The organism is Paenibacillus diazotrophicus (assembly GCF_042610465.1).
Window position 1 is genome coordinate 230,686 of record NZ_JBGJZN010000005.1, and the last position, 57,671, is coordinate 288,356.

Annotated in this window: 39 protein-coding genes and 1 pseudogene (2 of these 40 only partly in view); 26 read left to right on the plus strand and 14 right to left on the minus strand. The window is 48.0% G+C overall.

Annotated features, from left to right (window positions below; genetic code table 11):
• Positions 1-294, minus strand: partial view of a glycosyltransferase family 4 protein gene (locus ACAN54_RS20095; protein ID WP_379159374.1) — the start only. The gene continues 783 nt to the left of window position 1, outside the view; the window shows 294 of its 1,077 coding nt (coding positions 1-294); it begins with the start codon at positions 292-294; its stop codon lies off the left edge, out of view.
• 200 nt (positions 295-494) lie between these two features.
• Here ACAN54_RS20095 and ACAN54_RS20100 point away from each other — a divergent pair, with 200 nt between their 5' ends.
• On the plus strand, positions 495-1,472 hold the full coding sequence (locus ACAN54_RS20100; protein ID WP_379159377.1) for a YhcN/YlaJ family sporulation lipoprotein: 978 nt from the start codon (positions 495-497) through the stop codon (positions 1,470-1,472).
• 136 nt (positions 1,473-1,608) lie between these two features.
• Here the strand turns inward: ACAN54_RS20100 and nagA are convergent, their stop codons facing one another.
• The 7 genes from nagA to ACAN54_RS20135 form a co-directional block, all read right to left on the minus strand.
• Positions 1,609-2,805, minus strand: coding sequence for an N-acetylglucosamine-6-phosphate deacetylase (gene nagA / locus ACAN54_RS20105; RefSeq protein ID WP_379159380.1), 1,197 nt, complete (start codon positions 2,803-2,805; stop codon positions 1,609-1,611).
• Positions 2,793-3,521, minus strand: a complete 729-nt coding sequence (gene nagB / locus ACAN54_RS20110; RefSeq protein WP_379159383.1) for a glucosamine-6-phosphate deaminase — start codon at positions 3,519-3,521, stop codon at positions 2,793-2,795. The genes nagA and nagB overlap by 13 nt, the downstream gene beginning before the upstream one ends.
• Positions 3,521-4,399, minus strand: a complete 879-nt coding sequence (locus ACAN54_RS20115) for a MurR/RpiR family transcriptional regulator (RefSeq protein ID WP_379159386.1) — start codon at positions 4,397-4,399, stop codon at positions 3,521-3,523. Before ACAN54_RS20115 ends, nagB begins: the two co-directional genes overlap by 1 nt.
• A 313-nt stretch (positions 4,400-4,712) precedes the next feature.
• Positions 4,713-6,251, minus strand: a complete 1,539-nt coding sequence (locus ACAN54_RS20120; RefSeq protein WP_379159389.1) for an FTR1 family iron permease — start codon at positions 6,249-6,251, stop codon at positions 4,713-4,715.
• Between the two features lie 513 nt (positions 6,252-6,764).
• A complete protein-coding gene (efeB, locus tag ACAN54_RS20125) occupies positions 6,765-8,174 on the minus strand; it encodes an iron uptake transporter deferrochelatase/peroxidase subunit (RefSeq protein ID WP_379159880.1) in 1,410 nt (469 codons plus the stop codon).
• The gene (efeO, locus tag ACAN54_RS20130) at positions 8,108-9,007 is read right to left on the minus strand and encodes an iron uptake system protein EfeO (RefSeq protein ID WP_379159392.1); all 900 of its coding nucleotides are present in this window, start codon (positions 9,005-9,007) and stop codon (positions 8,108-8,110) included. The genes efeB and efeO overlap by 67 nt, the downstream gene beginning before the upstream one ends.
• Positions 9,008-9,359: 352 nt before the next feature.
• The gene (locus tag ACAN54_RS20135) at positions 9,360-10,334 is read right to left on the minus strand and encodes a LacI family DNA-binding transcriptional regulator (protein WP_379159395.1); all 975 of its coding nucleotides are present in this window, start codon (positions 10,332-10,334) and stop codon (positions 9,360-9,362) included.
• A 236-nt stretch (positions 10,335-10,570) separates the two neighbouring features.
• Between ACAN54_RS20135 and ACAN54_RS20140 the strand changes: the two genes are divergently transcribed.
• The 4 genes from ACAN54_RS20140 (at position 10,571) to ACAN54_RS20155 (ending at position 19,402) form a co-directional block, all read left to right on the plus strand.
• Positions 10,571-10,726, plus strand: coding sequence for a LuxR C-terminal-related transcriptional regulator (locus ACAN54_RS20140; RefSeq protein WP_379159398.1), 156 nt, complete (start codon positions 10,571-10,573; stop codon positions 10,724-10,726).
• Positions 10,727-11,130: 404 nt separating this feature from the next.
• The gene (locus tag ACAN54_RS20145; RefSeq protein ID WP_379159401.1) at positions 11,131-11,568 is read left to right on the plus strand and encodes a hypothetical protein; all 438 of its coding nucleotides are present in this window, start codon (positions 11,131-11,133) and stop codon (positions 11,566-11,568) included.
• A gap of 129 nt (positions 11,569-11,697) precedes the next feature.
• A complete protein-coding gene (locus tag ACAN54_RS20150) occupies positions 11,698-12,522 on the plus strand; it encodes an HNH endonuclease signature motif containing protein (protein ID WP_379159404.1) in 825 nt (274 codons plus the stop codon).
• Between the two features lie 1,102 nt (positions 12,523-13,624).
• Entirely contained in the window at positions 13,625-19,402 is a 5,778-nt protein-coding gene (locus ACAN54_RS20155; RefSeq protein ID WP_379159407.1) for a DUF4011 domain-containing protein, read from the plus strand.
• Between the two features lie 132 nt (positions 19,403-19,534).
• Here ACAN54_RS20155 and ACAN54_RS20160 read toward each other — a convergent pair whose 3' ends face one another.
• Positions 19,535-20,299, minus strand: coding sequence for a hypothetical protein (locus ACAN54_RS20160; protein ID WP_379159410.1), 765 nt, complete (start codon positions 20,297-20,299; stop codon positions 19,535-19,537).
• A 378-nt stretch (positions 20,300-20,677) separates the two neighbouring features.
• On the opposite strand from ACAN54_RS20160, the gene ACAN54_RS20165 reads away from it, so the two are divergent.
• From ACAN54_RS20165 to ACAN54_RS20185, 5 genes and pseudogenes are all read left to right on the plus strand, one after another.
• The gene (locus ACAN54_RS20165) at positions 20,678-22,255 is read left to right on the plus strand and encodes a recombinase family protein (protein ID WP_379159413.1); all 1,578 of its coding nucleotides are present in this window, start codon (positions 20,678-20,680) and stop codon (positions 22,253-22,255) included.
• A gap of 289 nt (positions 22,256-22,544) precedes the next feature.
• Positions 22,545-23,876, plus strand: a complete 1,332-nt coding sequence (locus tag ACAN54_RS20170; RefSeq protein ID WP_379159416.1) for an AAA family ATPase — start codon at positions 22,545-22,547, stop codon at positions 23,874-23,876.
• A 2-nt stretch (positions 23,877-23,878) separates the two neighbouring features.
• The gene (locus tag ACAN54_RS20175; RefSeq protein WP_379159419.1) at positions 23,879-24,790 is read left to right on the plus strand and encodes a DUF4435 domain-containing protein; all 912 of its coding nucleotides are present in this window, start codon (positions 23,879-23,881) and stop codon (positions 24,788-24,790) included.
• 75 nt (positions 24,791-24,865) lie between these two features.
• Complete coding sequence (locus ACAN54_RS20180) at positions 24,866-25,813, plus strand: hypothetical protein (RefSeq protein WP_379159422.1); 948 nt, start codon at positions 24,866-24,868, stop codon at positions 25,811-25,813.
• Between the two features lie 12 nt (positions 25,814-25,825).
• Positions 25,826-25,918, plus strand: a pseudogene (locus ACAN54_RS20185) (helix-turn-helix domain-containing protein); the annotation flags it as partial.
• Between the two features lie 358 nt (positions 25,919-26,276).
• Here ACAN54_RS20185 and ACAN54_RS20190 read toward each other — a convergent pair.
• Positions 26,277-27,047, minus strand: coding sequence for a DeoR/GlpR family DNA-binding transcription regulator (locus ACAN54_RS20190; RefSeq protein WP_379159425.1), 771 nt, complete (start codon positions 27,045-27,047; stop codon positions 26,277-26,279).
• Positions 27,048-27,277: 230 nt separating this feature from the next.
• Here ACAN54_RS20190 and ACAN54_RS20195 point away from each other — a divergent pair, with 230 nt between their 5' ends.
• From ACAN54_RS20195 to fucU, 4 genes are all read left to right on the plus strand, one after another.
• The gene (locus ACAN54_RS20195; RefSeq protein WP_379159428.1) at positions 27,278-29,044 is read left to right on the plus strand and encodes an L-fucose isomerase; all 1,767 of its coding nucleotides are present in this window, start codon (positions 27,278-27,280) and stop codon (positions 29,042-29,044) included.
• A 28-nt stretch (positions 29,045-29,072) separates the two neighbouring features.
• The gene (locus ACAN54_RS20200) at positions 29,073-30,509 is read left to right on the plus strand and encodes a rhamnulokinase (RefSeq protein ID WP_379159431.1); all 1,437 of its coding nucleotides are present in this window, start codon (positions 29,073-29,075) and stop codon (positions 30,507-30,509) included.
• 28 nt (positions 30,510-30,537) lie between these two features.
• A complete protein-coding gene (locus tag ACAN54_RS20205; protein WP_379159435.1) occupies positions 30,538-31,188 on the plus strand; it encodes a class II aldolase/adducin family protein in 651 nt (216 codons plus the stop codon).
• Positions 31,189-31,347: 159 nt separating this feature from the next.
• A complete protein-coding gene (gene fucU, locus ACAN54_RS20210; protein WP_379159438.1) occupies positions 31,348-31,788 on the plus strand; it encodes an L-fucose mutarotase in 441 nt (146 codons plus the stop codon).
• Positions 31,789-31,936: 148 nt separating this feature from the next.
• Here fucU and ACAN54_RS20215 read toward each other — a convergent pair whose 3' ends face one another.
• Positions 31,937-33,922 (minus strand): beta-galactosidase trimerization domain-containing protein, encoded by a 1,986-nt coding sequence (locus tag ACAN54_RS20215; RefSeq protein WP_379159441.1) that lies wholly within the window; start codon positions 33,920-33,922, stop codon positions 31,937-31,939.
• Positions 33,923-34,053: 131 nt separating this feature from the next.
• Here ACAN54_RS20215 and ACAN54_RS20220 point away from each other — a divergent pair, with 131 nt between their 5' ends.
• Positions 34,054-34,965, plus strand: coding sequence for an AraC family transcriptional regulator (locus ACAN54_RS20220; RefSeq protein ID WP_379159444.1), 912 nt, complete (start codon positions 34,054-34,056; stop codon positions 34,963-34,965).
• Here the strand turns inward: ACAN54_RS20220 and ACAN54_RS20225 are convergent.
• Positions 34,955-35,845, minus strand: coding sequence for a helix-turn-helix domain-containing protein (locus ACAN54_RS20225; protein WP_379159447.1), 891 nt, complete (start codon positions 35,843-35,845; stop codon positions 34,955-34,957). The two genes, ACAN54_RS20220 and ACAN54_RS20225, sit on opposite strands and share 11 nt — an antisense overlap.
• A 131-nt stretch (positions 35,846-35,976) precedes the next feature.
• On the opposite strand from ACAN54_RS20225, the gene ACAN54_RS20230 reads away from it, so the two are divergent.
• The 10 genes from ACAN54_RS20230 (at position 35,977) to ACAN54_RS20275 (ending at position 54,363) form a co-directional block, all read left to right on the plus strand.
• Positions 35,977-36,741 carry a GDSL-type esterase/lipase family protein gene (locus ACAN54_RS20230; RefSeq protein ID WP_379159450.1) on the plus strand — a complete coding sequence of 255 codons (765 nt, stop codon included), beginning with the start codon at positions 35,977-35,979 and terminating at the stop codon, positions 36,739-36,741.
• A gap of 58 nt (positions 36,742-36,799) precedes the next feature.
• Positions 36,800-39,109 carry a helix-turn-helix domain-containing protein gene (locus ACAN54_RS20235; RefSeq protein ID WP_379159453.1) on the plus strand — a complete coding sequence of 770 codons (2,310 nt, stop codon included), beginning with the start codon at positions 36,800-36,802 and terminating at the stop codon, positions 39,107-39,109.
• A 40-nt stretch (positions 39,110-39,149) separates the two neighbouring features.
• Positions 39,150-39,293, plus strand: coding sequence for a hypothetical protein (locus ACAN54_RS20240; RefSeq protein WP_379159456.1), 144 nt, complete (start codon positions 39,150-39,152; stop codon positions 39,291-39,293).
• A 58-nt stretch (positions 39,294-39,351) separates the two neighbouring features.
• Complete coding sequence (locus tag ACAN54_RS20245) at positions 39,352-40,338, plus strand: ABC transporter permease (RefSeq protein ID WP_379159459.1); 987 nt, start codon at positions 39,352-39,354, stop codon at positions 40,336-40,338.
• Between the two features lie 15 nt (positions 40,339-40,353).
• Positions 40,354-41,238, plus strand: coding sequence for a carbohydrate ABC transporter permease (locus tag ACAN54_RS20250; RefSeq protein ID WP_379159462.1), 885 nt, complete (start codon positions 40,354-40,356; stop codon positions 41,236-41,238).
• A gap of 36 nt (positions 41,239-41,274) precedes the next feature.
• Positions 41,275-42,828: an ABC transporter substrate-binding protein gene (locus ACAN54_RS20255; protein ID WP_379159465.1), complete on the plus strand. Its 1,554-nt coding sequence runs from the start codon at positions 41,275-41,277 to the stop codon at positions 42,826-42,828.
• Positions 42,829-43,167: 339 nt separating this feature from the next.
• The gene (locus tag ACAN54_RS20260) at positions 43,168-46,950 is read left to right on the plus strand and encodes an Ig-like domain-containing protein (RefSeq protein WP_379159467.1); all 3,783 of its coding nucleotides are present in this window, start codon (positions 43,168-43,170) and stop codon (positions 46,948-46,950) included.
• Positions 46,951-47,153: 203 nt separating this feature from the next.
• The gene (locus ACAN54_RS20265; RefSeq protein WP_379159470.1) at positions 47,154-47,834 is read left to right on the plus strand and encodes a hypothetical protein; all 681 of its coding nucleotides are present in this window, start codon (positions 47,154-47,156) and stop codon (positions 47,832-47,834) included.
• Entirely contained in the window at positions 47,827-51,939 is a 4,113-nt protein-coding gene (locus ACAN54_RS20270) for a glycoside hydrolase family 2 protein (protein WP_379159473.1), read from the plus strand. Before ACAN54_RS20265 ends, ACAN54_RS20270 begins: the two co-directional genes overlap by 8 nt.
• 30 nt (positions 51,940-51,969) lie before the next feature.
• Positions 51,970-54,363 (plus strand): GH36-type glycosyl hydrolase domain-containing protein, encoded by a 2,394-nt coding sequence (locus ACAN54_RS20275; RefSeq protein ID WP_379159476.1) that lies wholly within the window; start codon positions 51,970-51,972, stop codon positions 54,361-54,363.
• A 152-nt stretch (positions 54,364-54,515) separates the two neighbouring features.
• Here ACAN54_RS20275 and ACAN54_RS20280 read toward each other — a convergent pair whose 3' ends face one another.
• Positions 54,516-55,376 carry a helix-turn-helix domain-containing protein gene (locus ACAN54_RS20280; RefSeq protein WP_379159479.1) on the minus strand — a complete coding sequence of 287 codons (861 nt, stop codon included), beginning with the start codon at positions 55,374-55,376 and terminating at the stop codon, positions 54,516-54,518.
• A 51-nt stretch (positions 55,377-55,427) separates the two neighbouring features.
• On the minus strand, positions 55,428-56,567 hold the full coding sequence (locus ACAN54_RS20285) for a glycoside hydrolase family 88 protein (protein ID WP_379159482.1): 1,140 nt from the start codon (positions 56,565-56,567) through the stop codon (positions 55,428-55,430).
• Positions 56,568-57,573: 1,006 nt separating this feature from the next.
• Here ACAN54_RS20285 and ACAN54_RS20290 point away from each other — a divergent pair.
• Positions 57,574-57,671: the beginning of a SagB/ThcOx family dehydrogenase gene (locus ACAN54_RS20290; protein ID WP_379159485.1), read on the plus strand. 664 nt of this gene lie beyond the right edge of the window; the window shows 98 of its 762 coding nt (coding positions 1-98); it begins with the start codon at positions 57,574-57,576; the stop codon falls past the right edge of the window.

Here is a 57,671-nt window from a genome sequence, read left to right on the forward strand (position 1 = left end):
TTCGTAAATCAGAATCCGGCTGTACCCCAGACGGCGCAGACGTTCCAGCAGCAGATAATCCGAAGTTACAATAATCGCGTCATAGTTATGGGTGTCCAACAGATCCTTAATATCTGTATCGGTAGAAGCGATAAATACAGGAAATCCCGCCATGTCCTGGGTGCTGGATCCCGGCATCAGGTACAGCACATGGCACTCAATACCGCTGCGCTGTAGACTCTCGCACCGCAGCTTGTTCAGAGTCTCTACTCCCCCGCTGGGGACATAAAATGTGAATAAAACCTTCAAGCTCATCCCTCCCTGACTTTACCTAGCGGAGTACACCTGCGCCCTTCGCATAAGCAGGGCCTGCTGTTTATAAGATACGCCAGATATCCTCTGCAGGTGACGAAGAAAGGGCGGCATGCCAAATCCTTTCAGGATAGCCCGGCCTTACGAGGGCTATCCTAATGATTGTTACGCGCACCTTATAACAAGAGATGGAGGATGAATTCATGTTGCGATCGAAGATCAGCATGTCGGTTTCCGCTGCACTACTGCTGGGTGTGGTAAGCATCACGGGCTGCGGTACCAATAACACCGCAAGCGATAATAATGTGCAGACCAAAAGTGTACGCGGAACCCATGACGGACGGCTGGGTGTCAACTCCGTAAGGGCTAATACCTTTGACAAAATGGAGATGAGCCGTGAACTGGCAGACCGGATTGCGGCTATGCCTGAAGTCCGTTCTGCCAATGTGGTAGTGGCAGGGAAAAGCGCCTATGTCGCTGTAACCCTGGATGAAGCTTCAGGCGGTGTCCATGCCAAAAGCTACGGCGATACCATGACAGGTACCAGAGGGACGTCGGGAATGCTAGGCGGTGGAAGAACTTTAGGCGGCACCACTACAGGCATCCTCGGCACAAACGGGATGAACGGGACTGCTGGAATGAACGGGACTGCCGGAATGAACGGCTCCACCAGCGCGAGAGGTTCGAGAAACGGTGTACCTGGAATGACAGGTGTTGGCGGTTCAATCAATGGCATGTCTGGAGCCCTGTCTACAGGTACAGGAACGGTTGGCGGTACTGGCATGACGAACCCGGGGGCCTACGTAGGAAACGGGGGCAACGGAATCATGTCCCGGAGTAACATGACCGATGGCCGGGTGTTGAGGAATGACATCGACAGAAATATGGGCACTGCAGCGGGAACCCGGACAATCACTCCTTATAGCACTAATGGCGTGACTAATGGTACAGGTACTCTGACTAATGATACAGTGACCCGTGAATTGAAGGACAAGATTGCCGCCGAGGTCAGACGTTATGATACAAACATCGACAATGTCTACGTATCCGCGAACCCTGACTTCGTGGAACGGGCGAACTTCTACGCCCAGGAATTCCGTGCAGGTCATCCGCTGAAGGGGTTTGCCCGGGAATTCAGTATAATGGTTGGACGAATCTTCCCGACGCGCAGTGGGTATTAACTCAAGAAAGCCAGTAACAGATTTCTGATAGTATTCCTGGAGAAAAGTTGCATTATTCCAGCTGTTATCCAAAATGCAAAAAAACGCAGCCCCTTCCGGCATCAACGCCGTGATGGGGCTGCGTTTTAAATTGAATTCAGGACAGGCTGGTCATTTTGCGGCCCTTGATCCAGACTCCGCGCAGATTCAGCGCATCATCCAGCAGCAGGATATCGCCGCGTTTACCGGCTTCAAGCGTTCCGATGGTCCGCTGCATGCCGATGGCTTCTGCCGGTGTAAGACTGGCGGCTCTGGAAGCTTCCTCCAGAGTCAGACCGACCTCTTCCACCAGATAACGGAATCCACGGATCATCGTTAACGTGCTGCCAGCCAGGGCCTCCGGATTCTCCTTCAATCTGGCGACACCATCCCTGACCAGAACGGGTAGATCCCCTATAGTGTATTCACCGTCGCTGAGCCCGGTTGCCGACATGGAATCTGTAATCAGCAGCAGATTGCCTTCGTTCTTGAGACGGGACAGAACAGCGATCGCTGCCGGATGCACGTGAATACCGTCGGCAATAATCTCCGCACGAATCCGCGGATCAAACATGATGGCGCCAGCTGCACCAGGCTTACGGTGATGAAGCGGAGTCATCGCATTGAACATATGCACGGCCTGATTAAGTCCGGCGTCAGCGGCGGCGATTACCTCTTCAAATGTTGCGTTTGTATGGCCCAGTGCTGCTGTTATGCCATGTCTGCGCAGCCAGGTAATTGCCGCTAGTGCCCCTTCCCCTTCCGGTGCAAGTGTCACCTGCCGGATTAACCCGGGGTATGAGGCTTCCCACTGCTCCATCCATTCAATATTGGCGGGAACAATGTGGTCCGGGTTCTGGGCCCCTGACCACTTGGGACTAATAAACGGGCCTTCCAGATGTACCCCGGCTAATTGGGCAAAGGGCATTGGGACAGAGCGGAAGGCATGGACTTCCGAGAGTGCCCGGTCAATATCCTTTTTGTCCGCGGTCATTGTTGTCGCCAGCATGGTCGTGGTTCCCTGCGAAGCATGAAACCGTGTAATGATCTCCAGTGACTCTGCATCGGCATACATGAAGTCAAAGCCGGCTCCACCGTGAACATGCACATCCACGAACCCGGGGATGAGCAAGCCGTCAGGAACTTCTTCGGTACTAACGGGCCATCCGGCATATGCTTCCGGCAGCCAGGCGGCTTCGCCGGCATACAGAATGGACTCTTCCGATATAGCAATCACACCTTCCTGCACGATCCCTGAGGGTGTCAGAACTTTTCCGAACAACAGCTCACCTGAGGTATTGGCTATTTCAACCATTTTGCCGCACCTTCATCCAGCAGTACAACGACATTAGGGTGGCTCTGGAGCAAGGAAGCCGGACACTGTGTAGTGATCGGTCCTTCCAGCGCATTCTTCACCGCGTCCGCTTTCTCTTCACCACGTACCAATAGTACAATCTGCCGCGCTTTCAGAATGCCGCCGATTCCCATCGTTACCGCCTGTCTTGGAACATCCTCCTGGCTGTCAAAGAAGCGGGCATTGGCTTCAAGGGTCTCTGGCAGCAGGTCAACGACATGTGTACCGCTGGTCAGACTGGCATTCGGTTCATTGAAGCCGATATGGCCATTGCTTCCGATGCCCAGAATCTGCAGATCCACCGGCCCACCATCTTCAAGCAGCTTATCGTAAGCGAGACATTCCGCATCCAGATCCGGAGCGTTACCATTCGGCACATGTGTTTTGGCGGGGTCGATATCAATATGGTTGAACAGATGTCCGTTCATGAAGCTGCGGTAGCTCTGCGGATGATCCACAGGCAAGCCTACGTATTCATCCAGATTATAAGAGGAAGCTTTAGCGAAGCTGACGATTCTTTTGGCATGCATTTCCACCAGTTTGGCATATACCCCGACCGGGGAGCTTCCGGTAGCAAGGCCCAGGACAGCTTTGGGGTTACTCTGCAGCAGGCTGACAATCAGGTTGGCTCCGGTCAGTGCAAAGTCTTCATCATTCTTAAATTTCAAAATATTCATTAGGATTGACCTCCCCGTTTATGACGGTAATGTTGGACATTCATGTAAGACTGCTCCAGCTTGGGAATGAAATCGCCAAAGCGTGTGCTGACCATTCCGGTGAACAAAATATCAATAATATGAAGCTGTGCGATGCGTGAGGCCATGTCGCCCCTCCGCATGCCTTGCTCCAGTGAGGAAGAGAACAGCGGAATATCGGCCAAAGTTGCCAGCGGGCTGCTCCCATAAGAGGTTAGCGAGATCGTAGCTGCACCGCTCGCTGCGGCACAACTTAAGGCGTCAATCGTTTCCGGGGTTTCCCCGGAATAAGAGATAGCGAAGGCTACATCGCCTTCCTTCAGCGAAGAAGCGGATGTAATCTGCATATGGGAATCGGAAAAAGCAGTGCAGTTCACGCCGATGCGGATCAGCTTCTGATAGAAATCCTGAGCCACTATCGAAGAGGTAGCCATCCCGTACAGATCCACCCGCCGGGCCTTACATAACAGATCAATGGCATTCTGCAGCCGCTCCAGATCAAGCAGGGAAGTGGTGTCCCGGATGGAAGCCAAATGATTAGCCTGCATGGCTTCGACAATCATCGCAAGCGGATTGCCTGCCACGATATCCTGATAGGAGGACCCGCCATCCTGCGGGGAGTTATATTCGTGGGCAATCTCTGCGGCAAGCTTCACCTTGAAATCCGGGAATCCCTTGAAATGCAGAACCTTACAGAACCGTGTAATTGTAGCCGGGCTAATGCCGCATTGCTCGGCCAATTCCGTAATTCCCATATGGACAATTTCTCCCGGAGAGGACAGAATCCGTTCTGCCAGCTTACGCTCCATCTGTGACAGCTTGGATTGCTCATGCTCCAGGGCATGCAGGATGGGAGACATCCCTTCACCTTCTTTTCTTCAGATATGGTGAAATTATTTTTAATAATATGGATTAATTCAAGAAAATTATTTTCATAATTAGAATAATACATACACTGAGAGGATGCAAGAAGGAGTTTTCTCGGGTTCGCAAAGAGGGGCTGTATGGATTCAAGGGGCTTGATACAGCAAAAACTCCATGGAATGCAGCAGCGGATTATAGTCCGCACAGCTGACTCCATGGAGGCGATTGTAGAGAAGTAAATGAATTTGAACATATTAGGCTCATCTCTGCGGAATGCCTTGGTATTCAAGGCGGTTCCGGGGGAAGCGACTATTCCGCTGTCCGTGACTTACCGGTTGCTCCTCTGCTGCGCAGCAGCTCCCAGAGAATGAAGGCCAGCATAAGAAGCTGCGGCACCAAAGTTTCCCAGGTCGGGAACAAACCAAGCCAGCCGATGGAAGGCAAGCCGTTCTCTGTATGTGCAGGGAGAGTGCCTGCTACCTGAAGTGCATGAATGCTCTCGCCGAGGAAGCGGAACACCAAATAGTAGATCAGCACGGTTGCGATGCGGAAGAAGGCCGCAAGCGGCAATTTTGCGCTTAAAGCGATAATGGCATAACCCAGGACGATCAGCACGGCCAGCGCGCCGCCAATCCCAAGCAGCAGCTGCGAAACAGCAATGGAAGGAGCCATTCCTACATAAAAGATGGTAGTCTCCGCACCTTCACGCAAAATGGCCAAAGCCGCTACCAGGAACAAGGACCACAGATTGCCCCGGGCCAGTGCGCCACCTACCTGCTGGCCAACATAATTGTTCCAGGCTGCCGTATTGGACTTGCCGTGAAGCCAGCGGCCGATCGTTAGCATCATCACCACGGCGAATAGCCCGGTAATGCCCTCAATCATCTCACGCGCTCCGCCGGAGGCGGCTTGGGAGATGGTTATACTTAAGATCACAGCGAGCAAGATGCTTCCGGCGAGACCTGCTGCGGCACCGGACCAGATCCAGCGCCGGGTTTTGGGTGTACCTTCCCTCTTGAGATACGAGAGAAGAGCGGCTAGGACAAGAATAGCTTCTAGACCTTCGCGCAGCAGAATCAGTGCAGCATCCCAGGCCGTGTAGCTTGTTTCTCCGGCCAGCGGTGTCAGCTCGGAGAGCATATGGTCCATGGCCGCCAGCGCCTGATCGAGCTTCGGAGGATTAGAGAGAAGATCACCAGTGACTGCTGCGCTCTCATTTTCGATATTCGCATAGACTTTGGGCGAAGCAATCTGCACCTGGCCTTCGGCTGAAGGCCAGGCGGTGATGAACTGTTCCATGATGCCGGCTGCTTCGGCGCTGTTCCCGGCGGTTGCTGCAGCGGAAGCTTGCTTCAGGTAGCCGATCAGCGCTTCAATCGATGCCGGCTCCGCCGAGGCGTCTCCGGTATCGACCGCTTTGCCGTCATGGTAATCGGCCAGCAGCGTATACAGCACTTCCGCTTCGGACAGCGCCGCTTCTTCGCGCAGCGGCTCAGCCTGCAGCGAGATACGCAGCAGGCTCATCTTCGTCTCCAGCAGGCCATAGACGGCTGGATTATCGGCACGGATGCCGCGCTCCGCCGGCGTCCAGCCGCTGACCACGGCGCGGTACGCTTCCGCGGCCGCAGCCCAGTCGCCGCTGCGCGCCGCATCCCGCACGCGTTCCGCCGCGGGCAGCAGCTTCGCCGCCGCTTCACGGCCGGCGGCGCCAGAGTCAACGCCGCCCGTGCCGGAGGCGGCGCTCACATACGCGTCCACGCTTCTCGCGAGCGTGGACAGCGCGGTCTTGGCGGGCGTGCCGCCGCCCGCCGCAAGGGCCTTCGCCGCGTCTGCGAGCGCGGCGTCCACGGCGGAAGCCGGACCGGCGAGTGCCGGGTCCGGCGTGCCGGCGTTCGCGGTGCGCCACAGCGCCGCGAACGTGTCCACATCGGCGGCGGCCGCGTCCCAGCGGCTCTGGCCGGCTTCGACGAGCGCGCTGCCGACCGGCGGTAGCAGCTCGTCCAGCGGCGTGCCCGCCGCCGCGGCTGTGGCTGCTGGCCTGCTGAGCAGCAGCAGGCAGAGGCAGCCGAGCAGAGCGGCTGCCTGCAAGCCGTGCATCTGCGCCTTCCTGTGCGATTCCTGCACAGTCAGCCGCTGACCTAGTTTCGGCAGCCATCCCCCTGGGATTCTATGTACCAGTTTTTGTATCCACAACAGCATCGGGATAACCCCTTTCCATTCTAACCGGGAACGCAGGTGATCGGGTTTATGCTCCTTTAAGGCGGCATTTCCCTTTTCTTTCACTGCGATTGACCCCCATTTATCTTTACTTTGAAAGCATAAGTTTTTATAAGGACGGCGAAGCCATTTCCACTTGCGTACTCAGCCCAGCAGGGCTTCTCCGATATAGCCGCCTTCGCGTACACCCGGAAGACAGGCAAACACTGCGCTACCGGTATGCACCATGTATTCGTTCAGACGGTCGTTTTTGGCAAGGCGCTTCTGAATGCTCACGAACTGCTTCACGAGATCCTTCTGGAAGCTAATGAACAGAAGACCCGCATCCAGCTGCCCTGTGGTTAGATCCATGCCACTGGAAAAAGAGTAGGAACGGCGCAGCATTTTGACTGTGCCATCCCCATGGGCCAGCGCCGAGTGGGAATTGGGCGGGATGACCGGTTTTCCGGCGGCATCGGCCGCCTCCAGATTCAGCTTGGCGAATTCATCGGTAGCTCCGATAGGGGCGCCGCTTTTACGGTGGCGCCCGAAGGTGGCCTCCTGATCACTTAGCGAGGAACGGTCCCATACTTCAATGCGCAGCCGCACGCGGCGCACAGCCATGTAAGTGCCGCCGTTCATCCAGGCAGGGCTTTCGCTGCCGCACCAGACCACCTCGCGCATTTCTGCCGCATCGGTCACATCGGGGTTGCCCGTGCCATCCTTGAAGCCAAGCAGATTGCGCGGAGTTCCGCCTTTGGGGTCTGCTCCGCCAGTCCGCTGGAAGCCTTCCTGCGTCCAGCGGAGCACAGCGGTTCCTCTGGCGATACGGGCCAGATTACGGATGGCATGGAACGCCACCTGCAGATCATCTGCGCAAGCCTGTACGCAGAGATCGCCGCCACACCACTGCGGATCGAGACTGTCTCCGGCAAAGGCCGGAAGATCAGCGAATGTAGACGGACGTTTCGAAGCCAGTCCAAAGCGTCCGTCAAACAATGCAGGTCCCACGCCAAAAGTAATCGTACATTTGGAAGGTGTAAGTCCATCAGCCTCTCCGGTATCGGATGGGGGCAGATTTGGATGATCATTGGCATCGCCGATCAGCGTTCCTGTGGTTAAGGCAGCCGCAGCCGTGGTCCAGGACTGCAGCAGTTTTTTGACATCTGCAATGCTTGAGGTCGTCAGATCAAACGAAGCGAAGCAGAGGAAATTCTGTGCAGGAGTAAGAATTCCAGCCTGATGGCTGCCGTAGAACGGGATGATGTCCTCCCTGGAGGCTTGCAGAGCAGAAGGGGCCTGATGCGTCGCACCACTTGCCGCCAAAATCCCGCTGACCCCGCCGCCGCCCAGCAACAGTCCAAGACCGGAGGCTCCGGTAAGCCGGAGCATCTCGCGGCGGCTGAGTTTTTTATCGAATATCTGTCCGCCTTTGTTATTGTTCTTAATCTCTTCTGTGGCTGTTTGCCCGTTTCGGGGCAGGGGATTAACTTTCTTTTTCATGCCGGTCACACTCCTAGAATAGTCCCCATATTGGAGAGGGGTTCCGCCAAAGCGTCGAGATTCTGGCTTAATTTACGCACTTCATCTTTTTTCAAAGTTTCATAGGACACATATCCATCCCCGGATTTAAAAGGAGCCAGCTCGGCCAGCAGAGCGGTAAACCGGTCGCCGATCGTTTTCTCCAGGGCCGGATCTTTTTTGGCCAGCTCGGGCTTCAGCAGCTCGTAAATCTTCTGCGCACCTTCCACATTGGCTACAAAATCATACAAGTCCGTATGGGAGTAACGTTCTTCCTCACCGGTTACCTTGGAAGAGGACACCTCGTTCAGCAGCTCGACAGCTCCGGTAACAAGCAGGCTTTCATCAATCTCCACGGTCTCTACCTTGGCACGCAGCAATTGGGCATCCTTCAGCAGCTGATCTGCCACCTCGGCCATCCCGTTTGTGGTCTTATTCTGCCAGAGTGCTTGTTCAATCTTGTGGAACCCGCGCCATTCAGCCGGATCGACATCATTCTCACGGGCATCGATATTCGGGTCCAGATCGCCAAGCGCCTCGGCAATCGGCTCGATCCGTTCATAATACATGCGGGCCGGAGCGTACAGTGCTTTGGCTTCCTCCAGCTTTCCGGCTTTGACAGCATCGGTGAAACCTTCCGTCTGCTTCACAAACGCATCGCTCTGCTCAATGACGTAAGCACGGTATTGCTCAATCGCAGAGGTAAAGTCGGCAGCGCCGGTAGAAGCAGCAGTGGTTGTGGCTGGTGTGTTCGTTGCTGTAGCCGCCGTGGCCGCTGCCTCATTATTGGAATTGTTACTATTATTATTGTTGCTATTGTCACCACAGCCGGTGAACAGTATGGAGGCCGCTATTAGACCGGCGGGAAGCGTATAACTATATTTCACTCAAAACACCCCTTTTTTATGTATGCAAATGATAATCGTTATCACTAGTGCTGGATTTATCATAAGGTCCTACACAGGGGCTGTCAATACAAAAATGTGATTTATATCACTGCCAAGTCATAATGTGAAAAATCTCACGCGTAATAGGAGTAAGCGGACAAGTGTAAGGGATGCCGGAGCAAAAGGGAGGAGAAAGTAACAGAGGAGTAGAGGTTATGGAAGGTACTGAAGTCTGGTGACGCCTAGCAGCTTGTGAATCTCGTTGAAGCCGGCGAACCCATTGCAGTATGATATACAACCACCACATACGTAATGGCCGCATCGTTATCCGAAGCTTGTGCATACCTCAGTCTTATACCGTGGACCGCTCAATAATCCGGTATTCCAGCTTCCGGGTCACTGGAAGACTGCTGCCGTGAATATGCTCATGAACCATCCCGAAGGCCGCCGAGCCCATCTGGTAGAGCTGGTTGTCAATCGTTGTGATCTCAAGCAGCCGTCCGATTGGCTGGTTGTCGAACCCTATCACGGCAAGCTCCTCCGGGATACGAAGGCCGTGCTTGCGCGCTTCAATGATCAGGCCAGCAGCCACATGATCGCCTGAAATAATCATCGCCTCAGGCCGGTTGGGATTACCCAGCAGGCGACGAGCCACCTCTGCACCGTCCTCTTCACGCACGCAATCGAAGACCATCCAATCCGGATCAAAAGGCAACCCCTTTTCAGCAAGAAAATCCTGAAAAGCGTTCTGGCGGATAGAGGCACTGCTGCCGTTTTCACGGCCTTCGCAATAACCGATTTTGCGGTGTCCCTTGTTGTACAGATACTCTAGCCCATGGCGGAACGCTTCGTAATGCTCAATATAAATAGAAGAATATGGACGTTCCCCGCTGTTCTGGCAGGTTACAATCGGTCCGTAAGCACAGTATGGCTCGATCCGCTCAGGCTTCAGCGCAGTTGAGACAATGATTACTCCGTCAATTTCTTTGTTACGCAGCATATCCAGCACCTTAAGCTCCTCTTCGGGAACATAGTTGGTCTGGCATAGAATCAGGCGGTATTGCGCCGCCAGCGCAGCTTGAGCCAACCCGTCCATCACCACCGAGAAGTAAAAAGAATTGATCGACGGCAAAATAACCGCAACCGCCCCGGTACGCCCCGTAATCAGATGAACGGCGTTCATATTGCGTGTATAATTCAGCTGCTCTATGGTTTTCAGCACGGCTGTTCTTTTGTCCTTGCTTACATATGGATGATTGTTCAGCACGCGCGATACAGTTGTTACGGATACCCCGGCAATGCGGGCAATTTCTTTGATATTGGCCATCGGACTGCCTCCTGGGACAAGAAATATAGTTCATCTATTTTAGCATAGTGTGCGCTTATAACCTTCCGAATATAAAGCTAGCCATAGAATCCATTTCATAAAATATAGCCTCTCCGCTATCGCCCATTTTAGGGCTGCGACCGCACCATTACCACCCACTATACATAAAATGATTTTGACTGTATCCCTTTACCTTGTTATACCAAACAAACCCAGGGCAAGGAGGGGTGACACCATTGAAGGGGAACGAACATCACAGCAAATTTCTATTGACGCATCGCGAGCGCGAAGTATTCGAGCTTCTAGTGCAGGACAAAACCACACGGGATATTGCCGGATTGTTATTCATCAGTGAAAAAACGGTCCGCAACCACATCTCCAACGTCATGTAGTTTGAAATGGAATTGAAGATTAATGTGGGAAGTCCTTTGGTAATGTTAAGTTCAGTTCTGAACATGGATGGGCTATACTTATGTATTATGAATTTATTTACTTAAGAAAAAGGGAATTTATTCACAAGTTGACAATTGGGGCTAGATACTAATCATGAAGAGCGAACACAACATGATCGCTGAGGAATTGGTCATCAGTCACAGATGTGAGTCTCAGATTGAGAACCAAATTGTATCTTGAGTTTTTATTGTCAATCGGTAAGAGTCAGTCAGTGCCGAATGAACATATACTTGGGCTGATTATTGCATTTTATCTTACATATAAAGGTAATTAATTGAATTAGTCGAATATTAAAACGCGGGGTGGTTTTTCAAATACACTATTCAGCGGAAAGGATACAAAAATGATAACTGAAAATGACGTTATTAGAGCAGTGTGTCTGAAGCTTGACAAACACGGGTTTTCTATTCAACAATCACTTAACACTTTAGAAAAAGGCATAGACGTAATTGCTCGAAGAAATGATTTTATTCTGTACTTAGAAGCAAAGGGGGAAACAAGTGCTTTAATAACTTCAAAAAGATATGGTAAACCATTTAATCAAAATCAAATAGTAGATCATGTGGCGAAAGCGTTACTTTCCGTTTCGAAAATATTGACAACTAGAACAGATGATAATTTCGGCATTGCAATTGCTTTACCAGATAATTTAGGTCATAGAAAGGTGATTCGAGAAATAGAACATGCAATAAAATTATTAGATATAACTATGTTTTGGGTAGCAGCGGATGGATCGGTTGATATAGTGAATAGCCTGGAGAATAAAAAATATTACACATAGTTTTCTACATGTTGATTTTTAGGTATTTCGAAGATCCGAGGATAAGCAGATTACCACAATCCTATAGGGTGTGAGTGGAACGTTGTCAAAACTAATGCAAAGATAATATTTAGTGGGAGTTGAATCATGATGGAAAGTAGAATTCCACCAACGGAAATAAGAAGGGAATTAAGAAAAGAAATTGATTTCGGCTGTCCTATTCAAGGATGCGGATCTCCATTTCTTGAATATCATCATTTTAATCCTCCTTGGCATGAGGGACATACTCACAATCTTGAAGGAATGATTGCACTTTGTCCAAGTCATCATATCATGGCAGATAGGGGAACTTGGACAATAAAAGAATTAGAGTTACTAAAGAAACAAAAAGCAAATAATAAAGTTAACCCTGTGAGAGGTAAACTATACTGGAATTTAATAAACAGCGTGGTAATGGCAGGTAGTAACTTTTTAATAGTTCAGGATCGCTTGTCATTAAGGGTACTTGAAAACGAAATATTTGGCTTAAGTGAAAATGAAAACGGCCAAATGACATTAAATGCTTTATTACGTGATCAATCAGGAGAAATTATCATTCATATTATTGACAATGACATAATTGTTGCACCAGATAAAATTAATGACTTTGTATGTAATGCATCAGGGAACAAAATTAGAATAGAATCAAGAAAAAGTCAGATATATCTTGAATTCTCTATAAAGAGAGAAAAAATAAACAAAATGCCACAAGACCTAGTTAATCTAATTAGTTCAGCCCAAGTAGAGATCCCATTGATCTCGTTGAAGGCAAAGGTGATAAGCAATTTATTTGATATTTCTATTCAGAATAATCAGATTGTGCTGGATTTTCGTAAACTTGGTTATGATAAAACATCACTTTCGAACAGAATAATAGGCCCATCAGGGTCTATAAATATAACGGTTAATAACCATGAATTTGTACATCTCGGATAAGATGATTAGAATGCAATTAGGCTATTAGCAGACTATAATAAATAAAAGTCACTGTTCTTAGCAGTGATTTCTCAATAGTTGGGTTCTATTTGTAATGCTGATTAATCATACTAATCAAACTCAGTTTTAATGCTAACGGAAAAAAGAAGATTCAAAAGTTAATTATCGCATAGAAAAGAGCCGTATTCGGAGAAAAACGAATTCAGGCTTTTTTTACATGAAAGTGTAATCATTCAGAAAGTTTTAATGAGCATAGAGGATGACATCATTAACTTGGGCAGAAAATGTGATGTGCTCAGCCAAACAATTTCAAATTATAAGGACCAACTGTGTAAGGTTAAGTCTGAAATTGATCAACAGTTTATTTTTCTCCATAGTATGGATGTAGAATAAATGGGATAAATCAGGAACAATTTAAAGACACTCATTCGGATATTGACACTGTCTAAACAAAGTTACGAACACAAGATTAGTGTGGTTGATAAACAATTGATACAGCATCAAAATCAAATTAAACAAATTCATAAATTACAACTTAATCAAGAAAGCGTTAAAGACAAGCTGTAACAATTAAAGAGGCAACAGATGAAGCAACAAGAAAAGCTTGAGTACGATTCGAGGTTGCTTCGTGGTTTATTATTCGAGTTTGTACAAGAGATTACCATTGATCCTATAAGGAATGTTAGAATCACAGCACGGCATGACTTATTATACACAGTAGTAAAGTGACTTGTTTCTATAATGAAGCAAGTCTTTTTATTATTCTACCTCGGTTCTTGGGTTGAAAGCTATAATATTAGAAAAATAAAACTCGGTTTTTTATTAGCCTTTCGATCCCGTAGCTTGTATAAAACCGAGATTAAACAGGCTTGTACACCTCTTAAACCTTATGGTATATAAAGCTTCTTAGTTTCAAAAGTTATAATCGAATGACCTTCCAAATAAGTAGATCGGTTCTTAGGTAATGATTAATTAGCCCTTCCTAGTATTCTGTATTCTATTACTATGAGTAGCGTGGTACAATTTACCTAATTATCATAGGAATGGCTGAATGTATTGGTGCAGACCAGTAGCAGACTTTATGCCGAATAGGTGGATAAAAATGGATAATAAAATGGAAGAGCAGTTATCGAACAGAATAGCGAATTGGAAAAAGAACCTCATCGATATGAGTAAGAGGAACACACTGCTTAATTTTAAGCCAAAGAAAACTAATAGTGTGAATTTCTTAGATGCCGCTTCACAGTTATACGAGTTACTAATTGGGGAAGAAAAGCAATTGGACTGTAATAAATTAGTTACCCAATATACTCAGCAAATTGAAAAAATCAAATTAATGGCGATAGAAGAACTTGAGAAGAAGAAACGAATTGCCGAAGAAATTCAAAATTATAATAAGACCTTAAATAAGCTTAGAACGGCTGCAAAGACGCGAATGAATGAACAAGGAATAAATATTTCGTACTTATCATTTGGACTTTTGAAATGGAAAGAAACACAGCTCTCGTCTACATCAGATTTCTTTGCGCCTTTACTATTGGTGCCTGTAACCTTAAAAAGAACTAGTGCGAATGCCCCGTTTACGTTAAATCAGTTTGAAGATGATATTGTGATCAATCCCTTCTTAGCACATATGTTACAAGAGCAGCATGGCATTACCTTACCTGAGCTACCTGAAGATCCAGCAAGTATTAACGTTAATCAATTATGGGGAGAAATAAGAGATCTTATTATTAATCTTGAGGGCTGGGGCGTCGAAGAGGACGTTTATTTATCGTTGTTTTCCTTTAACAAGCTGGTTATGTACAAGGATATGGAGACTTATAAAGATATAATCGAAAGTCATCCACTGATCAGAGAAATTGCAGGTGTGTCTAATGAGGAAAGTAGAAAACAAACATTCGATCACACACGAATTCCTGATGAAACCAGTATGGATCGGGAGGTCCCTTCCCATGAAATATTCAATATACTCGATGCGGACTCAAGCCAGCAGCAAGCAATATTGGCTGCTAAAAATGAGATGAGCTTTGTTCTTCAGGGCCCACCAGGCACTGGGAAGAGCCAAACCATCTCCAATATTATTGCAGAGAACTTAGCAAACAACAAAAAGGTTCTATTTGTAAGTGAGAAAATGGCCGCACTAAATGTAGTGAAAAGTCGCCTTGAGAGTGAAGGATTAGGAGATTTTTGTATTGAGATGCATAGTCAAAAAGCCAATAAAAGACAGGTTTTAGATGAAATAAACCATGTGTTAAATGTTCAGGAATCAAATAAGAAAATATCCAAGGAAGTATACGGTCAAATAAATGTCATCAGGGAAAAACTAAATACATATTCAGAAAAGGTTCATTTAGCCAGAGAACCGTATGATATGACAGTATACGAAATACACGGAATACTCTCTAGGTTGCAAAACGTCCCTGAATTCACAGTGGACTTCAACATTAGCCCAACAACTGAGCTTGAATCAATTTACAGATTGCTATCTGACCTAGAACGTTATCGGGCCTCTGTTTATAAATCTGACTTTCACCCATGGGAAGGCTATAACGACGAGAGCTTCTCGCTTGAAATGAAATCTAAAGTGAAAAAGTTTCTTGAAAAGATGAAAAATCAATTGGAATACACGACGGAAGTTGTATCAAATATACAATCATTTACTGGGCTACAGATTTCTACGCTAGATGAATTAAAGAAGGCAACTAACATATTGGACATGGCTAAGCATTCTCCTATGCCTCCAGTAGGTTGGTTTGATAAGGGGAATATCTCCCAGATCATTATTGATGCTAAAAATTATCAAGAGAGATTTTCAACATTTCTTGATGAAAAAAAGGAGTTAACCACAAAGGTCAATGAAGATATATTGGAGGAAAGTCGCCTTCAAGATTTTTATAACGAACTATATATAGAAAATGAACAGTTTATTTCGATGATTCCTGAAACAAAACTGAACGAACTTTTGTTAACCCAAAGTACATTAATAAATGGGATCGAAGATATCTTGTCTATTCTCTCCAATGCCTCTAATTATGATGAAATAGCCTCTAGTCTTGGAATACACGAGCTGGAAAATGCTAAAGAACTAAATCAGTTGTTAAGTTATCTTTCTTTGCTAAACCAAAGTGTAACACCAACAGAGATCTGGTTCGATGTAAACCAACTAGCAAATATTTTAAATCAAGCCATGAAATTAAAGGGAAAGTACTTAGAGAATGCAGCATTACGAGGCGATTTATTATCTAAATATAAGCCATCTTTTTTAGAGATCAATGCTGAAAAGGCTTTGATTGATTTCGAAGTTAAGGAGTCCCTAGTTGAGCCATTTAGAAACACTCAAGGATCAGGATCAGAGGATGTTATTTTGTATGATCAAAAATCAAAGGTGAAAGGATTACTCGGGGACTTTTTCAGTAAGACTAAATTATTAAACACATATAAAACAGAATTTGAGTCACTATTCGGATTGGAAATAATCAACCTCTCCTTGATTGATAATCTAGAAATTGTGATTCGGTTTATCGAGAGATCTCCGAAGCCACAGGAAAGTTGGTTTAACTTAAATAATTACCATGGTATACAAACGACTATTCGAGAGGGTAAGGAGTTATATAGTAAATATCAAATTGAATTTGATAAATCCACTAAATTATTTGAAGAAGAAGTGTATGATGAGCGCATTTACGATATTTTCGAACGGTGTGAGGGGCCATACCAGTCATTTTTAAAGGTCTTTAATGGTTCCTATAAAAAGGATTTAAAATGGCTAAGGGCTAATCTGAAATCCAATGAGAAATTAGACTTTGATACGTTTCAAAAATACGTTCGTAACATAAAACGAGTATTGGATTACAAGAACTCTATTGAAAAAATGGAATCTGAATTTCAATCATCGCTGGGGTGGCATTACCAGTTGTCTGATACAAGTTGGTCTTCCATCGAACAAGCGCTATCAACTACAAGAGAGATTGTTGAATGGCATCAAGGACGTGGCCTAACTGTATCGTTAAGAGAACTATTACTTAGACCTGCGGGTAAAGTGGATTTGTTGATGTCTTCTTTTGCCCAATTGAAACAAATATGTGCCGATTTGAAACATATCATCAATCGAATTCACAATGAGTATCCAAATTTAATTAGTTTATTTGGTGCTGATGGTTCAAAGATTAATACAGAACAATTATTTACTAAGCTTCAAATTGAATCGGAAAATGTGGATGCGTATTTTAATTTTGTGGATGAATTTAGTTGTCATCTTCAGAATCCAATGAATCTGAGTGTGATTTCCTTAAAACAAGATTTGAAAAATAATATTATCCTTAAGCAACAATCCAAGGAGCTAGACGAAAGTTTCGAAAATAACATTAATATTCTGGGGAATTCTTTTAAAGGTAATGATACGGAATGGGATGAGTTTTTTAGGTTTATCGAAGAATTCACCTTGTTATTTAAAAGTAATGTTCAGATTACTAGAGAATTTAAAACAGCAATGCTCAGAGGAGAGGGAGTTCATGTTGATGTAACTTCCCTGGTGCAATGTTTAAGTACCATTGAAAAAGAAATTCCAAAGTATCGGGAGGCACTGCCAAAATTCTTTTCGGGTTACGAAGGTCCAGAATTATATTGGCCATATGCTGAATTTGGAAATACACTCAAATTATTAAAACGGCAAGTTGAAGAGTGGCAGTATGGATTCTCTAAACTTAGCCCATATTTTGTGGACACTGACTTAACATTCGATGAGATTAAAAATACATTAGAGATGGCAGTCGAAGTCAAAATGTATAAACAGATTATCGATAGTGAATTGGAGAATCTTAAAGTTGTATTCGGTGATCGATTTACTGGGTACAACACGAATTGGGAACAAATCTTTGATGCACTAGCATGGACGGATGAATGGCATAACTTGTTTGCTAATATGGCGATGCCGTCCAAGTTGCTGAATTATGTTACTTCAGAAGGAAAAGGGAACAAAGTCGACATCATAGAGTGGCTAGTACAGGCGGAAAAAGAATATGAAAAAAACATGAATCTTAAAAAAGATCTGCATTTGTATTTTACTGTATCTGTTATCTTCAAAGAATTTGATTTCTCTGAGCTCAAATTGGAGGATCTTATTCAATTTTCAGAAATACGTATTGATTCAATTGATCTTTTGGAAGACTGGATCAGATATCGACGTCTTGAAGACACTGCATCTAATTTAGGTCTCGGCAAATTTATGCTTGCAATAAAAAATGAGAATATTAGCGATTTCACGTTTAAAGATCTATTTCAAAAGAGATTCTTTACACTTTGGCTAGATCAAATTTATAAAAATGAACCGCTTTTATTTGACTTTGATGCAGACGCAATGAATACTGATGTGACTTCTTTTAGAAAACTGGATGTAAAGAGCAATCAATTGAACGTCCTCCGTATAAAGGAAAGATTAGAATTAAATCGAAATCACGCGATAAATTCGCTTGCGTTTCGTCGAGAACTTCAAATCATACAAGCGGAAATAGGAAAGAAAAAAAGACACTATCCAATAAGAAAACTTTTAAATCTTACAGCACCTTTATTCATGGAGGTAAAACCATGTTTACTTATGAGCCCGTTGTCTGTAAGTCAATTTTTGGATGCTTCTGTAATTCAGTTTGATTTAGTGATATTCGATGAAGCATCACAAATATTCTCAGAGGATGCAATCGGAGCTATTGTACGTGGAAAACAGTTGATTGTGGTAGGTGATACTAAACAATTACCTCCAACGAATTTTTTCCATAGCAGTACGATTGAAGAAGATTTCGATGACGAACAAGAAGAGGATCAAGAAGTTACATATGAAAGTATTCTGGATGAGTGCGCTCATGTTCTCCCTCCAATTAATTTACGTTGGCATTATCGTAGTAAACATGAGTCGTTAATCACTTTTTCAAATGAAGCTTTTTATCACAACAATTTGATTACCTTCCCAAGTTCGGATAATGGACCTTATCTGGGAACAGAATTTGTTTATGTTAAAGATGGTGTTTACGATCGAGGCGGAAATAAAACGAATAAAAAAGAAGCAGAACAGATTGCTAATTTAGTAATTGAGCATTTTAAAGAACACCCTAATCAATCTCTAGGAGTGATTGCGTTCAGTGAGGCTCAAGCATCTGCTATAGAGAATGAACTGACCATCCTAAGAAATGCAAATACGTTATTTGAACGTTTCTTTCAAGAAGGGGCCCATGAAGAGTTTTTCATCAAAAGTCTGGAGAATGTTCAAGGTGATGAGCGTGACGTCATTTTCTTAAGTGTGGGCTATGCTAAGGCAGCTGATCAAACATTGCATTACAATTTTGGACCATTAAGCAAAACTCGTGGTGAAAGACGGTTAAATGTAGCTGTTACTAGAGCCAAATATCATATGAAGATAATTAGTTCCTTAAAGCCATCTGATTTATCTGACACAAAAGTAAGCGGGAATACTGGTTTGCGTTTGCTAAAGGATTATATGCAAGCCACTATGGATGGCAAGTTGCCGATCAGCATGACAGCACATGAAGAGATGGAGTTTGACTCACCTTTTGAAGAGGATGTATTCAACGTTCTTACGGACATGGGATACAAAGTTAAAACTCAAGTTGGCTGCTCAGGATATCGAATTGATTTAGCTATTGTTGATCCACTCAATGACAATAAGTTTCTGTTGGGCATTGAATGCGATGGAAAGGCTTATCACAGTTCAAAAGTCGCGCGGGATAGAGATCGACTTCGTCAGCAAGTTTTGGAGGGGCTTGGATGGAAAATTTATAGAATTTGGTCACAAGAGTGGTTCAAAAAGCGGAGATTTGAAGTCAATCGACTTGAGAATTATCTAGAATCAATAAAGTACTTGGTTTAAAAAAATGCTTAATTAGAAAAATGGCGTGCAAACGTAATATAAGTTTGCACGCCATTTTTCTGTTTTTCTCAATATAAAAATGTGATAGCTGATTATAAGACATAGGCTGTCCCTTTTAATATGCGAGAACGTTTACCTTTCGTCATCATGATCTTTGTTGTAGGAGTTATTACTCGAACTTTCCTGAATCGACGGCACTTCTATAGGCAAAGACGCTTCCTGAATTGCCTTCTTCGATGGCCTTTCTTTTTGTCTTTCTCCAGTAGATTTCGAATTGCTCAAATATTTCTCAATAACTTCCTGTTGGTGTTGAGCAATCAATTCTTGAATTTCTTTTTTATGACGCAATGTTGCAATTTCTAGCGTTTGTTTTAACCCCCTAAGTTCATTGGTCAACATGTCGAATTCTTCCTGATTAAACTTTGAGATTCGAGCGTTCTGACGTTCAAGTTCAGATTGTAGATGGAATATTGCCTCTTTCTGTGCACTGCACAGTTCATCCAATTGCTTCCACGATTTATGAGTCTCTGATAATTCACGATTGACCTTAGTTAATTCTTTGTTCAGAAATTGTACTCGTTGTTCAAGTTCTTCAATAATTCCCTGCTTCTCTAGGGTAACCTTTGCAATCTCTGTTGAGGTGTAGTTGTTATCATCAATAACTTTTTTGATTAAAGAGGAAAATATTTCATTAATTCGTGAGGTGTGCTCCTGAAGGATTTCCAAGTCACTTAAATATTTCTTCGCACTGTCATGATGCTTGTACGTCTGAAGTTCATATAAGGTAACCACGCTTTCAAACCATTCCTTGCTGGATAGTCCTGATACCGCAATCATGGAGGAGACTTTTTCTTTAATTTCTGGGTTCACTTTAACTCCAAATGTTTCTGATGCCATGTTAACCCCTCTCTATATGAAGATTAACTGGGGTTTACCTTGTAAGCCAGGTTAACTGGGTTAACTTTATATTTAATCTGGAATTTATTCGTTATCAGATTATATGGTGCAGCGGAAAGCATTATCACTTTGAACACATTAGAATACGAAATCTGATGGAATAGGACAATCTTAGTTTGTAATAGGCATAACCAGAGGTGATGTCTGTGCAGCTTAAGATCGTTTTTAAGTCCGTTGAAAAGGAAAAGGCACTTGAGAAAATTATTGAAGAATTGGTTGATAACACCATTCGCAAGGTCCTCATTAAACATCCTGGTATAAGCTATAATAGGGAGACTTCTAAGGCAAGACAACCATGATGAATCAGGTGATTTTCAGATGATAAACCCTAATGTAACAGCCATATATGTACGTGTATCTACCACAAAAGACTCCCAAAAAGATAGCCCAGAGCACCAGAGGGGGCTCTGTGAAGAGAAGGCAAGAGTACTTGACCTGGATGTACAATATTCTTATGAGGATCGTGATACTGGAACTTCCATCGTAGCACGGGAAGAGATTCAGAAATTGATCCAGGATGCCAAATCCAAGTATTTTGGTACCATAATATTTGCCTCACTTTCACGCTTTTCAAGAGATACACTTGACTCACTTAACCTAAAAAGGATCTTGGTGGATGCTTTAGGCATCCGATTGATTTCTATTGAAGAAGGCTTTGATTCGCTCAAGGATAATGATGAGCTCAAATTCCAGATCATTTCCGCAGTGAATCAGAAACTGAGCGAACAGATCAGTCTTTCATCGAAGCGAGGTATTAGGCAGTCCGCGCTAAAAGGTAATTTTACAGGAAGTGTTGCTCCTTTTGGATATAGAAAAATCGTAAGTAGTGATAAAAAGACACTTACGCCTGATGAAAATTATAGTTATATCGTCGAAATCATCTACCATTTATATGTATCCCGAAAGATGGGGGAAAAGGCAATTGTACAGTACCTTAACAAGGAAATGGAGATTCCTTCTCCGAAAGGTGGAGTTTGGGGTATTACGACAATTCAAAGAATTCTAACCAACGAGGTGTATACAGGGCAGAATGTCTTTGGTAAATACGAAGTGAAAAAGGTCTATAACGATATTAACAACATGTCTGACCGAAGCAAAAAACAAGTACAGAGGGAAAAGGAAAAATGGGAAAGATCAGCCGAGCAAACTCATGAAGCCATAATTGACGATGAAACGTTCGAGCTTGCGCAGGAGATTCGCTTAAAACGTGGAGGAGGAAGGCGTGGAGGCGTCAGGAATAGAGTGAATGTGTTTGCTGGTATCATCTTTTGTAAGCACTGTGGAGCCTCTCTAGTGAGCTGTAAAGGGAAGTCGAGGAAGGACGGTCCAGAATACCGTTATTTGATCTGCTCCACCAGGAGACGGAAAGGAGAGACGGGCTGTGTCAACAATGCCTGGATTCCTTACAACAATTTTAGAGACACCGTCATCAATGAAGTGAGCAAGAAGTTGAAGCGAGTTATAAACATTGAGACAGAAACCATGGATAGCAAAGATAGAATTTTGAAGAAAAAGCCATCCATTGATTTAGATAAGGATCTAAAGAAGTTTGAGAAGGCTATCCAAAGAAACCGAAAGTTATTGTTCGAGTTGAGGAAACAGAATATGCTCGGGGAGATCGATGAGGAACAATATCGGTTTGAAAAACAAGAGTATGAACAGGAGATTGCTTCGCTTCAAACACAGCTAACTCAGTCATCTCAGAACAAGGAAGAGCAGATCAATTTGGATAAGATCCATGATGAGATAAGAGCGGCTCTTGAAACGCTTGTGAACCTTGAATTTGACCGATTAGATGAAATGAGGATTATCTTGTCCAAACTAATTGAAAAATTGGTTGTAAGTGTTGATGGGGAAGTGGAGATTTATACTCCTTTGGGGCAGGTAGAATTGTAAATGGAATTTGGTCCATATAGCTCAAAATAATTGATTATAATTCTCTACTTCAAAGTTGTTTGTAAACAGTTATGCAACAGATGAACCAAGTTTATGATCTTCTTTTAGCTATTAAGCTAAGGGAAGATTTTTTGTTTTCTAAAATAGAATTTTGTTTAACTATTTTGTGAATATACTATTTTATGTAAAAAAATGGCGAGAAAATGCTTTGGATTACTGGTACAGTATTATTAGATTTCCTGTTTTTAGTAAGTATTAAATTATATAGCCATTCAGGGGGGCGTAAAAAATGATAAAAAATTTAAAAATTAAGAATATGTTTGGATGGAGAAATTATAATATTGATTTTAAGGATGATTTGACATTATTGGTAGGAGCAAATGGGTCAGGTAAAACATCAATTTTGAATATTATATCTTCAATAGCATCTAAAAATCTCGATTTTTTAAGTAAGTATAATTTCGAGGAAGTAACTCTATCGTACGTGGTGGGAAAAGAACTTCAAGAAGTGAACATTAAAATGAACTCTGAAGGGTTGTACGAATTGAAATGGAAGGACTTTTTAGTTCCAATCAACTTAAATAATATTGACGAAACATATATAAGGTTAAGCGCACGTGAGGATTCTAGACAAACTTTAGATGCAATATTAACCGAAATATCAAATGAACTAAATATTTTATATCTACCATTATCGAGAGATAATCGTTTTCTTGAAGGGAACAATGAAGATAACATAGTTAAATATACGAAACAAGGCACTCGGTATATAACTACGTGGTCTGATGGTGATACACGACCAACTGGAGGTATTGATGATACTTTAAGGAGCATAAACAAAATTGTAAAAGAATATCAAAGGAAAACTGGGATTAGATTAGAGCAATTAAATGAGCGAATGAGAAAAGAAATATTTCAATCATCATTTAAATACTATGAAAATGAAGCACTTACTTCAGATATAAAAATGCAAATTGGGATTTTAAATGACACGAAAATTAATGAATTGAAAAATGCATTCAAAGAAATGAAGTTACTATCACCTCAATTTGAAAAAGAAATGGACATGTTTATTGCACGTTTATTTGCAGGTTATGAGGTTTTTAGCAAATGGCAGGCTGGAGAAAAGGAATACGATAACTCTATACTATCATTCATAGGAAACTTGCCACAACTTAATAGAATAATGCAATGGCAAAAAGTTATACAAGATATTAATCAAAAGAAAGAAGAATTGCAAAGAAATATGAAAACTTTTTTAGACACGGTTAATGATTTTCTAAAAGAGAGCAATAAAGAACTTGTTTTAAACGACAGAGATGGAAATGTGTTGTTCACACAGGAAAATAGCAAAAAAAGAATGGAGTTAGACAAACTTTCTTCTGGTGAAAAACAAATTGTGATCTTCTTTGCCTACTTAATTTTTGAAGTGAGTTCAAAACAAAAAGGTATTTATATAATTGATGAGCCAGAATTATCTTTACATATAGCTTGGCAACGAAACTTTGCCAAGTCCATATTAAATATATCATCTAATCTGCAACTGATATTTGCTACCCACTCCCCTGAGATTGTGGGTGTCTTTAGGAACAAATGTGTTTCTTTAAGGAGTGATAGATAGTCATGAGCATGGATGATGTTGGAATTCCTACATATAGTAACGAAGCGTACTTAGCATTTCAAATTTTAATGAGTCAATCTAGTGACTTGATTGTGTTTATTGAAGATGATATGGGTATTCACTTATATGACATACTATTGAAAAGGTTGTTCTCTGATTCGAATATTCAAATTCATGTTGAAGCAGTGTCAGGCAAAAAAAATGTAATTGATGTTTATCAGAAAAGTAAACAAAGCACCATTTCGGCGAATAAAATTCCATGTTTTTTCATTGCAGATTCGGATTTTGATACTATTCTCGAAAAGAAAATGTATAATGATGCAAACTTCTTATATCTGGAAAGATATTCAATCGAAAACTATTTAGTTGATGAGGAAGCAGGTATTAACTTTGTTAAAGGAAGGACTAATGAAAATCGAAGATTTTGTCAGAATAAAATTAACTTTGAGTTATGGCTCAATGATATCTCTACCCAAATGAAAAAACTGGTGACTATATATTGTACAATTCAGAAGTTGGGGATGAATACGGAAAATTCCAGTCAATCGATTTCCAGATTCACTAAGAAAAAAGTTCCATTTGAAATTGATAATAAAAAAGTAGGGGATTACCTTCTTAATGAAGTTTTTAGGGATTACCAAAGAAATAAAATGTATGGATTCACAAAGGTGTATTTACGGATGGAGAAAAAAATAAGGCAAACCTATAATGATGAATTTTGGAGAGTGATCCCTGGCAAGCAACTTTTGCAATTATTCTCCTTTTATTTGCATAAATACACAGATAATAAAGGTGCTCATAAAATGGATTTTCAAAATTTAGCTTGTCATTGTTGTGACTTATCATCGTTACAATTTTTAAAAGAACATATTTTGTTTTATTTTAATATTCATAGCAGTTTACAAGCAGTTTAGGTGATGAAAATATTTTTTGCACCTAAATTATAGTAATAATAACCAGGGAATAAAGAAGGAAGTGGTATGTGCAAGATGAGTAACTTTAATATTTTTGAGTTTTACGGAAAGAATGAGAACCTAGAGACTTGGAAATTATGGGTCTCAATAATAATGTGCCTTTGTTCAGTAGGTATGTTTCTTTTTAATCTGAATCAAAATTCAAATGAATTAGATAGAATTATCATCAAATGGGCTCTTTACTATATATCTATCTTTACCTTCTCAGTTTCCTTGTTTATTTCTTCTAATTATTTTTTTGAAAAAAAAGAAGGGGCAGAGAAATATGCTTTTATACGGAAATTGTATTTTTTATTTTCATTCATCTTATTAATAATTGTATTTCTTCCCTTAAAAATTACTTTTACTATTTTGAATAAATTGAAAATGGAAACATTGTATCGGTACAGTAGCTTATATGGTTTTTCTTTCATTACTAGCATTCTGATCAATACTGTAATGGGTGTATTTATATACGTTTATACTCAAAATATATTTGGTGAATACGTAGATTCCATGACTATTAGCTTGACATTTGTATTTATCATGAACTATTTCATATTAAAATTCACTGGTACATGTTATTTTTATTTTTCGGATTTTTTTTCAAGAAGAAAAAAGAAATTAAAGCAAGGATTTTTAACATCAGATAGATATGATAATTTAGAATTAAGAGATAGGGAAGATAAAAAAGAATTTATGAATGTAATTTATGTATTAAATTTTGTAATAATAGCTGTATGTTCAATGTTCATATATTTCATTAATTTAGAAAAAATGTTTTCTGATTTTCCCGTAATACACCTACGTCAAAGCGTACTTTACAGTTTCACTTTATTCGCTGCCTTTGATCGTCTCTGGGATAAATGGAAAAAGACGCTTGGTAATAAAAAGAATACACAATTAGATAAGAAAGTTGCTGTAAAGTCAGTAGAAGAGGAACTTCTATCAACAAATGGAGAACTGAAAGACCTGCCATTATAATGGTGTCTTTCAAACCACACCACGAACGTCATGCAAAAACTAAACGTCAAAGGCCGTTCGCAAGCGGTTGTCGAGCTGATCAAGCTTGGGGAGCTGAAGATATAGCTGCTCTGCTACAGAAGCGACGCGTTTATGCCTTCTTTTACCTTTAGGGGTGAGGGGAGGTTTTTTGTTTTATTCATGGCAAGTCAGACATACATGAGAAAAATGAAGTTAAAGATCAATCATTGATTCGGTGTGCAGACGCGGTGGAATAGGAGTATGTGCTATGTTGCAATGTAAGCGCTATCGAAAATGGGGCCGGGAATACTACTCACTGGACTTTTTGAATACCATCCACAGCAGCGCTATAAGACAGGCTCCGACAGCGATAAGAACGAATGGAAACCACTGGGGAGCGTGATAAGCAGCTAAATTTCTCGATCCCATTGTATGACTCGCCTCCCCTCTGGTGAGGTGTAATTTACATATCAGAACTGTAGAGAACGGATATCTGATATGTATTCAGAAAAGCGATCCATTCCTCCGAAGGCTTTTGATCGGTCACAATGTAATCGACTTTATCAAAGCTGAAGAGCTTGATGAAGGCAATTCGGTCAAATTTGGAATGGTCTACGAGCAGCACGACTTTACTGGCCTGCTTTTGCATTAGAATTTTCAATTCGCTCTCTTCTTCGTTGGAATCACTGAGACCTCCCGTCATTGACAGTGCTTTACAGCTGAATAGAGCTACATCTACATTGTACTTTTGTATGCTCTGGGAAGCTGTGGGGCCTACGAAGGAGCTGGTTTCAGGCCCTAAAGTACCGCCGGTAGAGATGAGCTTGTGGCCGGAATGCTGGAATTCAGACAAAACAGCCAATGAATTGGTGATTATAGTTAGATTTTGCTTGGCTTCAGTAATTTTGCGTAAGGCTTCAAAAGCTGTTGTACTGGTATCGGTCATCAGACTGTCCCCGTCATTAATCAAGTCCAGCACATTGGAGGCAATAATGCCTTTGGCTTCAAGATTGATCTGGTGTCTGCTTGCATAGGAAGGATCTTCATTGGTATGAGCATTCAAAATTGCGCCGCCGTAATTCTTTTTGGCCAGTCCTTCTTTATCGAGCTTGTCAAGATCGCGCCGGATCGTCTCTTCTGATACCTGGAATTTTTGAGCTAGTTCAGCGACATGCACTTTTTTATGTCTATAAAGCTCATTAATAATGAGGTCCCGCCGTTCAAATGCCTTCATGTCTTATCCACCCTTAATTAAAAGTCATTTTATATTCATAGTGTACTACAATTTACTAAGAGATAGTCAGACATCACTTTAAACCCCACACTATTTTCTTAATAATATCACATTAAACCACAAAATATAAGATTATTATGTGGTTTTTTGTTGACTACATTGAATATGGATTCTATTATTAACATGAACTTCATTTAATCTTCAACCACTTAATTTGAGGAGGAACAGCAGTGGCAACAAATTATCCGAAGATTGGTATCCGGCCCACCATCGATGGCAGAAGACGCGGTGTCCGCGAATCGCTGGAGGTCCAAACCATGGGCATGGCACAGCGTGTAGCCAAATTTCTAGAAGAAAAGCTTTTTTATCCGGATGGTTCCAAGGTAGAGTGTGTTATCGCTGATTCTACAATTGGCGGTGTTAAGGAAGCCGCGGTTGCCGCACGGAAGTTTGCAAGTGAAAATGTTGGAGTGTCTATTACTGTAACCCCTTGCTGGTGTTATGGTTCAGAAACCATGGATATGGATGCCACTATTCCACATGCAGTATGGGGTTTTAATGGAACCGAGCGTCCAGGTGCGGTATATCTGGCTGCGGTATTGTCTGCCTATGCGCAAAAAGGAATTCCGGCTTTCGGGATTTACGGTGAGGATGTTCAGGATTCCGGCAGCGAAGAGATTCCGGCCGATGTGCAGTCTAAGCTGCTGCAGTTTGCCAAATCCGCTTTGGCGGTGGCCTTGATGAAGGGCAAATCCTATTTGTCGATGGGCTCCGTCTCCATGGGGATCGCGGGTTCGATTGTTAACGAGCAGTTTTTCCAGGAATACCTGGGCATGCGTAATGAGTATGTGGATATGTCTGAATTTGTCCGCCGGTTTGAAGAGGAAATCTATGATCAAGCAGAATTTGAGCACGCACTGGCCTGGGTCAAGGAGAATTGCCGGATCGGAGCAGATAATAACCCGCCTGAACTGCAAATCAGTGATGAGGAAAAGGAAAAGCAATGGGAGACATGTGTGAAAATGACCCTCATTGCGCGTGATCTCATGGTTGGTAATCCTAAGCTCGCCGAGATTGGCTTCGAGGAAGAGGCGAACGGGCATAATGCGCTTGTTGGGGGTTTCCAGGGCCAACGGCATTGGACGGATCATTTTCCGAACGGAGATTTCATGGAGACATTGCTGAACTCCTCCTTTGACTGGAATGGCAGACGCGCACCGTACATTGTTGCAACTGAAAATGACAGCTTGAACGGCGTAACCATGCTGTTCAATTATCTGCTTACGAACACCGCGCAAATATTCGCCGATGTCCGCACCTACTGGAGTCCTGCCGCCGTTAAGAGTGTAACCGGATATACACTGGAGGGAGACGCGGCAAACGGACTATTGCATCTAATTAATTCTGGCTCTGCAGCGCTGGATGGAACAGGGGAGCAGAGTATTGACGGAAAGCCGGCGATCAAGCCCTTTTGGGAGATTACAGATGAAGAAGCGGATAGCTGTATTGCACAGACCCGGTTCCGCGCTGCATCGCAGGAATACTTCCGGGGAGGAGGCTTCTCAACGGATTATTTAACAAAAGGCGGAATGCCTGTTACTATGGCCCGTCTCAACCTGGTTAAGGGACTCGGTCCTGTACTTCAGCTTGTAGAGGGTTTCACTGTGGATTTGCCCGAAGCTGTTCACCAGACGCTGGATGAACGGACAGATCCTACGTGGCCAACAACCTGGTTTGCTCCGAAGCTGACGAATCAGGGCTCATTTAAATCGGTTTACGATGTCATGAACAATTGGGGAGCCAACCATGGGGCGATAAGCTACGGGCATATCGGTGCAGATCTGATAACGCTTGCATCTATCCTGCGGATTCCGGTCAGTATGCACAATGTAGAAGAGTCACGTATTTTCAGACCACGGGTATGGTCATTATTCGGTACAGAGGATCTGGAGAGTGCGGATTACAGAGCCTGCCGGAACTTCGGGCCGCTGTATTAAATCCTCAAATGGAGCAGGTGCAGATAGTATGAGCGATGCTATAAATTTGCTGGCGATGGATCTGGGGGCAAGCTCCGGCAGGGTGATGCTGGGCATCTATGACGGTGAGAGCATCCGCGTGGAAGAAATTCACCGTTTTGCTAATCAGCCGGTACAAACGGGCGGACATTTATACTGGGATGTTCTGAGGCTTTTTCACGAAATGAAGCAGGGCATACGTAAGGCTGCTAAGGCACAGGGTCCATTGACGGCTTTAAGCGTAGATACATGGGGTGTCGATTACGGCTTCATTGACAGTCAAGGACAGCTGCTGTATTCTCCGCACCATTACAGGGACCAGAGAACAGCAGCCAGTGCCGGCACCCTTGAGTCCTTATTACCGCCAGAAGAGCAGTTTCGGCTAACAGGCAACCAATCAGCCAGGATCAATACAGTATATCAGCTGTTTGCCGATCTTCGAATCAGCCCTTGGCTGAGAGAGACTGCGGACAAAATGCTGATGATGCCTGACTTGTTCCATTACCTGTTCTCCGGTGTTGCTGTGGCGGAGCAGACGATTTGGAGTACAAGCGGTCTGCTGGCTGCAGGCGTTGCCAATCCTTCTCTGGAGGTATCGAATAGGCTGGGTCTCCCGGTTGAACTGATTCCTACTCTCGTTCCGGCTGGTACGGTCATCGGCTCTGTAATTCCTGCCCTGCAGGAAGAGCTTGGCATCGGTCCGCTCAAGGTGATAGCCGGAGCTTCACATGATACGGCTTCTGCTGTGGCCTCGATCCCCTATATATCCAAACCAGATGCCGCGTTTATCAGCTGTGGAACATGGTCCCTGGTGGGAATGGAGACGGATCGGCCGATAATAACGGATCTGGCCCGTGAATGCGGGTTTACTAATGAAAGCTGCTATGGAAGCAGCAATCGTCTGCTAAAGAATATCACAGGGCTATGGATTTTGCAGGAAACGCAGCGGGGCTGGGCTGAAGCGGGGGAACCGGTGTCTCATCATGAGGCAGCCTTGCTTGCCCAGAGTGTTCATAGGACAGCGTATACTGCGGCAGTTATCGATCCTAATGATGCGCTCTTCAGTACACCTGGAGATATGCCGAAACGGATAGAGGCGTATTGTACCCGGACCGGACAGACACCGCCGCGGACAAAAGCAGAGTTCATTCTAACTATTCTGAACAGTCTGGCCTACTCATACGCAGCGACGATTAAAGAGCTGGAAGCATTAAACGGGCAGACCATCCGCAGAATTCATATGGTCGGCGGAGGGATCCAGAATGTTCTTCTATGCCAGCTTACGACAGACGCCACCGGCAAGGAAATTGTCGCCGGACCTGTAGAAGCGAGTGCGATCGGGAATATCGCTGTTCAATTAACGGCCTTGGGAGCAGTTCATCCTTCTGAGGTAAGAGAACTTGTGGCACGTTCCTGTACACTTTCCAGCTATTATCCGGCTTTATAAATCATCGATTAGTAAAAGGAGAGTAATCATGAATCATTCTGAAGAGGAATTGCGGCTGCTAATTTGTGATATAGGCAGAAATCTGTTTAATAAGGATTTTATAGCCGCTAACGACGGCAACATCTCTGCGCGCCTATCGGAAACAGAGATTCTTACTTCACCGACCGGAGTCAGCAAAGGGTATTTGAAGCCGCACATGCTCGTAAAGGTCAATCTGCAGGGAGAGATTCTTGAAGCAGGGGAAGGCTATCGTCCGTCTACCGAAGTGAAAATGCACCTTAAGATTTATAATGAGCTGCCTGAGATGAAAGGTGTAGTTCATGCGCATCCTCCATATGCAACTGCATTTGCCATCAAAGGAGAAAGCCTGGACAAGATGATGATGCCTGAGTCTGTAATTGCTATGGGGGATATTCCACTGGCAAAGTACGGGACACCTTCAACGGAAGAGATCCCGGATTCGCTAATTCCTTTTCTGGGCAAGAAAACAGCGGTCCTTCTGGAGAGCCACGGTGCACTGACCTGGGGCAAGGATGTGATGAGCGCCTACCTGAACATGGAAAGGCTCGAATATACTGCTAAGCTGACATTTATTACACGAATGATCAACGGTGAACGTGAATTGCCCCAGAACCGTATTGATGAGCTTGTTGCTTTAAGATCATTCTACGGAATGTAGCTTTATTTAATATGGATTGAACATGAAAATAAACATTAAGGAAAAAGTGATGGAGGGGAATTTTGGAACTGTAGGAGCGGAAGCGTCCGTCTTTGTCTGTGGATTTCCACCGTGAACAGCGGTATAGAATCACTAGTTCAATTTATATGGAGGAACAACATGCTGAAGAAAATACCGAAGCTCCTGTCTCCCGAACTGGTTCGTGTACTGATGGAGATGGGCCATGGAGATGAGCTTGTGCTGGCGGATGCCAATTATCCGGGGCATGCACTGCATTCAAGAGTGTTAAGATACGATGGAATCGGGATTCCGCGGCTGCTTGATGCTATCCTTGAACTGCTTCCCCTGGATCATTATGCGGCGCATCAGGCGGCGTTCATGGAAGTGGTTGAAGGAGACAAGACAGTACCGGTGATCTGGTCTACCTATGAAGCCATTATCTCCAGGCATGATGAGGCGGCAACCATCGAATACGAGGAACGTTTTGCCTTTTATAACCGCTCCAAACAGAGCTATGCCATTGTAATTACGGGTGAAGAGGCTTTATATGGAAATATAATCATCAAAAAAGGTGTTATCAAACCGGAGGACAACAACTGAGATTCAATACGGAGAGAACGATATTGATGCCCAGGTAGAAGGGATTAACGCGCGGATAGCGGATTAAAAAAGGGAGGTTACAGAAGCCGGAGGCTGCTGCGACATCCCTTGTTTTTATAAATGTACGGGTTAACCGCCAGTATTTTTGCTACGCCAGCTCTATCACTGCCATCTGGTGATTCTCCAGGTAAGGAACTGTATAAGAGAGTTCACCCTCTTGGCCTGCCGTAAACGGCAGCTCAGTCATCGAGGGGGCAAGATAGACACGGTGGACGGGGGCGGTTGACGGGAGACGCAGGCTGACGGAAATGTCCCGCAGCGGCACAATGTCCTCGATGACCTCAATGCGGCCCTTGAGTACGGGGGCGGCATAGAGCAGATGGTTCACATATCGCCGCTCTGCCTGCTGGTACTGCAGGGTCGTTATTCCCCGGGCCGGCAGACTGGTAGTCAGGGCTGGCTGAGGAAGGAGGCGGGATAGGGAAAGGAGCACCATCTCCTTCAGGATGAGATGTCCGCCATCCGCATAATCACTGAACACCTCCCAGGCGATATAGATTCCGTCTTCGCTCTCGACCATGCCTGGACCATTGTCTTCTCTGGCACCAGGTGTGTGCTGATGCGAACAAAAGCTGAAGACATCACGGTTGAAATAGGGATTCTCTAAGTGGCCCAGCGAATGACCGCCGTTTAGCTCCACTAGCTGGCCCTCGCCATACATCACATAGGAGGCAGGCAGCAGGGCACCGGGAGTGAAATTCGGACTGAAATAAGATGGACGGTACGGATTAACTCCCAGCCAGTTGACTCCGAGGTTCAGCTCAAAAGCATCCCCGGCCGTGTTCAGACCCGAACGCCCGGTGGCGAGCACCTTGCCGCCACCTGCCGTAAAGGTATCTATAGCGCCGGCCAATTCCGGCCATACCGGCACCTCGTCCGGCAGAATCAGCACCTTGTAGGCGGTGAAATCGCTGGACATATCCACGATGTCGAACAGGTAGTGGCCTTCAGTCAGCATGCGCACGACACCGGCATCGGCCAGATTGCGCTGCCCCATGAGTTCGTGACCGCCGGGACAGGCTTCACGCACCGCTTCCAGGGACAGGACCGCGATGTCGGCAACCGATTCTACCCCGCTGCACCACGGTTCCTTCGCCTCTACCTCTGCGTAGGCAGCGCCAATCAGGGCATAGGTTGCTTCGTCCATCAGGCCTGAGGGGTGAAGCTGGTCGCCGATGGAGCATTTGGCGCCGTGAGCGAGACTGAGTGCGGCTTCAAACCGCAGTGCGTTCGGATGCTTGTAGCCGCCGAATTCGCCCCACGAGGTATGGAATTTGCCGGTCATGCCGAGAAATTCCATGCCCAGTGGCTGGGCGTACCGTGCCGACAGCGGGAAGTGATCGTAGCCCCAGCCTCCGGTCGGGAGCGATTCCAGTTCGAGATGGCTGTTGACATGGACGAGATCACGGCGGCCCCGCTGCTGATGACCGTTGTTGTGATAGACCGGAAGACCAGGCTTCACATCGTCGATAGTCTCCCGTACGCGGCGCGCATAGTTCAGATAAGTCGCTTCGCCCAAGGCAATTATAGATGTTTCGTCGCGAGGGTCTTGGCCGGCTGCCCGCAGCGCGGCCACACAATACTGGCAGCGGCATTTGCGGGCGCCGACGATATCGAGAAAGATCCCGTCTGCATCATACCGGGAGACGACTTCATGGATTTGCGCCAGTAAAATGTCCAGGTAAGGCGTATTAAGGCAAAACTCGTGGTAACCCGGAGTCATAAAGTCCTTTACCCAGCGTGTCCGGTCCTCTGCATCACGGATCAGCCACTCGGGATGGCGGCGCGCCAGCTTCTCATCAAGACCAGCTGATAAATATACCGGTGTCCGGACCCCGATCTCATGAGCCGCCGTGATCATTTCCCCCAGCAGGTCAAAGGAGAGATGCGGATGCATTTCATTGGCTTCACTGGGATGGTAGGCCCAGCCGTGATGGCATTTGGAGAACACAGTGATTGAATCTACATGCCCGGTACGCAGCATGGCTTGAAACTGGGCTTTGGAAAATTCCTGTCCTATGCCGGGAATGGCTTCGGAAGTATGGAAGTCGAGGTGAACCTGACGAAAACGCATCGATAAACAGCCCCTTATATGGTTGGATGTAAAGCGGATTCCCAGTCAATGTAACTCTTTTCCACCGAAGCAGCCAGTGATAATATAGACTTTGAATAGCACAAAATCGACTTTGACAGGAGAGATATACGGTGCTGTGCCTTGAATTCTCCATCCCGCCGCTGCCGCAGTTCGTCACGGTAGGACGTGCCGTATGGTCGCCGGGAGACCGGCATTTCGCCCGCACCTTCGCAGTGTACGATCTGCTGCTGGTGAAGCGGGGAACGCTCTATATGACAGAACAGGATAAGGAATACGAGGTTGGCCCGGGCAAGCTGTTGGTGCTGGAGGCGGGGCTGCCGCATGCCGGGCATAGGGCCTGTGCAGAGGATACGGAGATTTACTGGGTGCACTTTATCCATGCGTGTAAGCCGGCTTATATCCGCCAGGGGGATATTCCCTGGCCGTCGCTGCTGGCTAAAGGAACGGTAGAGGATGAGGAGCCTTCTGCACAGCAGCGTTTATACATGCCGAAATTCGCTGCAGTCGATGTAGAGGTACTGGAACCGATTTTGCATGAGATGAACGAGATTCACAGCCGGCTGAACGCAGAAAATGCACTCCGGCTTCACTTGCTGCTCGCCGGGCTGATGGCTCTACTTCAGGCGGAATGCGTGCGGACTGCTCTGCCGGAGCCTACGGAACGGCTGGCCCGGGCAGCAGCAAGCTATCTGGACGTTCACTGGAGGCAGCCGTTTAATCTTGCAGGACTCGAGGAGGAGCTGCATTTTCAGGCAGATTATATTACGAGGTGCATGAAACAGCATATCGGCACAACACCGCTGCAGTACGTGCTGCACCTGCGCCTGGAGGAAGCCAAAAAACTGCTCAGCGGTACGGTGCTGGGCATTTCCGAAATTGCCGAACGGGTAGGCATTCAAGATCCCAACTACCTGACGCGTCTGTTCCGTGCGAGGTTTGGCGTAACCCCCGGAGCGTACCGGCGGCGGCTGCGTCAGAAGGATGAGGCAGCTGCCGCCGGTACGGAGAGGTTCAGGGATTGAACGGGGATGCTTGTCCGGAATCCCGTATTTTCTCGCGGTATTCGCTTGGCGTGCAGTTAAATACTTTGCGGAACTGGCGGGAGTAATAGCTCTGGTCGTGGAAGCCGCTGTCCATGGCGACCTGGAATATGGTGAGGTCCAGGCTCCGCAGCAGTGTGCAGGAATAATCCAGGCGCTTGCGGATGATATAATCCATCGGGGTGGTCTGATAGTTGCGGGTGAAGACCCTCAGAAACTGGCGTGTTGACATGTAGGCCATATCTGCCATGGATTGTAGGGTGATCGGCTGCAGAAAATGCTCTTCGATATAGGTAACCGTCTCACCGATCCGCAGCGCTTTGTTATCCTCCCGTCCGCTGCTGTTCTGATAATACCGTGACAGCATGCCAACGAGTGCGGTGAAATAGGTGCGGATCATTAGCCTGTACCCTTCCTGCTGTTGTTCATGCTCTCCCAGAATACAGTCCAGCAGACGGGTAGCCTCCCGGAGCTGCCCGGCATCAAGGGTGAGCATGCCTTTGAAGTGCATCTCCTTCCGGTAGAAAGGCTCGATATAGAACAGCGCCTGAAAGCCCGGCATCAGCCTGAGCTCGGACTGCTGCAGCAGCTGCTCGGGCTGGAACATCACGTTAACATACTCGATGCCGTCGACATTCTTGTAACCGTGGGAAACATTGCTGTGGATTAAAAAAACCTGGCCGGCGCTAACCGGATACTCCCTCCCCTCGATAATATGTACCGCATTTCCTGACAAAATGACGACGAGCTCCGAGAAGTCATGGCTATGGACGTAGTAGTCATGGGTCAGCGGACACTTCTGGATTCTGAAGGTGAAGCCGGGTTCAAGTCCGATGTCCCGCGCAAACAGTTTGGTTGTCATGGCCATATTATGCTAAAGATGGTCGATATCGTCAAGGCGAAAAAAGGCAGGCGGGGCTACCATTAGGTTGCAGGTGCACCGCCCGATTTCAGCCGGGCAAGGGACCAGCGCGATCGACAGGAGGGGGAAGTATGCTGCATTTATTTACTGATAACATAACAAAAAATTCCATCAGGCCGCTCATTCTGTTTCTCGGGGACAGCATTACAGCTGACGGTCTATATATCCGTTTGGCTGGGGAATGGCTGCAGAAGCACCGTCCGGATCTGGGAGTGGAACTGGCTGCACGCGGTGTTCCCAGCGAGACGTCCTCGGGTCTCAGCGAAGCGGCCCATCCGTTCCCGCGGCCCTGTGTGCATGAACGCCTGGCAAAAGAACTCGCGGAAGCAGCTCCCGGTGTGGTCGTAGCATGCTACGGTATGAATGACGGGATCTACCATCCCTTCTCGGGCGAACGGTTCGCCGCCTATAGGACAGGAATGCTGCGGCTGAGTGCGCAGATCCGCGAAGCCGGGGCCAAGGTCGTACTGATGACCCCGCCGCCGTTCGACGCCGCATCAATGAACGGCCAGCTTCTGCCTGCGGAGGCGTCCGGTTTCAGCTATCTGGCGCCCTACAGGGATTATGACCGTATACTTGAGCGTTATGCGGACTGGCTGTTATCGGGGAGCTGCCCCGCCGACGGCATCATCGATCTGCGCACACCGCTGCTGGAGCATATCCGGCAGGAACGCTCGCTTAACGCCTCGTATACCTACGGTGACGGTATCCATCCGGATGCATCAGGTCACGGGGTGATGGCGCGGACACTGCTGCGGGAGCTGTTCCACGCAGAGCCGGGTACATGGCCAGATGAGGAAGACTCCCGGAGGACGTTTCAGGATAACGAGGATTGACAAGCAAAATCGCGCAGGATTATATTAAGGTCACCCTAAGAGCAGGGAGAGAAGACCCATGAATGTATTGCAGACGATCCGCTCGCGCAAATATTTACAGCGGATTTTGCTCAGCTTTATGCTTGTTGTCGCCATACTGGCCATTACTTCGTTTGTATTGAACACCAGTGCCCGCGGCAAGGTACTTAGCCTGCAAAATGAAGCTGACCGCAAGCTGCTGACCCAAATGAATTACAACATTGAGAACATGAATGGCATTGTGAAGGATCTGGCAGTTTCCCTGTACAATGACGAAGAACTGATTGCGCTGAAGTCCGGTGCGGATTACAGGGATAGCATTCTGAAGATCGAACGCCTCAATCATACGGTGGCATCTTCCCCGTATCTGCACGCTGCAGTCTTTTATAACGGTGCGCAGCACCGGTTCTTCTCATCGCTGAACCATGACATTGATAACAGCCTCTTCTACAAAGCCTTAGAGGATTACATGGCCTCCCGGGCCGATTTGCCGAAGCTGCAGCTGATTCCCCTGGATCTTGACGGCAAGGACGAAGGGATCGATGTATTTGCCTTTTTCATGTATGACGGAGATTCGCTGGGTTCAATCAATGACAATGTGCTGATTTTAACGGTGAAGCCGGGATGGATGCTGGATAATATGAAAGCGCTTAATCACGCGGCTGAGCGGGAAAAGGATGTCCTTTTCGTCACCGACAGCGAGGGTGAAGTGCTTATTTCGACTGACGGGCAGCTTCCGGCCGGACTTAATATTAAGCAGGATTTGCTGCCGCGGATCTCCTCCTCGGACACGCCGCTGAATTCTTTTAACTACACGTACGGAGATAGGAAGTATAAGGTCACTTATCTGAGTAAAGCCCTGAATAACTGGCAGATTGTCAGTATGCAAGATTATGATATCGTGCTGGGCAGCGTCCGGCAGATGAAGTGGACGGAACTGGCAGTAACGCTGTCTGTAGTTCTGCTCGCTGTAATGATGTCCGTGTTCTTTTCGCTGCGGCTCTATAAGCCCGTGGGCCAGCTGCTGACGCTGGTGCCGCAGGATGAGCGCGGCGCTCCGCAGGTGAAGGATGAGCTGTCGCTGATTACAGCCAACGTGACCGAGATGCTCGGCAAGCTAAAGGGGCTGGAACAGGAGCGGGCATCGCAGTCCAATATTGCTAAGGTCTATCAGCTGCGGAGCCTGATCGGGCTCAGCGGCAGCGTAGACGAGCGGGCATTTCTGCAGATCAGGGAGCAGTACGGGATTGATATCGCTTATCCGTCGCCACTCCGCCTCGCGCTGGTGCAGATCGATGATCTGCAGGGACTTGCCGCCGGACCGGGGCTACAGATGGAATCACTGCTATACTTTGCCATTGGCAATATCGGTCAGGAGTTGCTGCGCCTTGACGGTTCCTGTGAAGCGGCGGATATGAAAAGCGGGCATCTTGTCTTTATCGCCGGCAGTGAAACGGGGGCACTGGAAAAGCTGGGAGAGCGCTTCAGGGAGCTTCAACAAACCATTCTTGGCTATTACCGAATTACCTTTACGGTTACGCTGAGCGACATATTCACGGACTACCGCTGCATTTCACAGCATTATAATCTGGCGGTGCGCCATTTGGGCTACCGGATTATTTTCGGCAAGGGAGCCATACTTGAACCTGATCTTCTAAGGGAGAATGAGCGGAATGAATCGCTGCGCATCCCGCAGGAGCTGGAACGCCAGCTGACAGAAGGACTCAAAGGCGGGGATCTGGCGGAGACAGAGCAGGCGATCCGCAGCTGGAGAGAACTGATCGGAGGGTTCAGCTTCGAAAATATGTACTCTGCGGTGCTTCATCTGGCGGTTACACTAAGCAATACGCTTGGTGAAATGAACAATCACAACGTCAATCCGGTGTCGGTCAACCTGCAGGCTATTAACCGGCGTATTCTTGAAAAAGAGACACTGGATGAGATTGAGGCTGTACTGCTGGAGGTTGTGCACGAGGTTGCGGAGCAGCGGCGGAGCGGGCGCGAGGATAAGAACCGGCTGCTGGCTGAAACGGTGAAGGAGATTATCGACAAGCATTACGCTGATCCTGACCTCAATGTGCAGCGGATCGCCGACATGCTGAAGATGAGCTCCGTTTATTTGGGCCAGGTGTTCAAGACGCAGGAAGGAACGACTGTAGTCGATCAGATCAACGCAGCACGCCTGGCTTATGCCAGAGAGTACCTGGAGCAGAAGGACTTAACCGTGACGGAGATAATGGAAAAGGTCGGGTTTGGCAATGAAAGCTATTTCTACCGCCTGTTCAAACGCCGTTACGGGACGACGCCCAAGGAGTACCGCCTGAAATCAGCTATAGACCGCAGTAAATAAAACAGATCCAAATTCATACGTAATCCGGGCCCGCAGATGAATGCTTTCATTGTGCGGGCCTTTTGCTGTTCTGCTGCAGTGTTCAGCCATGCCGGAACAGGAATCCGTGAACAATACAGCCCATCTGTACAGCAATCCTGCAATTGTACAGTACCGCCAAAGCCATATTCCACGCTATGGTTAGTCGTGCAAAGCCTGGAACACAGGCAGTCGCTAAGGAAGGAAAGGAAGGGGCTTTGGCTATGTTGAAGAACGTTTCACTGACTCAGCAAGGGGCACATGCGGGTGCGCCGCCGGGAAAACGCAGGAAGACGTGGATCGGAAGAGAGCTTCACCATTTCAAGAACAACCGGGAGCTGTTCCTGCTCTCGCTGCCGGGAATACTGTACAAATTAATTTTTGCCTATATTCCAATGATCGGCCTGATTATCGCCTTTAAAAATTACCGCTACGATCTGGGCATATTCGGCAGCAAGTGGGTAAGGCTTGATAACTTCCGTTATTTGTTCACCACGGATACGGCGTGGAGAATTACCCGCAATACGGTCCTTTATAACACCGCTTACATTCTGATAGGTACCTCAGCAGCGCTGCTGCTGGCTATTCTGATGAACGAAATCAAGGCCAAGTGGAGCAAGTTCTACCAGACGGCCTTGTTCCTGCCCCATTTTTTATCGTGGGTGCTGGTGGGTTATGTGGCGTATGCCTTTTTGAACCATTCCGACGGTTTTATCAACCGCACCCTGGAGTCCTTCGGTCTCGAGCCGGTGAGCTGGTACCAGAATGCCGCACCGTGGCCGGTGATCCTCATCCTGGTTCAATTGTGGAAAGTGATCGGGTTCAACACGCTGATTTATTTTGCCGGCATTATCGGCATCAACAGCGAATATTACGAGGCGGCACGGATTGACGGTGCGACTAAGCGGCAGATGGCGTTCAAAATTACGATTCCGCTGATGGCACCAATCATCATTATTATGCTGATCCTGTCCATCGGCAACATGTTCCGCGGCGACTTCGGGCTGCATTACTTTATACCGAACAACTCAGGCTTTCTCTACGGCTCAACAGATATTATTGATACCTATGTCTACCGTGCGCTGCGTGAAGTCGGCAATGTAAGCATGTCAGCGGCCACAGGCTTTTACCAGTCGGTTGTCGGTCTGGTGCTGGTGCTGTCGGCTAACGCGATTGTGCGCAAAATCAATCCCGATAACTCTTTATGGTAAGGAGGTGCCATGGCAGTGGCCCGAAAATTCGAATTTTCCAAGCTGTTCATTAACCTGCTGTTTACGGTGCTCTCACTTGTAGTCATCCTGCCGTTTCTGCTTGTCATAGCAGTATCGCTGACGGATGAAAAGGCGCTGACCCAAAATGGCTATCAGTTTATTCCCAAGTCGTTCAGTCTGGATGCCTACCGCTATCTGCTGGATGCTCCTGACATTCTGTTCCAGGCTTACGGGGTGACCCTTACGGTGACCATAGTTGGATCGCTGGCCGGCCTGCTGCTGACTGCGATGACCGCCTACGTCATTTCGAGACAGGATTACAGGTACAACCGGGTAACCACATTTTATGTATTTTTCACGATGCTGTTCAGCGGGGGGCTTGTTCCCTCCTATATCCTTATTACGCAATACCTGCATCTGAAAGACAGCCTGTGGGCGCTTATTCTGCCCATCCTGCTGTCACCGTTCAACATCATGGTCATGAAAGGGTTCATGTCCAAAATCCCGCATGAGATCATTGAATCCGCCAAAATCGACGGGGCGCGGGAATTCCGTATTTTCTTCCGGATTATCCTGCCCTTATCCACACCGGCGCTTGCTACTCTGGGTCTCCTGATATCCTTTACGTATTGGAATGAATGGTTCAACGCGATGCTCTACATCGATGATCCGAGCAAAGTGCCGCTGCAGCTGCTGCTGGTGCGGACGCTCAACAGCATCGAATTTCTCACCACGAATTCGGAATTTACAGGACAGCTTGGTATCGATCTGGCGAGTTTCCCCAACAGTTCGGCGCGGATGGCGATTGCCGTGCTGGCGGGCGGACCGATGGTGGTTATCTTCCCGTTCTTTCAACGGTTTTTTGTCAAAGGGCTTACGGTTGGCTCCCTAAAGGGTTAACATACAATCATGTACAAAGTACAGGAGGTCACTCAAATGAAAAAAAGACAGTTTGGGGTTTTGGCGTTTGTATTGCTCGCGGCGTCGGTTCTGGCCGGCTGCGGCGGCAACAACAACGGCAACGGTAACAGTAACGGGGCAAGCGGCACAGAAGGCAGCGCTACAGCAGGTGCGCAAAGTGCAGCACCGGATTCGGGAAATGCCGGGGAGCTGAAGCCGGTTGAACTGACCTGGTATTATCCGCTGTCGCAGCTTCAGGCCGATCAGGCCAAGGTCCAGGATGAAGTTAACAAGATTGTGAAGGAAAAGATCAACGCTACAGTCAAGCTGATGCCTGTTGCGATCGGGGACTATGTGCAGAAGATGAACACCGTGCTTGCTGCGGGTGAGAAGTTCGACATTCTCTGGACCGGTTATATGCTGAAGCCGGAGGAACTGGTACGCAAAGGTGCCATTCAGCCGATGGATGCTCTCCTGGATGAATACGCGCCGGAGCTGAAGGCGGATGTGCCGCAGGTGATGTGGGACGGTCTTTCCGTAGACGGTGAAATATACGGTATTCCGAACCAGCAGATCAACGGCTCCCGTTACGGATTTATCATCCAGAAGCGGTTTGCCGACAAGTACAATCTTGATACCGCTTCCATCAAAAAGATTGCCGATATTGAACCTTTCCTGGCCCAAATCAAGCAGAATGAGCCGGATATTATTCCATTTGGCGTATTCGGCACTTCTTTTATCAATCCTCAGTCGCATGACGACAAGTACTGGGTAGTTCCGGGCCTGGATGACCATTTCTACATCAAAACAGATGATCCGACTTATACGCTGTACCGTTATCCGGAAGAAGAGCTGGACAATTTCCGGCTGGCCAGCAAATGGTACAAAGAAGGCTACATTTACAAAGACGCAGCTACTGAAAAGATGAACGATTATCTGGCGAAAGGCCAGATTGCCGTAGATTTCAACGTTACGCTGAAGCCAGGAGTAGAAGCCGAAGTTAAAGCGAAAAACGGCGGAAATGACGTTATCACGGTTCCGCTCAGCGACTGGTTCTCGAACGGCTACTCGGCGACGACCAACCAGTCGATCAGCCGTACCGCCCCTAATCCGGAACGGGCAATGATGCTGCTGAATCTGGTGAATACCGACAAGGATCTGTACAATCTGCTCTGCAATGGTATTGCCGGTGTTCACTATGAGAAGACGACAGGTGATTACATCAAGGCGCTGCTGGATTCCCGGTATCTGCCGAATATGGACTGGGTATTTGGCAGCGTATTTAATTCTTATCTGAAGGAAGGCCAGCCGGAGAATGTCTGGCAGGAAACCAAAAAAATCAATTCCGATTCCGAAGTCAATCCTGTAGGTGCCTTCAAGTTCAATTCCGAGCCGGTCAATACGGAGATCGCTAACCTGAATGCCGTGTGGGGGGAATACAAGCGCGGACTGGTTACCGGAACACTGGATTTTGAAGAAACCTGGCCTGTCCTGTACGGCAAGCTGAAGGAAGCGGGCGAAGAGAAATATGTAGCGGAAGTGACCAAACAATTCGAACAATTCCTTAAGGATAAAGGCTTGAAGAAGTAAGAGATTATATAGATTGTACTTGAAATAACAAATTGGGAAAAAGTGACGGAGGGGAATTTTGGAACTGTAGGAGCGATAGCGTCTGCCTTTGTCTGCGGATTTCCACCGCGAACAGCGGTATATAATCAAGAAATCTGCAGACAACAGCGGCCGGAAGTCCAAATATTCTCTGGAGTCACGGCCAATCCAAAATAGTAAAATCACAAGTTCAAACTATATAGAGATAAACCTGCAACGCTGGAGGAACTCGGAAGAACCTGCTGCTCAAAGGCGGCTGCGCTAAGCCCTACGACCTGCGCAGCCGTCAACATTCCCACATGGAAAGGAAGAGGAGCTTTGGTGAAAAAAAGGTTGCTTGCAGCGCTTATGGCCAGTCTGCTGTTCATGATGACTCGCTGTCCACCCTTCACATCTTCTGTATCATCTGCATCTGCGGAGGAGAAGACCACTGGGAAAACATTTTACGTAGCTAAAAATGGAAGCGATTCCAATAGTGGGACAAAGAGTGCCCCGTTTCTGACACTTGAGAAGGCACGTGATACCATCCGTTCTTTGAAAGCAAAGAAAGGGTTGCCGAGTGGCGGTGTCACTGTATATTTACGCGAAGGAAGGTATGAACGGACAGCCAGCTTCGAATTACGGCAGCAGGATTCAGGGGAAGCGGGCAAGCTGATCACTTACACCGCTTATCCGGGTGAGTCTGTAACGTTGTCAGGTGCGGAGCAGCTTGCCAAGTCTGCGTTTGTTCCGGTTACTGACCCGGCTGTGCTCAGCCGTATCATCAGTACTGAGGCAAGAACAAAGGTACTGGCGGCAGATCTGGCAGCACTCGGGATCACCGATTACGGCCAGCTCAGCCGCCATGGATATTATCTGGCCAATGACCTGAGCGAAGTTCCGCCGATGGAATTGTATGTGGCCGGGCAGGGCATGACACTGGCACGCTGGCCCAACGAAAGCACGGTACAAATGGATGAAATTCTAGATCCGGGGCCGACTCGGAAAGATCCGAACGGGGAAGTGCATACGCGCGGAGGCACCTTCACGTATACGTATGACCGGCCGCAGTACTGGACACAGGCGGATGACATCTGGCTGGACGGCATTTTTGGCTACAGCTGGGAATGGTCGTACAACAAAATTGCCTCGATCGATACAGCCGCCAAAAGCATCACGCTCCGTTACGGGGAGATGAGCGGCCTCTTCAAAAACTGGTATCCGGATTTTCATTTTGCGCAAAATCTGCTCGAGGAAATTGATATGCCCGGTGAATATTACATTGACCGCCAGGCCGGCAAGCTGTATTTCCTGCCGAATGCCGAATTTGCCGCAGCGGACCCGGATATTGAAGTGACGATGCTGAAGACGCCGATGATCAACGCGCTGGATGCATCATACATCGATTTCTCTGAGCTGGTGCTTGAGAACGGCCGCGATTCGGCAGCCGTGTTCATGGGCGGAAGTCACATGCGGATTCTGAACAGCGAAATCCGCAACTTCACCAACAGCGGTGTGCTAGTCAATACGCAGAGCAGGTTTTACTACAATATTTTCAACGGAGCGCCGGGTACGGACCACGCCATTATCAGCACCCACATTCATCATATCGGCGGCACTGCCGTCACGCTGGCGGGGGGCAACAAAACGACGCTGCAGCCGGGGAATAATTCCGTGGAAAATTCGCATATCCATGATTTTGCCTACTATCACAAAGCCTATAACCCTGGGGTTCTGCTGTCAGGTGTCGGCAACCGGATGTCGCATAATGAGCTGCATGATGCGCCTCATCCCGGCGTGCTGATCTTCGGCAACGACCATGTCGTGGAGTATAACGAAATCTACGATGTATGTACAACCTTCTCCGACCTTGGTGCCATCTACATGAATGCGGGTGAGCAGCCTCAGGAGCGGGGAACGGTCATCAGGCGTAACTACTTTCACAACATCGGCGAAACCAAAGCCGGAGTGGAAGGGGTATATCCCGACAATTTCACAATGGGACTTACCATAGATGAAAATATCTTTTACAAAATGGGCAATTCGGCCATTAAAAACAACGGTGGCGCGCATATTCTGACCCGCAACAATATTTTTATCGACAGTAAGGTTCCCTATGACTATGCGGATATGTTTCTCGGCGACGAGCCGGATGATCAGGTGCCGCTGAATTACATGCCGAAGTGGCAGGCGCTGTTTGCGGCTAACAACAATTTCACAGGAACACCTTATATGACCAAATACCCTGAGCTGGCGAATTTCTTCACGGAGAACCGTTATTATCCCGACACCAATACGTTTCAGGGGAATGTTGTCTATAATCCGTCGCTTCCGCGCAGCGTAACAACCAATGTATATGGGGCATACGACAAATTCGGGCTGGTTCAGTATGCAGATAACTGGGTGACCACGGAGGATCCCGGCTTCACCAATCTGGCGGGTGGCGACCTGTCGCTCCGGCCGGATGCGGAAGTATTCGATGCCATACCTGGGTTCCCTGACATTCCATTTGCAGAAATCGGCCTAACCGGTAAAGCAGGCACGACGGCAGGACCAGCCAGCTACCCTATTCAAGGGGTGGTTGCTTATGACAGTGAAATTACGGTGGACCGCTGGAAAACGGTAAAGCTGCAGACGGCAGTGCTTCCGTGGAACGCAGATAATCCCGCCCTGACCTTCACGTCAGCTGATCCCGCCATCGCGGTTGTGGATGGAGCAGGTATAATCACCGGCCAAGCGGTCGGCAGCACGGTCATCACCGTGGCATCGACGGAAAATCCGCTGCTGACAGCTTCGGTTAGTGTCACGGTAGAAGCAGGCGACGGCGTGATGGATTTCACGGATTTCGAGTCCGGTGCAAACGGCTGGGTCCAGGACGGGAACCGCAGCATTGTGAAGCTTGACGGCAACCGCTGGTACAAGGTGCTGAATGGAGCCTCGGCGCTCAGTCCTAAAAGCTTCTCTGATTACGAGCTGAGCTTTCGGCTGAAGACCCCTGAGACGATGGGAGACAATGTGACCCTGTATATTTTTGACCGCCAGGCCGGCAGCGGCTCCAGCCGGATTGGCTATAAGACGCGGGCAGACGGAACCTCGGCCTGGCTGCTCTACAATTCAGCGTGGGCCGTACTGAAGGAAGTGAAGCTCCCTGAACACGACCTGCAGCCGAATACGGAATATGCGGTCAAAATGCTCGTTAAGGGCGGGGATATCAGCGTCTATCTGGACGGAGCTTTTCGCCTGAAGGGCAATGATCCAGGACACAATGCGGAAGGTAAAGTTGGCTTCTACGTGAGCAATGTCAGCCATATGCTGTTCGATGACATTCAGTTCAAGGCACTGACTACCGGGCTTTCCGGGATCATCCCGGCAGAAAGCAGCGTGCGTCTCGCCGCCGGAGAACAGCGGCAATTGCAGCTGGCCTATGATCCGTCGGATACACCGGAGACGGGTGTTACCTGGCAGTCGGCCAACCCGGCGGTGGCCACGGTGGACAGTACGGGAGTAGTTAACGCCGTATACGAAGGGCAGACCGTCATTTCGGCGGTGTCAACGGTAAATCCGTTAATTAAAGCTGACATTGCAATAACGGTCTCCAATATCATGCATGAGACGGATTTTGAGAACGGGGGGAACGGCTGGCCGGTAGACCCGAACCGCAGCATCGCGGCTGATTCGGACGGGAACCGCCGCTACAAGCTTCTGAACGGGGCGACTGCTTTACTCGACCGCAGCTTTACGTCTTATCAGCTGGATTTCGTGCTAAAGACACCGTCTGTGATGCCTGATAATGGCATCCTGTACATCTTCGACCGTCAGGACAGCACCGGCTCCACCCGGATCGGTTACCGCACTCGGGCAGACGGAACTTCGGCCTGGATCTTGTATAACACAGCCTGGCAGAAGCTTACCGAGACAGTCCTCCCGGGACATGACCTGCAGCCGGACACGGAGTATGCGGTGAAGGTAACAGCCAAGAATGGCGATATCTCCGTATTTGTGGACGGTTCACCAAGGCTGTCCGGCAGCGATCCGGGCTACCGGCCGTCCGGCAAAGTAGGCTTCTACACCAGCGGCTTCGCCTACATGCTGTTCGATGACATCACCTTCTCGATTCTGCCTTAAATCTTCGTGAGCGCTCTTCCTGCGGGGAGGGCGCTTTTGCGCCTACCGGCGGGTGGGGAACGCCCTGAAAGAAGTGCAGAAATAGGCTGGAAACGAGTGATAAGCGCATGTCGTTATCATGCTAAACAAGGTCGCCATCGTCAAGGCAGGGGTAGAGTGTATGCGGTAACATGATAGTGAATCAAACGATAAGGAGGTGTGGCATGAAGCGCTGTTTATACAGGGCGGAGTGGCCGGAAGGCCGGGAAGCGGCTGCTTTTTTCCGGAGCCGGGAGATCTCACTTCCGCTCACTGAAGCCATGGAGCGGCTGCATGTAGACCACTTGAGCCTGTTTGCCTGCAGCGGCCAGCTGTTTCTTTATTATGAATGTGCGGAATCACCGGTTCTGCCCGAAACTTTACTGCCGGGAGCCTCGGAGCAGCTTGCAGTTTGGCCCGGAGGGGCTAAAGGGCGCCGCTGGGTGCCGCTGACGGATATTTTTCATTATCAGCATCCTGTTTCTGCGCAGCACTGGGAGCGTCGCAGTCCTGAAGGCAAACCTTACGGACGGCTTGCGATCCTGAAGCCGGAAGCGGCTGCCAGCTACGTTTACTACCACTATCAATACCAGGAGGAACGGCCCGGGGACGGTGATAAATACGGCATCATCGGTCTGCATGAGAATGTGCTGTTTTTTTATGCGGAGCAGCCGGCTACCCGGGAGCCTGCCCCTTATGAAGGAAAACTGAAGACATCCCTTCGTCCGGACAACTGGGCTGAAGTGATGGAGCCGCATTTTATCAAATGGGAGGGAGCGCCTGCGGGCCAGGAGCTGTGGCAACCGCTTATGCTGATTCTTGAAGTTCGCTCCTTTGCCGGAAAGCTGGGAACAAGAGATGCGTAATTTGTTATGTCTTAACGGGGAATGGGATTTCATGCCCCTGTACGATCAGCCAGAGTGCCACAGGCTGCCCGAAAGAATAATATATGAAGCCCGCAAGGTACAGGTCCCCTCCAGCTGGAGGAGAACCTATCCGCTGCCGAATGGCAAAAGCTTCGGCAAAATCCCGGAGTATGAATATGCTCCGTTTGACATTTACGGTTATCCGCAGGAGTGGGATGCCGCTGAAGCGGGTGTTCTGCACCGGAGCTTCCGTGTCCCGGAGAGTATGGCCGGGCAGCGGATTGTGCTGCGGCTGGACGGTATTATGCAGAAGGCCGTCATTTATGTGGACCGGCAGGAGGTTGGCATCTGGGAGGACGGGTATCTGCCACTGAGACTCGACATTACGTCCATCGTAAAGCAGGGGCAGGAGCATCAGCTGCATGTGGTTTGCAGCGGATTTGATACCGTGACGCTTCCCGGCGGTATGTCCAAAATCACCGGGCTGATGGGCTCCTGGTATGGAAGAATCAGCCGGGGGATCTGGCAGGACGTGTATCTGGAGGGCTACCCCCTGCTGGCGCTGGAGGATGTAACGATTCGGACTTCCGTAAGGGAAGGGCGTATCGAGGTACAAGCGGTTGCTGCCGGGACAGACACAGCAGCGGTCCGCGGCCCGCTCACGGTAAAGCTGAGCATATGGGAAAAAGGTGTGCTAGAGCAGTCTGCGGACGGGCCAGGGGCGGATCGCTACAGTTTAGAAGCTGAATCCAGTCCGGTACTGTCTGCGGAGTGCACGGCAGAATACGTCGATGCCCACGCAGCGGAGAAGCTTAGGCTGTGTGAGAACGAACGCAGCGGGGAAGTATACAGTGCTTCATTCCATCTGGACTGGAACAGCGCCAGGCTGTGGAGCCTGGATGAACCGTTTCTGTACAGTGCGGTACTGGAGCTGCTGGAAGACGGGAAGGTTATCGACCGGCGGGATGTAGTTTTCGGCTTCCGCGAATTCTGGTGCGAGGGCCCGCAGTTCAGATTGAACGGCATACCGGTCAATCTGCGCGGTGACTCCTGGCATTTTCAGGGCGGACTGCAGATGACGGAGGCCTACATCCGCAACTGGTACCGCATCTGCCGCTCGGTTGGTATCAACAGTATCCGGCTGCATGCCGAGCCGTATCCTGCCGATTATCTGCGCATCGCTGATGAAGAGGGAATGCTCCTAATCGATGAAACGGCGATTTACGGCTCCGGCAAATCGATGCTGGCCGACCATCCCGCTTATGTGGAGAACTGTCATCAGCATGTGCGGCGGCTGGTACAGCGAGACAAAAACCATCCGTCTGTCATCCTCTGGAGTTTGCAGAACGAAATGCGCTGGGTGGACGGACGGGACGGCTTCAAAGGGCATATGCCTGGCCTGATGGCAGAGATCCGCGGGCTTGATCCTACCCGCGCGATTATCGCCGAAGGGGACAACCGTCTGCTGCCAAAAGAACATACCGAAGTGGAAAGCCGCCATTATAACATCGACGGCACGATCAGCCAGTGGGACCGGGCAGTTCCGCTGACTTTCGGGGAACACGGCGGCTGGTGGTATATTTGCCCGCAGAACAGCAGTATGTACACCGGCCTGCAGGCTTACCGCGGTACGGATGAAAGCACAGCAGGCCTGGCGCTGAAGGAGCGGCTGTTTGTGGAGTACGCCAGGCGGGAGGGGGTGTCCGGCATTTCCACCTTTAATTTCGCCCATTATTTCATGCAGGCGATGCCGGAGCGGGACATCGTGCTGCAGCCTTCGCAAACGGATACCGCCGGCGTGAAGCCGAAGGTAGTTCCGGCTTACTCCCTGTCGATCAACAACGGAATGTTGCCGGAGGAGTATCCGCTGTACTCCCCTAATCCAGCCTTTGCCATCATGGCAGCGGCGTTCAAGCCGGCAACAATTATCGCTGCCGAATACAACAGCTGCTTTTATGACGATAAGCCGGTTGCCCGCAGCTTCGACGTGTACAATGACACACTGTCTGAGCAGCAAGTCAGGGCGGAATTCGTTATCCGGCAGGGCGGTAAGACCGTGCACAGGCAAAGCTTCGAATTCATTCAACCTCCTGCCAAGCATCAGATTATTCAACTGGAATGGATGCCGGCCTCTGCGGCTGAAGGCGGGCAGGCGGTGCTGACAGCGCTGCTGTTCCACAGCGGGCGGCAGGTGCATGAGCTGCGTTTGGAATACAGGGTGGTACCGGCAAGTCTGCTGAACCAGCCAGTGAATGTACAGCGGCGGTCGGCCTATTGGGGAACGGACCGCGATTTCAAACCTATCAGCCGGCTTGTTCCAGGCTGTGAAAGGATAGACCGTTCCCGGCTGGCTGAGCTGGCAGCCGATGTTCTGCTTATTGTCGGCAGCCGGGCGGAGGATGGTGACGGCACACTGGAGGCGCTGCTGAAGGCATTTGCCTCTCGGGGCGGTAGGCTGCTGCTGCTGGAGCAGAACCAGCTGTCGCTGGGCAAGCTGCCGCTCTCGCGGCGGCCCTTCCTCCGTGCTCATGCCGGCAGCTACCGGCACCCGGTACTGGAGGGACTTGGCGACAGGGATCTGATGTTCTGGCATGAGAAGCTGCATGAAGAGGGGCCGGAGCCGATCATCCACGCAGCTTTCGAGAAGCCGGCGGCAGGTGATTTCACTCTGCTGCTGGAGTGCAGTTCCGGCGATTTTGGAGACGGCGGCGATCTGTGGTCTCCGCTGCTGGAGTACCGCAGCAGAGAGGGCATGTTCCTGGCCAATCAGCTGGAGCTGATGGCCAATCTGGAACATGTTCCGCAGGCCTGCCTGCTGCTGCGGAACATGCTGGCCTACGCCGGCGGTGCGGAGCACGCCGGGGCTAAGGCCCTGCCCGCGGCAGCGCTGGTGCGCCGCGGCGGGCAGGCCGCAGCTTTCCTTGCGCAGCTGCGGCTACGGTACACGGCGCTGGATCCAGCAGCGCCGGATTGGACTGGCGCGCCAGGCATTGCCGCGCGCGCCGGGCTGCAGGACTTCGGCCTGATCGTGGCCGAAGTCTGCATGCTTGAGACGCCGGGAGCAGCTGAAGCGCTCCGGCGTCATGCCGAAGCCGGCGGGCAGGTGCTGCTCCTGCCGGCGGAGGAACGCCAGCAGGCGGCGCTTGCCCGCCTGCTGGACCGTCCCGTGCGCGTGGTGCCGCACGAGACGTATCACTTGGCGGCGGACTACGCCCACGCCGCCGTGCAGGGATTCAGTCCTGTCGACCTGTTCGGGTTCGACAAGGTGTTTCTGTCGCCGCGGGAGGTCAAGAACCGCTTGCTTGCAGCGGACAGTCTGGAGATTCAAGGCGCCGGTGTGCTCTGTACGAGTATCGAAGGCACGGCCTGGAAGGACTATTTCGTCCATGGCTACACGGCAGAATACAGCCGTCTGGCACTGGTGGAGTTGAACCGCAGAAACGCCCGCCCATCTGGAATCTTCCTGGCCGAAGCTAAGACCGGTGCAGGTTCTGTGTTCTGCTCCCAGCTGTTAACAGAACCGGGGAGTGAGAAGGCGCTTCGCCTGTATACCCGTTTACTGGCCAATCTGGGTGCGTCATTTGATGACGGTCTATTGGACAGCGTGAAGGGGGACGGGGAGTGGGCCGTGGAAACCATGATGGCGCTACCTTGTCCGTCCCATGTCGATTATGGTGAGATGAAGGCTTATTACACTGATCCGGAATTTTCATTGAATAATCTGGGGGAAGGCCTTTACGGGTGGATGCAGAAGAAAGAGCGGCGTTCCGGCGATGGTACATTGCGCATTGCCGATGCGGGATGTAATCCCTGGTTTCTGAGCTGCTTTGTGCAGGCTCCGGATAAAGAGGGGGCTGCCGGGCAGCTTCACCGGGGACGCCTGCGCATCAGCACAGCGGTACCTTATGAGATTTATCTGAACGGTGCTCTCGTGACAGAGCCGGAGCGGGAGCTTACACTGCAGACCGGTCTCAACCGGCTGATTGCGATCGTGCACGGAACGGGCGGAGACCTGACTTTCGGCCTGACCTTCTTGAATGAAGACGGCACCTATATGAAAGGCCTCGAATACCGTCTTACCCTGGATGAGGTCGAGCCGAAATAAGCATTATCATCACAAAGGAGCTGAAGCCCAGTGAAAGCCGAGCCTATCAAATATACGGATCCGAAAGATTACTATACCTTCAGGGACGGGGAGAAGGAGGTGGAATTTAACCGGCATGATATGCCGACACCATGGATGAACTACCTGTCGAACGGTACCTTCCATACGATGATGTCGCAAGCGGGCGGCGGGGTAGCTTTTTACAAATCGCCCCAAATCTGGCGGATTACACGCTACCGGTTCTTCCACCTGCCGATGGACCGCTCAGGCCCTTATATCTATGTGCAGAATGCGGAAACAGGCCGTTACTGGTGCCCGACCAGCGAACCCGCTTTAGATAAACCGGAGGTGTGGAAGAGTGCCCACGGCATGGGCTATACACGTTTCGAGGCAAGTCAGGGCGGTATATCGGCGCAAACAGTGTATTTTGTCGGGCCTTATGAGAATTCGCTGATCTGGAATCTGACCTTGACCAATCAGGGCAGTGCACCACAAGAGCTGAAGGTCTACGCTTACGCCGAGTTTGGCATGATGGAATTTATGCGTGAGCTTCAGTGGCAGTGTTATAACAAACATCAGGTTTCGGTGCAATATCATGAAGCGGAGGGACTGGTGTACCGGTACGGGGTCGAAAATCAGCCAAAGCCAGAAGAGACGCCGCTCGTCTATCTGGCTGCGGATACGCCGCTTGCCGGATACGACGGCGACCGCGAGGAATTTATCGGCAGCTACTGCAGTGAATCCAATCCGTCGGCGATTGAGAACGGCGGCTGCACCGGATCGGAGCTGATGGGCGGCGACCCGTGCGGTGCGCTGCAGTTCAACCTTACGCTGCAGCCGGGCGAGAGCCGCACGATCAATATATTTCTTGGCACTGCAGCGGATGAGGAGGAGGTCTCGAGGGCAATAGCCCGCTCCCGGGAGGCCGGATTCGTAGAATCCTCTTTCCTGGCGCTTAAAGAGAATTGGTCAAGCTACCTTGGCGCATGGGAGAGCCGGCTGCCGGACAAAGATGCGGAGCGGATGATCAACATCTGGAATCCGTACCAGGCGCACCGCAACTTTCTGTTTTCGCGCAACATTTCTTTTTACGCCACCGGCACGTTCCGCGGAGTCGGCTACCGGGACACCGCGCAGGATATTTTGGCGGTGGTGCCCTTCGACACGGAGCTTGCCTTTGACAAGCTGAGGCTTTTACTCGGACAGCAGTACAAGGACGGGCATGTGAACCATTACTTTTTTCCGAACGAGGGATGGGATCCGGTAACGAGCATCCATTCCGACGACCATTTGTGGACCGCGCTGGCGGCATGGGATTTGCTGGCGGAAACCGGAGATGCGGCTTTTCTGAAGACCAAGGTACCTTACTATGACGGCGGCGAGGGAACAGTGTACGAGCATTTAAAGGCTGCGGTTGATTTCACCGCGTCCCAGCTAGGTTCCCGTGGCTTCCCGCTGATGCTGCGCTCGGACTGGAACGACCAGCTGTTCCGTGTATGCAGGGAAGGGCGGGGCGAAAGTATCTGGACGTCGATGCAGCTTGGAACGGTACTGCTGCGGATGGTTGATCTTGCCGCAGCTAGCGGTCATCCGGAGGATACCGCCCGGTATGAAGCCATGTACGAGAGTCAGCGCAAGCTGGTCAACAGCATCGGCTGGGATGGACGCTGGTTCCGGCGGGCCATCATGGACGACGGACGGTTCCTCGGCAGTGACGAACACGACGAGGCCAAAATCTGGCTCAACGCCCAGACCTGGGCGACGATATCAGGTATGGCGGACCCTGAGAAGGGGCTGCAGGCCATGGACAGCGTGTATGAAATGTTGGATACAGAACTCGGCATCAAAAAAATCCATCCGTCCATCACCAGCTTTCCTGATCCTGCCGACCCTTTGACCAATTACAACAAGGGCACGGGGGAGAACGGGGCGGTATTCTGCCACGCCAACACCTGGGCGATTATCGCTGAATGTATGCTTGGCCGGGGAGACCTGGCCTATAAATATTACCGCCAGCTGCTGCCGAATGTGGCTATGGATAAGGCGGGTTTATGGCGATACAAAGCAGAGCCTTACGTCTATTCCTCCAACCTGTTCGGGCCGGAGTCTGATAAATTCGGTCTCGCCAATGTCTCCTGGTTAACCGGTACGGCTGCCTGGATGTATGTTGCTGTTACCCAATATATCCTGGGTGTGAAGCCGGTGCTCGAAGGCTTGTCCATCGACCCCTGTATTCCCGCCGATTGGGAAGGGTTTACGGTGAAACGGCGCTTCCGGGGCTGTGTCTATGACATTACCGTTACGAATGCCAGCAGGGTCTGCAAGGGTGTCCGAGGAATTACTGTCGACGGTGAACCGGAAGAGGGCAACGTTCTACCTCCTTATCCCGGACGCTCATCCGTCAAGGTTGAGGTCATTTTATAAGAAGTGTTTTTTTAGCCAAAACCCTTCCAGAGTCAGCCAGTGGACTACTTTGTCAGCTGAGTGCACAGCAAATCGCCCTTTCGTAAAATGGCTACTCAACACTTCCATTTTATAAAAGGGCGTTTTTTTGCGTTATTGTAATTAGATTGGCTTCAGCGGATGCTCTTTCTGTATTTTTCCGGTGAAATTCCTTTGTTTTTTTTGAACATCTGACTGAAATAGGACGGAGAAAAACTGCCCACCTCTATCGCGATCTCCTGAACGGATTTAGCGGTATTGGCAAGCAGTATACAAGCTTCACTTACACGCCGCTGCATCAAATATTCGGACAGCGTGATGCCAGCAAATTGCTTGAATACATGCGAAATATGATACGGTGACAGATGCATCTTATTAGCCAGTGCTTCGAGGCTGAAGGGCTCTTTGTAATGTTCATCCAACCATTCAGTGATCTGCTCTACATGTGAACCTCCACGCGAATGCAGCGGGTTGACTTCGGCCATGACATCAGACATTTGTTTTTGCAGCAGCCGGATCAGCTGAAGCATCAGAAACCCGATAGTCTCTTCTTTGTCTGCGGCAGAGTTATTTATAGAATGATCTATTTCCTCCAGCAAATCAGGAATCAGGGTGTCCTGCATATCATAGAAAACCGGCTTCTGGAGGCTGCCCTTCCACATCCTGCGGAAAAACTTCTCCAGGAAAGGAAAAGCGGAAAGATAATGCTCCACAAAATTGGGGTCAAAGGTTAGATTTGTCCGGATATAAGAACGGCCCTGTGCCGGAGGAACCATCACACGGTGCAGCTGATAGGGCTGAAACCAGACCAGCATATGATCCCGGATGGGGTAGGTCTGATTCTCTGCCATAATTTCGCCGCGGCCATTGTAAATGTACAGCAGTTCAATACCCCTGTGCGCGTGAAACCAGTGAGCTTCCTCATTTTCATATTTATAATTGAACATAAGTAGTCCAGGTTCAAGCCTTTGGGGTGAATGATCGTTCCTGTTCATGAAACGCTCCCTTATTATCCGTTATTATTTCCAGTATAGATCATTCCTTTCCTATCGGCCATCGCGTTCATACCAATATCCCGGAACACCTTGCTGCAGACGCAGCAGCGCTTCCAGAAAGAAATAGTCACCCCAGATCATGAAATCATCAGGAGAAGAGTTTCCTCTGACAGAATAGGAGCCATGCCGGAGAAAACCTTCCTCCACCAAACTGCCTTCGGTAAAATAGCGGTCCAGTAGGGTATCCATAGACTTGCCCGCCGCTTCGGCAAGCATTTTCCGGTCCGGATCCTCCTCAGGCAAGTGCTCCAGCAGCTCAAGGATGCCGCATACAAAGATGGCCGAAGCCGAACTGTCACGGGGAGTGGGGTGCTCTTGCGGAACATCGAAATCCCAATACGCAACACCATCACCGGAAAGCTGCTCCAAAAAATAGCGGGCCAGTCTTTTGGAGGTTTCCAGAAAACGCGGTTCATTGAGATAACGGTAAGCTAAGGCGAAGCCGTAAACACCCCAGGCCTGTCCCCGCGTCCAGGTGGAGCCGTCTTGAAAGCCTTGTCCGGTCCCTCCGCGAATGGCATTTCCCGTCAGCTGGTCAAAATAAAAAGTATGGTAGGAGGAATCATCTCCCCTGACCAGGAACCGGCGGCTTTTCTCGGCCTGGATGCTGGCACAGTCGGCATAGCTGCAGTCGCCGGTCTGTTCCGTTGCCCAATACAGCAGCGGAAGATTCATCAGGCAGTCAATAATAATCCGGCCCCCGTCATTCACATCGGCTTCCGGTCCCCAGGCTTGAAACAGCTGCGGAACAGAGCGCCAGCGCTTCATCAGAATATCGGCTGCCTGCAGTGCAAGCAGACGAGAGTCTTCATCCTTATCAACAATCCAGCGGGCCTTGGCAGAGAGCGAGTAGAGAAAGCCGATATCATGATGATCGAGCGCCTGCTCCACTTCCAGGCGTTTCTTGAAAGAATCAACCGTTCGGATAGCTGCGGCGTGAATCTCCGGATCTCTACTGTATTCATAGCTCAGCCACAAAATTCCGCTCCAGAATCCTTCTGTCCAGCTGGTATGGTCAGTCAAATGATATTTGCCGTCTCCCAGGCTTACAATCGGAAAGGAGCCTCCAAAGCGTTTGATGTTGCGACGGGTGGTGGAGAGCGTGTGTTCAATCGCTTTTTTCCAGCTCATAATAACCTCCATAGTATCGCTTCATTGTTATTAGGTTCATTATAATCCTGGAGTTGTATTGATTTGTTGTGAAAATTGTTAGCTATATTGCGGTTTATAACTGGGTCGTCCGGGTTCTGATACATACAGAATGACTGTCAGCAAAGAAGCCGCGCCCTGACGAGAGCGGGGAGGTTTTTTGTTGTGAATTGTTTTGCAAGGCATCCTATTTATTTAGAATGGTTGATATACTAGAAGAAGCCATTTACGAATAGAAGAAAGGCAGTTGAAAAATGAAATTTAGTAGAACGCAGTCATCTATTGTACTTTCAATACTTATTATCATTTTTATTTTCATTTTCATTGGAACCAAATATTTAAGTGATACCATTTTCAGTTTAACGACAGTTTTTTTAGTTTCTTTCTTAGTTTATTTAGCTACCACATTTTATAAGATTACAGAAGGGAAGCTTATCAAATATACCCTATTCTCAAAGTCATTTGAAATTGAGATTGAATCTATCAAATATATTGAAGCCATTACAGTCAGGAAAGTGGGAGTAGTGTACATAACAATAAAATCAGATCCTGAGGACTTTTATTATCTTCATTTGAAGGATAACTCTAAAATTAAAATAGATAGTCATTATAGAAACAGTAGAAAGAGCATAGGCAGGTACTTATCCAAGAAATTTAGAATTCAATTTAAGGAAACAGAAAAAGTGAAATATTTTCATTGAAATCCTTAGATAACACCATATTCACGCTTCGGAGCATGCGCCCCTCGATCCGGAAGGGAGTTAGAAGAGGGCCTTAAACTGATGATTATGCCGAGTATAAGTTAAGGGAAATGAAAATATAGCTGCCGTGCTGCAGAAGCGATGAGTTTATGCCTTCTTTTACCTTTAAGGTGAAGGAGGTTTTTTGTTGTTTACTTACCAAAACAGCCCTGTAGTGAGTTCGATCACTATCTAATTTTCATGACATGATAAATTAAAGTTATTAAGGAAATCTAGGAGGATCTGTTATGGGAAGATACGAACCACAAAGGGAATTTCTAAAATCCAATTTTCATGAATTTAAGCATATAAAAACGGACAAGATCAAAGGATTGGCACAACCGCC

Coding starts and splice junctions, on each gene's coding strand:
- ACAN54_RS20160 (WP_379159410.1), bottom strand. CDS start 20,299: ATGGCATCAGAAACATTTGGAGTTAAAGTGAACCCAGAAATTAAAGAA.
- ACAN54_RS20205 (WP_379159435.1), top strand. CDS start 30,538: ATGAATCATTCTGAAGAGGAATTGCGGCTGCTAATTTGTGATATAGGC.
- ACAN54_RS20265 (WP_379159470.1), top strand. CDS start 47,154: ATGAAGCGCTGTTTATACAGGGCGGAGTGGCCGGAAGGCCGGGAAGCG.
- ACAN54_RS20225 (WP_379159447.1), bottom strand. CDS start 35,845: ATGACAACCAAACTGTTTGCGCGGGACATCGGACTTGAACCCGGCTTC.
- ACAN54_RS20285 (WP_379159482.1), bottom strand. CDS start 56,567: ATGAGCTGGAAAAAAGCGATTGAACACACGCTCTCCACCACCCGTCGC.
- ACAN54_RS20155 (WP_379159407.1), top strand. CDS start 13,625: ATGGATAATAAAATGGAAGAGCAGTTATCGAACAGAATAGCGAATTGG.
- ACAN54_RS20115 (WP_379159386.1), bottom strand. CDS start 4,399: ATGTCTCCCATCCTGCATGCCCTGGAGCATGAGCAATCCAAGCTGTCA.
- ACAN54_RS20190 (WP_379159425.1), bottom strand. CDS start 27,047: ATGAAGGCATTTGAACGGCGGGACCTCATTATTAATGAGCTTTATAGA.
- ACAN54_RS20280 (WP_379159479.1), bottom strand. CDS start 55,376: ATGAACAGGAACGATCATTCACCCCAAAGGCTTGAACCTGGACTACTT.
- ACAN54_RS20240 (WP_379159456.1), top strand. CDS start 39,150: ATGCTTTCATTGTGCGGGCCTTTTGCTGTTCTGCTGCAGTGTTCAGCC.
- ACAN54_RS20135 (WP_379159395.1), bottom strand. CDS start 10,334: ATGGCCAATATCAAAGAAATTGCCCGCATTGCCGGGGTATCCGTAACA.
- ACAN54_RS20200 (WP_379159431.1), top strand. CDS start 29,073: ATGAGCGATGCTATAAATTTGCTGGCGATGGATCTGGGGGCAAGCTCC.
- ACAN54_RS20215 (WP_379159441.1), bottom strand. CDS start 33,922: ATGCGTTTTCGTCAGGTTCACCTCGACTTCCATACTTCCGAAGCCATT.
- fucU (WP_379159438.1), top strand. CDS start 31,348: ATGCTGAAGAAAATACCGAAGCTCCTGTCTCCCGAACTGGTTCGTGTA.
- ACAN54_RS20255 (WP_379159465.1), top strand. CDS start 41,275: ATGAAAAAAAGACAGTTTGGGGTTTTGGCGTTTGTATTGCTCGCGGCG.
- ACAN54_RS20270 (WP_379159473.1), top strand. CDS start 47,827: ATGCGTAATTTGTTATGTCTTAACGGGGAATGGGATTTCATGCCCCTG.
- ACAN54_RS20175 (WP_379159419.1), top strand. CDS start 23,879: ATGAGCATGGATGATGTTGGAATTCCTACATATAGTAACGAAGCGTAC.
- ACAN54_RS20230 (WP_379159450.1), top strand. CDS start 35,977: ATGCTGCATTTATTTACTGATAACATAACAAAAAATTCCATCAGGCCG.
- ACAN54_RS20150 (WP_379159404.1), top strand. CDS start 11,698: ATGGAAAGTAGAATTCCACCAACGGAAATAAGAAGGGAATTAAGAAAA.
- nagB (WP_379159383.1), bottom strand. CDS start 3,521: ATGAATATTTTGAAATTTAAGAATGATGAAGACTTTGCACTGACCGGA.
- ACAN54_RS20170 (WP_379159416.1), top strand. CDS start 22,545: ATGATAAAAAATTTAAAAATTAAGAATATGTTTGGATGGAGAAATTAT.
- ACAN54_RS20100 (WP_379159377.1), top strand. CDS start 495: ATGTTGCGATCGAAGATCAGCATGTCGGTTTCCGCTGCACTACTGCTG.
- ACAN54_RS20165 (WP_379159413.1), top strand. CDS start 20,678: ATGATAAACCCTAATGTAACAGCCATATATGTACGTGTATCTACCACA.
- ACAN54_RS20235 (WP_379159453.1), top strand. CDS start 36,800: ATGAATGTATTGCAGACGATCCGCTCGCGCAAATATTTACAGCGGATT.
- nagA (WP_379159380.1), bottom strand. CDS start 2,805: ATGGTTGAAATAGCCAATACCTCAGGTGAGCTGTTGTTCGGAAAAGTT.
- ACAN54_RS20145 (WP_379159401.1), top strand. CDS start 11,131: ATGATAACTGAAAATGACGTTATTAGAGCAGTGTGTCTGAAGCTTGAC.
- ACAN54_RS20245 (WP_379159459.1), top strand. CDS start 39,352: ATGTTGAAGAACGTTTCACTGACTCAGCAAGGGGCACATGCGGGTGCG.
- ACAN54_RS20180 (WP_379159422.1), top strand. CDS start 24,866: ATGAGTAACTTTAATATTTTTGAGTTTTACGGAAAGAATGAGAACCTA.